The following is a 57,671-nucleotide window of genomic DNA, read 5'->3' as shown; positions in this document are numbered from 1 at the left end:
AACATAACGGCCGATTTGTCGCCGAAAGCGGCTGGACCGACATTTTCATCTATCCGGGCTATGAGTTCAAAGGGATTGATGGGCTGGTGACGAACTTCCACCTGCCGAAATCGACGCTCATCATGCTCGTGAGTGCGCTCGCCGGGCGCGAAAATATTTTGCACGCGTATCAAGTAGCGGTCAAAGAGCGATACCGCTTTTTCAGCTTCGGTGATGCGATGCTCATCATTTGAGAAAGGAGACGAGCACGTTGACGACACCGATTCGCTTTGAACTGATCAAAACGTGCCGGCAGACGGGCGCGCGCCTTGGCATCCTCCATACGCCGCACGGCTCGTTTGAAACGCCGATGTTTATGCCGGTTGGGACGCTCGCCACGGTCAAGACGCTGTCGCCGGAAGAGCTGAAGGAAATGGGGGCCGGCGTCATTTTAAGCAACACCTATCATCTTTGGCTGCGCCCGGGGCATGACATTGTCGCGGAAGCGGGCGGGTTGCATGCGTTTATGAATTGGGATCGCGGCATTTTGACGGATTCCGGCGGCTTCCAAGTGTTCAGCCTCAGCGAATTCCGCCGCATCGAGGAAGAAGGCGTCTATTTCCGCAACCATTTAAACGGCGATAAGCTGTTTTTATCGCCGGAAAAAGCAGTCGAAATTCAAAATGCGCTTGGCGCCGACATCATCATGGCGTTTGATGAGTGCCCGCCGTATCCGGCGACGTATGAATACATGAAACAGTCCATCGAGCGGACGAGCCGTTGGGCGGAGCGCTGCTTGAAGGCGCACCGCCGCCCGAATGAGCAAGGGCTGTTTGGCATCGTCCAAGGCGGCGAGTATGAGGAGTTGCGCCGGCAGAGCGCCCGCGATTTAGTGTCGCTCGATTTCCCGGGCTATGCGGTCGGCGGGTTGTCGGTCGGCGAGCCGAAAGAGGTCATGAATCGGGTGCTCGAGTTTACAACGCCGCTTCTGCCGGCGGACAAGCCCCGCTATTTAATGGGCGTCGGGTCGCCCGATTCGCTGATTGACGGGGCGATCCGCGGCATCGACATGTTTGATTGCGTGCTGCCGACGCGCATCGGCCGCAACGGCACCGTGATGACGAGCGAAGGTCGGGTCGTCATTAAAAATGCCCAGTACGCCCGCGACTTTTCGCCGCTTGATCCGAACTGCGACTGCTACACGTGCCGGAACTATACGCGCGCCTACATTCGCCATCTCATCAAATGCGATGAAACATTTGGCATCCGGCTTACGTCTTACCATAACGTCTATTTTTTGATAAAATTAATGGAGCAGGTGAGGCAGGCGATCCGTGAAGATCGGCTTGCCGATTTTCGTGAGGAATTTTTCGAACGCTACGGCTTCAACAAGCCGAACGCGAAAAACTTTTAGCTGCCCAGAAAGGAGGGGATCGCATGAACGCGGCGATTGCCAACATCTTGCTGATCGTGCTGTTTTTCGTCATTTTTTATTTCCTGCTCATCCGTCCGCAGCAAAAGCGGCAGCGCGCCATCCAGCAAATGCAGGCGAACTTGAAAAAAGGTGACAAAATCGTCACGATTGGCGGCTTGCATGGCATTATCGACTCGGTCGATGAAGACAAAATCATCGTCCGCGCCGGCGACGGCACGCGGTTGACGTTCGACCGCTCTGCGGTAAGAGAAGTGGTGGCGGAAAGCAAGGCATAGTGGAAGCTCAGAGGGCGGCGCCTAAGCCAGGCCGCCGTCAAAAAAGCGGCTGTTTCCCAATGAAACAGCCGCTTTTGCATTGATGCGCCCGCTTACGCCCGCTCGCGGCGCACCGGAGACAAGTTGACGCCGACGATGCCGCCGAGGGAGGCGGCAATCAAAAAGCCAAGATGGTATAGCCATTGTTCGATGGTAAACGGTTTTTCGATGCCGAGAAACTGAAACAAAAAGACAATTGCCGTAAACGAAAGGCCGGTCAACCCGCCGGCAAGCCACCCTTTTTCCTGGCTTTTTCCGCCGGCGACGATCCCTCCGATGAACATGGAGATGACTGAGACGGCAAAAATGATCCATGTAAGCGACGATTCATGAAGATCCGTCCATTTGAGCAGCAACGAAAAAACGAAGCTGACGAATGCCGCCAACACAAAAATGGTGGCGACGCCGTAGACGAGTGCGCTGCCAAGCCGTGACACCGTGCTCCCCCCTTGCCTACAATCGTTTACCACAATATATTCGCCGTTGGACACGTTTAGAAGTTCATTTTCTTCTGTTTTTTCCGGCCAGCCAGTGCAGTCCGGGCAGGTAGACGAGCTCTTCGCGCCGGATGAGCCGGAACAGAACGAGGCAGGCGGCATATAGGGCGGCTGTCGCGGCCATGGCAAGCAGCGTCCAAAGCGGTGCGGGCATGGCCAAAAGCGGATGGCGGGAGAGCGCATAGCCGATTGCGCCCGCAGCGATGATGGCGCCAAGCGCTTTGATGTACTCGCGCGCATCGATGGAAAAAGACACCGTCTTGACGACCGTGGCAAAGTGAAGCAACGTCACAAGAACGGTGCTGACTGCAGTCGCCAGCGCCGCGCCCATAATGCCCAAACTTGGACGGGAAGCAAGGACGAAGATGCACACGAGCTTCACCACCGCTCCGATCAAGCTGTTCGTCATGGCGGCGTTTGCCAAATCAAGCCCTTGCAGCACGGCTTGCAGCGGGCCTTGGAAATAGTAAAACAAGAAAAACGGCGCCATCACCTGAATAAAGATGGCTGCTTCGCTTGTGCCATACATCCACCGCATTAACGGTTCGGCAAAAATATACAGGACAACGGCGGAAAGGCCGCCGGTGACGAGCGACAAGCGCATCGCCTGGGCGATCCGGTATTCGACCAAAAGCAGCTTGCGTTGCGCCATTGCTTCGCTGATGGCCGGCACCAGGGCGGTCGAAAGCGCGTACGTAATAAACGACGGCAGCGTGAGCAGCGGGATCGCATAGCCGACCAACTGGCCGTATTGCCTTGTGGCAATCGATGTGGCTACACCGGCTAACGCCAAGCTATTGGCGACGACAATCGGCTCGAAAAACCAGGAAAGCGAGCCGATCAGACGGCCGCCGGTCGTCGGCAAGGCGATGCGCATGAGGCGGACGAACGTCTCTTTGCCGGCTTGGACGTAGTGAAAAAACTTTGTCCGCAGGCGAATCGATTTTTTAACCTTAAATAAAAACAGCAAATACAATAATGCTGCCAGCTCGCCGAGAACGGAAGACGCCATGGCGCCGGCGGCGGCATACTCGACGCCGTACGGCAAAAGCGGCTGTGTGCATAAGGCGATCAAGCTGATGCGGACGATTTGTTCCAACAAGAGCGAGTAGGCGTACGGTTTCATTTGCTGGCGTCCTTGAAAGTAGCCGCGCAGCACCGAAGAGATGGCGACGATCGGCACAATTGGAGCGATGGCAAGAAGCGGATAGTACGTGCGCGGGTCGGTGAACATCGTCCGGGAGAGCCATGGCGCAGCAGCGATCAACGCCGGCAGAAGCACGATGCTTAGCGCGCCGGTGGTGGCCAGCGACACGACGAGAATTTGTTTCACCCGCTGCCGGTCGCCGGCCGCCTCTGCTTCGGCGACGAGTTTGGAAATGGCGACCGGCAGCCCGATCTGCGTCGCGGTAATCGCTAAAACGAGCGTCGGCACGGCCATCATGTACAGCCCGACTCCTTCATCGCCGATCATGCGGGCGACGACAATTCGGTTGATGAAGCCGAGAATTTTCGTAATAAAGCCAGCGGCGATTAAAATGACCGTACCTTGTAAAAATTTAGACATTTTCTCCCCCTGCCTTCTCAAATGCCTCCATCTTTTATACAATATATGCAAGGCCCATGGCCAAGCATGACAAGATTGGCAGGCGGCAATGGATACAAGGGGGGATGGGGGATGGAGGAAAACCGGAAGCTGCGCGAACAGCTCATGCCGGCGCTCGAGTCGAAGTGCGATGAGTTTCGTCTTCTCGGCTATACGCAAGTGACGATGGATGGGCTGTGGGAATGTTTATGTTCCCGCAAGTGGAAGCATCGGCCGGCGGAAAAAAAACTGCATGAGTTGGTCAGCGACATTTTCTCTCTTTCGCCGAGCGAGTATATGATGTTTTTGACGATGCGTTCGTATAAGCAGCAGGCGGCCGGCGATGATGAGTTGGAGCGGGTTTTAAAGGAGTTGTTATAGTGGAAAATTGACACTTGCCGGCTGCTGTTTCATAATGGAAGGCGAGGCCAATGTTTTGCTTGGCGCGACACCGGACGGCGCTTGGGCAAGTTGAAGGAGGAATCTTAAGGAGAATGGTAAAACGAAACCGCATCGTCGCCTTTTTTCTGCTCCTGCTTTTGTTCGCCGGAGTGATGGGGCCGACGATTCAAGGAATTGTACATAACATCAAACTGGGCCTTGACTTGCAAGGCGGTTTTGAAGTGCTGTATGAAGTGAAGCCGGCCAAAAAAGGCGATAAGATTGATCAAGAGACGCTGCAAAGCACCGTCAGCGCGCTGAATAAACGGATCAACGTCCTTGGTGTCAGCGAGCCGCGCGTTGACATCGAGGGAGGAAACCGCATCCGCGTTCAGCTCGCCGGGGTGAAAGACCAAAATGAGGCGCGCGAAATTTTGTCCACGCAGGCGAAATTGACGTTCCGCGATGTCAATGACAACGTGCTGATGGACGGAAGCGACCTCGTCCAAGGCGGAGCGAAGCTGTCGTTTGATGAAAACGGCCGGCCGAGCGTCGCTCTGAAATTGAAAGACGCCGACAAGTTCCGCCAGGTGACGGAAAAAGTATATAAAATGGGGCCGCCAAACAACATTTTAGTCATTTGGCTCGATTTTAAAGAAGGGGTGGACTCCTACCGGAAAGAAGCGGGAAAAGCGGATCCGAAATTTATTTCCGCCGCTTCAGTCAACCAAGTGTTCAATCAGACGGATGTGTCGATCGTCGGCAATTTTACGGTCAAAGAAGCGCAACAGCTGGCCGATTTGCTCAATGCCGGCGCGCTGCCGGTCGAGCTGCATGAAATTTACTCCACGTCCGTCGGCGCTCAGTTTGGGAAAAACGCCCTGCAAAAAACGGTGTTGGCCGGCATCATCGGTGTGGCGGCGATCTTCTTGTTCATGATTTGGTTTTACCGGCTTCCCGGGATCATCGCCGTCATTACGCTGTCGGTATACATTTATTTGATTTTGCTTTTGTTTGATTGGATGAACGTCGTGATGACGCTGCCGGGCATTGCCGCCCTTATTTTAGGGGTTGGGATGGCGGTCGATGCCAACATTATTACGTACGAACGGATCAAAGAGGAGCTGAAGCTCGGGAAGTCGATGCTGTCGGCGTTCCGTGCTGGCAACCGCGGGTCGTTTGCGACGATTTTTGACGCCAACCTTACGACGATCATCGCCGGCGCTGTTCTTTTTATTTACGGGACAAGCTCGGTGAAAGGGTTTGCGACGACGCTCATCATCAGCATCGTCGTCAGCTTTCTCACCGCCGTTTACGGCACGCGGCTGTTGCTCGGGCTGCTTGTGTCAAGCCGCTGGCTCGATAAAAAGCCGGAGTGGTTTGGCGTCAAAAAGTCGGAAATCTTAAACATTGCCGAAACGACCGAGGAAACGGAAGTGCCGACGAAGTTTGACCGCTGGGATTTTGTCAAACATAGCCAAAAGTTTTTCATTTTCTCTGGCGCATTGACGATCGCCGGCGTCATCTCGTTGTTTGCCCTGGGGCTGAATCTTGGTATTGACTTCACGAGCGGAACGCGCGTTGAGGTGACGAGCAGCCAGCCGATCGATGCGAAAGAGTTGAGCGGCTATTTCGAGCGGCTCGGCTACAAGCCGGAGGATGTCGTCCTGTCCGGCACGGATGGGAAAACAGGCGTCGTCCGCTTGATTGGCGTGCTCGATAAGCAAGAAATTGCCAAGCTGAAAAATGAATTGAAGCAAGCGTATGGCAACGAACCAAACATCAGCACCGTCTCGCCGGTCGTCGGCAAGCAGCTGGCCCGCAATGCGCTCATTGCTGTGCTGATTTCCTCGATCGGCATCATTCTTTACGTGACGATCCGCTTTGAGTGGCGGATGGCGTTGGCGGCGATCGTCGCCCTGTTGCATGACGCCTTTTTCATTGTCACGGTGTTCAGCTTGACGCGTCTTGAAGTCGATTTGACATTCATCGCCGCGGTGCTGACGATCATCGGGTACTCGATCAACGATACGATCGTCACGTTTGACCGCATCCGGGATTTGATGAAAAAGCGGAAAGTGAAAACGGTCGACGACTTGAAGCATATCGTCAACCGGGCGCTGCAGCAAACCTTTACGCGCTCGGTCAATACCGTATTGACCGTCTTGTTTACGGTCATCGCGTTGCTCATCTTTGGCAGCGAAGCGATCCGCAATTTCAACCTCGCCTTGCTCGTTGGACTTGTGTGCGGCGTCTATTCGTCGCTTTGCATCGCTTCTCAGCTTTGGGTCGTTTGGAAAGGACAGGAGCTCAAAAAAGGGAAAGGAGCCAAAAAAGCGGCGGCCGAGGCCGAACCGCAGGTGTAACAGCGCGCCGGAAAAGTGAATGTGCTTTTCCGGCGCCTTTTTTGTTCGGTGCAATGCTCGGGGCGGAAAATGGATACACTAACCGTCAGATGCAACATAGGCAGCGCGTGAGGCTGCTGAATGCAAAGGTGGGGGAGATGGCCATGGAACACGAACAGCGGTTCAGGCAGGCGAAAACAGCAGCGGTCGTCGGCATCGCCGGCAACATGGCGCTCGCCGTCGTCAAGGCGGCGGTCGGCGTGTGGAGCCAAAGCCAAGCGTTGATCGCTGATGCCGCCCATTCAGCGTCCGATGTTGCCGGCTCGTTCGCCGTTTGGGTCGGACTGCGGGCCGCTGCGCGCCCGCCGGATGAGGATCATCCGTACGGGCATGGGAAAGCGGAATCCATCGCCGCCATTATTGTGGCGGTTCTTCTATTTCTCGTTGGGATCGAGATCGGGCGCTCGGCGTTTCTGTCATTTTTCGCCCCACTGTCGCCGCCCGGGGCGGCCGCCATTTACGTCTTGTTGTTGTCGATTGCTGTCAAAGAAGCGATGTTTCGCTATAAATACCGGCTCGGGAAAAAGCTAAACAGCGATGCGCTGATCATCAACGCCTATGAGCACCGATCGGATGTGTTTTCGTCGTTTGCTGCGCTCATCGGCGTCGGCGCCGCCATTGTCGGTGGAAAATGGGAGATTGACTGGCTTGTATATGCCGACCCGCTCGCCGGATTGTTCGTCTCGCTGCTTGTTCTGAAAATGGCATGGGACCTTGGCCGACAGTCGGTCCATACGGCGATCGACCATGTGCTTCACGAGGAGGAGGCCGGCTATTTGCGCGAGGCGGTCTTGTCCATTCCCGATGTGCGGCAAATCAATGAGCTGCATGCGCGCGAGCACGGCCATTACGTCATCGTCGATTTGAAAATCGCCGTCGATCCGCGATTGACGGTCGAAGAGGGGCACCGGATCGGAAAGAAAGTGAAAGAAAAACTGCTGACGCTGCCGCGCGTCCGCAATGTCATGGTTCACATCAACCCGTACAACCCGGAAAAAAAACCGTAATGTCGTTGCCTGCCCTTTTCTCCTTTTTGTATAATAAGGAGAGTTGAGGTGGGAGACATGTTGAAAGCGAAAACGCGTTGGGAGGTGGAGCGCCTCGATGAGCAGACGGTGAGGCGGCTGGCTGAGGAAGCCGGCGTCACGCCCTTATTGGCGAGGCTTCTCGTCCGCCGCGGGGTGCGGACGGCCTCGGAGGCGGCGGCGTTCCTCAATCCGCTTCGCCAACCGTTTCATGATCCGTTTTTGCTTGACGGGATGGAGCGAGCGATTCAGCGTCTAAAGCGGGCGATTGACGCGGGCGAACGCGTGTTGGTATACGGCGATTACGATGCCGATGGCGTTTGCAGCACGTCGGTGATGGTGAGTGCTCTCAAGGAGGCGGGGGCGTCGGTCGAGTTCTACATTCCGAACCGATTTACGGAAGGATACGGGCCGAACATGGCGGCGTTTCGCTCCGCAAAAGAGCGCGGCGTTTCCGTCATTGTGACCGTCGACAATGGGATTGCGGCGGTCAAGGAAATTGCGGCCGCCAACGAGTGGGGGATGGATGTCATCGTAACGGATCACCACGAGCCAGGTCCGGTGTTGCCGGAGGCGCATGCGATCATTCATCCGAAGCAGCCGGGAAGTACATATCCGTTTCGCGATTTAGCCGGCGTCGGCGTTGCGTTTAAGGTAGCCCATGCCTTGCTTGGGCGGGTGCCGCGCCATTTGCTTGATTTGGTCGCGATCGGCACGATCGCTGATTTGGTTCCGCTTGTTGGGGAAAACCGCCTCTTTGTTGCACACGGGCTTGAAGCGTTGCGAGCGACGGAGCGCATCGGGCTGCGCGCTCTTTTTCGGCAATGCCGCATTGATGCGGCGGCCATCAACGAACAGACGGTCGGATTTGTCATCGCTCCGCGCTTGAACGCGGCGGGGCGCCTCGGCGGCGCCGATCCGGCAGTGGCGCTCTTAATGACGGACGATGAGAACGAAGCGGTGCAGCTGGCGGCGGAGATGGACGAGTTAAACCGCGAACGTCAGCAGCTTGTGGCACAAATCGCTGAAGAAGCGGCGGACATGGTGCGCCGCCAATTTCCTCCTGAGGAACATCGCGTCTTGGTTGTGGCAGGCGAAGGATGGAATGCCGGAGTGGTGGGCATTGTCGCTTCTAAGCTTGTCGAGCAGTTTTACCGCCCGGCGGTCGTGCTTTCCATCGACCGGGAAAAAGGGATCGCCAAAGGGTCAGCCCGCAGCATTCATGGGTTTGACTTATTCGCCAGCCTGTCGCAATGCCGCGACCTGTTGCCGCACTTTGGCGGCCACCCGATGGCGGCGGGGATGACATTGGCGCTTGATGATGTCGAAGAATTGCGGCAACGGCTGAACGCCATCGCCGCCGAAACGTTGTCTGAGGACGATTTTACGCCGCCGACGTTCATCGATGCTTCCTGTTCGATTGCTGAGTTGACGCTCGACGCCGCCCGCGGTCTTGAGCGGTTCGCTCCGTTTGGCGTCGGCAATCCGCGGCCGCTTGTTCTCATTGAAGGGGCGTCCGTTGAAACGATGCGGCGCGTCGGGGCGAACGGAGCCCATATGAAAGCCGTCTTTTCCCAAGACGGGGCCGCGATCGATGCCATCGGCTTCGGCCTCGGGCCGTTATGCGAAGAAATCGCTCCGGATGCGCGCATTTCGGCGGTCGGGGAGCTGTCGGTGAACGAATGGAACGGGTTCGCCAAGCCGCAGCTGTCGTTGTGTGATCTGGCGGTCAGCGACTGCCAGCTGTTTGACGTCCGCGGCTGCCGCGACGTCCGTCCACTTCTTGAGCGGCTGCCAAAAGAGAAGCGGCTAGTCGTCTCCTTTCGCTGCGAAACTGGGCAGCGCCCCGACGTGGCGCCATTTCGCGGGGAGCTTCATTGCGTGCCGACCGAAGAAGAGGCGGGCGCCTTATCGATTGACGACCGCTATGTCGTGCTGCTTGACGTGCCGCCGCGGCTGGCCTTGCTGTCGGCGCTTCTTGGCAGCGGGCGGCCGGCGCGCATTTACGCGGTGTTCGCCCAGCCCGAGGCGCAATTTTTCCGCACGTTTCCGACGCGCGAACATTTTAAATGGTTTTACGCCTTTTTGCATCAACACCGTTCGTTTCCGCTCGCCAAGCGCGGCGGTGAGCTGGCCCGCGCCCGCGGTTGGACGGAAGAGACGGTTCATTTTATGGCGAAAGTATTTTTAGAGCTTGACTTTATCAGCGAACAAAACGGCGTCATTTCGCTCGTTCATCAGCCGGCGAAGCGCGATTTGCACGAATCGCCGACGTACCGCCGGCGGCGGGACGAGCTCGAGGCGGAGCATCAGTTAGTCTATTCCACTTACGAGCAATTGAAACGCTGTTTGGCGGAAATGACACGTTCGCAAACGCACGAGGAGGCAAACGTATCATGGACTTAAAACAATACATTACGATTGTGCCCGATTTCCCGAAGCCGGGCATCATGTTTAAAGATATTACCACGCTGATGGACAACGGTCCGGCGTACAAATACGCGACCGACCAAATTGTTCAATATGCGCGCGAAAAACAAATCGATATCGTCGTTGGTCCGGAAGCGCGCGGCTTTATCATCGGATGCCCAGTCGCCTATGCGCTTGGCGTCGGGTTTGCGCCGGTGCGCAAGGAAGGGAAGCTGCCGCGCGAAGTCGTCCGTGTGGAGTATGGCCTGGAATATGGAACAGATGTCTTGACGATGCATAAAGATGCCATTAAGCCAGGGCAGCGTGTGTTGATCACCGACGATTTGCTCGCGACGGGCGGGACGATGCGGGCGACGATCGATTTGGTGGAACAGCTCGGCGGAGTGGTGGCCGGATTGGCGTTTTTGATTGAGCTCACCGAGCTTGGCGGCCGCAAAAAATTGGAAGGCTACGACATTTTGACGCTGATGCAGTTTTAAACAGTCGACATTGTTCGCATCTTCGGATACAATAAAGAAAAAAGGGGCACTCACACATGAGTGCTCTTTCTTATTAACCGTATGAACGCAACGGACCTCTGCGCTTTGCAGCTTCAATTTTAATCGATTAAAAAGGTGATTCAACCCTATGGCCAATGAACAAGTGCTGACAGCGGAGCAAGTGTTTGAACGAGCGAGCTGCTATTTGTCGGAGCAGGATGTCGCCTTTTTGAAAAAGGCGTACGAGTTTGCCAAACACGCCCACCGCGACCAATTCCGGAAATCGGGCGAACCATACATCATCCACCCGATTCAAGTCGCGGGCATTTTGGTGGACTTAAAGATGGACGCGACAACGATCGCCGCCGGGTTTTTGCATGATGTCATCGAAGACACCGAGGCGACAAAAGAAGACCTTGAGCGCGAGTTCGGCGCGGAAGTGGCGATGCTTGTCGACGGGGTGACGAAGCTTGGAAAAATTAAATATAAATCGCAGGAAGAACAGCAGGCAGAAAACCACCGGAAAATGTTTTTGGCCATGGCGCAAGATATCCGGGTCATTTTGATCAAGCTCGCCGACCGGCTGCACAATATGCGGACATTGAAACATTTGCCGGCCGAAAAACAGCGGCGCATTGCCAATGAGACGCTCGAAATTTTCGCTCCGCTCGCGCATCGGCTCGGCATTTCGAAAATCAAATGGGAGCTTGAGGATACGGCGCTTCGCTATTTAAACCCGCAGCAATATTACCGCATCGTCAATTTAATGAAGAAAAAGCGGGCTGAGCGCGAGCAATATTTGGAGGAAGTCATTCAAGAAGTGCGCGAACGGCTCAACGAAGTGCATATTCCTTGCGAAATTTCCGGGCGTCCGAAACATATTTACAGCATTTATCGTAAAATGGTGATGCAAAATAAACAGTTTAACGAAATTTACGATTTGCTCGCTGTCCGCATCATCGTCAACAGCATCAAAGACTGCTACGCTGTATTGGGGATTATTCATACATGTTGGAAACCGATGCCCGGGCGCTTTAAAGACTACATCGCCATGCCGAAGCCGAACATGTACCAATCGCTCCATACGACGGTGATCGGCCCAAAAGGCGAGCCGCTTGAGGTGCAAATCCGCACATTTGAAATGCACCAAATCGCCGAATTCGGGATTGCTGCCCACTGGGCGTACAAAGAAGGAAAGACGATCAAGCCGAACTCGTTTGAAGAAAAGCTGTCTTGGTTTCGGGAAATTTTGGAATGGCAAAACGACGCGAGCAATGCCGAAGAGTTCATGGAATCGCTCAAGATGGATTTGTTTTCCGACATGGTGTTCGTCTTCACGCCAAAGGGCGATGTCATCGAGCTGCCGGCCGGATCGGTGCCAATCGATTTCGCTTACCGCATCCATTCGGAAATCGGCAACAAGACGATCGGGGCGAAAGTGAACGGCAAAATGGTGCCGCTTGATTACAAGCTGCAAACGGGCGACATCGTCGAAATTTTAACTTCCAATCATTCGTACGGTCCGAGCCAAGACTGGCTGAAACTGGCGAAAACGTCGCAGGCGCGCAACAAAATCCGCCAGTTTTTCAAAAAGCAACGGCGCGAAGAAAACATCGAAAAAGGCAAAGAGATGGTGGAAAAAGAGGTGCGCAGCCTCGGCTTTGAGCCGAAAGAAGTGATGACGGCGGACAACGTAAAGCGCGTCGCCGAAAAGTTCAACTTCTCGAACGAAGACGATATGTATGCGGCAGTCGGCTATCATGGCATCACAGCGGCGCAAATCGCCCATCGGTTGACGGAAAAATGGCGGAAGCAGCGCGATCTCGAGGAACAGCAGCGCAAACTGGCCGAAGCGGTCTTCGAAGCCAAGCTGCCGGCTGGAAAAAAACGCGACTGCGGCATCCGCGTCCAAGGAATGGACAACTTGCTCATCCGTCTGTCGCGCTGCTGCAACCCGGTGCCGGGGGATGAAATCATCGGCTTTATTACCCGCGGCCGCGGCATTTCCGTCCACCGCGCCGATTGCCCGAACGTCAAGACCGAAGAAGCGGCCGATCGGTTGATTGCCGTAGAATGGGAAAGCGGGGCAAACGGCGAGCGCGAATATAACGTGGACATTGAGATCACCGGATTTGACCGCCGCGGTTTGCTGAATGAGGTGCTGCAGGCGGTCAATGAAACGCGAACAGACATTTCCGCCGTCTCGGGACGCTCCGATCATCGCCATAAAATCGCGACGATCCATATGACGATCGCCATTCATAATTTGAGCCACTTGCAAAAAGTGGTCGATCGAATCAAGCAAATTCCCGACATTTATTCCGTCCAGCGTTTGATGAACAACTAAGGGCGGCGAAAGGAGGAAGGCGAGTGAGAGCGGTCATCCAGCGGGCGAAAGAGGCCAAAGTCACCGTCGACGGCGAGACGGTCGGAGCGATCGATGCCGGGCTTGTCGTCCTTCTTGGCGTCACACACGAGGACACGGAGGACGATGCTGCCTATTTGGCTGAGAAAATCGCTCATTTGCGTATTTTTGAAGATGAAGACGGAAAAATGAACCGCTCCTTGCTTGACGTCGGCGGGGCGGTGCTGTCGGTGTCGCAGTTCACCCTTTACGGCGACTGCCGAAAAGGCCGGCGCCCGAACTTTATGGCGGCGGCAAAGCCCGACCATGCCTTGCCGCTGTATGAAGCGTTCAACGCCGCTTTGCGCGAAAGAGGCGTTCATGTAGAAACCGGCGTATTCGGTGCGATGATGGACGTATCGCTCACAAACGACGGGCCGGTCACCTTGATCATCGACAGCAGCGAGAAACCGGGAAACCGATGAAGTTTCCCGGTTTCTTTTTTATTTTCGGCGAAAAATGGGAAAGATGAAAACAAGTGCGGCAATAAGAAAGGAGGAGCGCGATGCGGCAAACCAAAAGAGGCGAGCAGGCGCATCGGGCGGACGATGTGTTGTCCGCCGACTTTCACGAATGGGTGCGGCTCGAGGCCCAATATAGAGCGTTTGAGTTGGCATCCGAATTCGGTGTGGCGCCGAAAGACGTACAAATGTTGAAAAAACAGCAGCCCCGTCCGTAAACATGGCGAGTTGGAAGGAGCGCACGCGGCGTGTGGATGTTTCGTGGGCCGAGGCGGTGTGGCCGTTTAGACGAAAAAGCTGCGAATAAAAATGTCCATCCCTGTGAGCGCTGCGCATCCGCTCAACACTGATCCGGCTCGGTAGAGGAAAAAATCCATTGCATATGTATTGACAAACATATGCCCCTATATGATAATAAGTATTGGTTTAAAATTATTATAAACTAACAGTCGCAGGAGGTAGATGAAGCAATGTCTTTGGTTGGGAAAAAAGTACAACCATTCCGTGCCCAAGCGTATCACAACGGCGAATTCATCGAAGTGACAGAGCAAGACTTCATGGGAAAATGGAGCATCGTTTGCTTCTATCCAGCGGACTTTACGTTCGTCTGCCCGACGGAGCTCGAAGATTTGCAAGACCACTACGCGACGTTCAAAGAACTTGGCGTGGAAGTGTACTCGGTTTCGACCGACACCCACTTTACGCATAAAGCATGGCACGATACATCGCCAGCCATCAGCAAAATCGAATACGTGATGATCGGCGACCCTTCGCATCAACTGTCGCGCATGTTTGATGTGCTCGATGAAGAACAAGGATTGGCGCAGCGCGGCACGTTCATCATTGACCCAGACGGCGTCATTCAAGCGGTGGAAATCAATGCGGACGGCATCGGCCGCAACGCCAGCACGCTGATTGATAAAATTAAAGCGGCTCAATACGTGCGCAACCATCCGGGTGAAGTCTGCCCGGCGAAATGGAAAGAAGGAGCGGAAACACTGAAGCCAAGCTTGGATCTCGTCGGCAAAATTTAAGGGGGCTTAGGCGATGCTGTTGGATGCTGACATCAAGGCGCAACTAGCTCAGTATTTGCAATTGCTTGAAAATGATATTGTCTTGACGGTAAGCGCGGGAGACGACAACGTTTCCCGCGATATGCTTGCTTTAATCGATGAATTAACGGCGATGTCGCCGAAAATCAAAGTGGAAAAAGCGAAGCTGGAACGAACGCCAAGCTTCAGCGTCAATCGGGTCGGCGAAAACACCGGCATCACCTTCGCCGGCGTGCCGCTCGGCCATGAATTTACGTCCCTCGTTTTGGCGCTGCTTCAAGTGAGCGGGCGGCCGCCGAAAGTCAGCCAAGACGTCGTGGACCGCATTCAACAAATCAGGGGCAAACATCATTTTGAAACGTACGTCAGCCTGACATGCCACAACTGCCCAGACGTCGTGCAAGCGCTCAACATCATGAGCGTGTTAAACCCGAACATTTCGCATACGATGATCGACGGGGCGGCGTTTAAAGAAGAAGCGGAGCAAAAAGGGATTATGGCCGTACCGACGGTGTTTTTAAACGGCAAACTGTTCGCGAGCGGCCGCATGTCGCTTGAAGATATCCTCGCCAAATTAGGGGGTGCTCCGGACGCTTCTTCCTTCGCCGACAAAGAGCCGTTTGATGTGCTGGTGATCGGCGGCGGCCCTGCAGGTGCGACAGCAGCCATTTACGCAGCGCGCAAAGGCATTCGCACTGGCATTGTCGCGGAGCGCTTCGGCGGACAAATTTTAGATACGCTCGGCATTGAAAACTTTATCAGCGTCAAATATACGGAAGGGCCGAAGCTTGCGGCCAGCATTGAAGAACATGTAAAGCAATACAACGTCGACATCATGAGCTCGCAGCGGGCAAAACGGCTCGAGAAAAAAGACTTGATTGAAGTCGAGCTGGAAAACGGCGCTGTGTTGAAAAGCAAAACCGTTGTCATCGCAACGGGCGCCCGTTGGCGCAACCTTGGCGTGCCGGGCGAGGAAGAGTTCAAAAACAAAGGGGTCGCCTATTGCCCGCACTGCGACGGCCCGCTGTTCGAAGGGAAGCACGTGGCGGTCATCGGCGGCGGGAACTCTGGAGTCGAAGCGGCGATTGACCTCGCTGGCATCGCCAGCCATGTGACGCTGCTGGAGTTCGCCCCTGAACTCAAGGCGGATGCTGTTTTGCAAGATCGTTTGTACAGCTTGCCGAACGTAACGGTGATTAAAAACGCGCAAACGACGGAAATCACCGGCACGGACAAAGTCAACGGCTTGACGTACATTGACCGGGAAACAGGAGAAGAACATCATATCGAATTGCAGGGCGTGTTCGTGCAAATCGGCCTTGTTCCGAACACCGAATGGTTGGAAGGAACGGTGGAACGGAATCGCTTCGGTGAAATCATTGTTGATAAACGCGGCGCAACGAACATTGAAGGCGTCTTTGCCGCAGGCGACTGCACAGACAGCGCCTATAAGCAAATTATTATCTCGATGGGCTCGGGTGCAACCGCGGCGTTAAGCGCGTTTGATTATTTGATTCGCCATTAAGAGGGCCGAAGGTGGACCGCCTCTTCGATCCCATGGAGGGGCGGTTCAACGAGTCGGCTCTCTTTTTTTAACATCTTTCCGAAAGAAGTCTCCCACTTTGAAGCGAAGTGAAAGTGGGAGATGAATGTCGGTTGGCGTCAGCCAACGAATAGGATAGAATATGGCTAGAACGGACACCTTCGGAACGAAGGGAAGCGTAAAGGGTTCTTGTGTGTGGCTTACCGTTCGGCGAACACACACAAGTCGCTTGAAGCCCCCATCTCTAAGCGAAGCGTAGGTGGTGGGTAGTTCACACAAGGTGAAAAATGTGATGAGACATCAAAGTTTTTCTCTTTGCGAAAAACCATGGATCACAGCCGCTAGGACAACTTGACAAACGGCCGAGATTGTCCGTAATATAAAATTACATCTTTCTCATACGGAACAACCGATGATGGAGAAAAGTAGTTAAGGCCCACATGGCCAGAGAGGAAACGCCTAAGGCTGCGAGCGTTTCTCCATGATGGCTTAACGAAAGACACTCCGTAGGTTTCCTTTTGAACGCGCTTTGCGCCAGTAAAAAGGAACGCGCGTCATGCGTTAATGGCGACAAGCGGAAGCCGGATCGGCTTCAATTAGGGTGGCACCGCGGGAATCACGCTCTCGTCCCTATCGATGACAGGGACAAGGGCGTTTTATTTTGGCAAAGGAGGATGAGCATGGCTTTTCAAATTCCAAGAGGGACGCAAGATGTGCTGCCAGGGGACACGGAAAAATGGCAATATGTCGAACATGTCGCCCGCAACCTTTGCAGCCGATATGGGTATCGGGAAATCCGGACGCCGATTTTCGAGCATACGGAGCTTTTTTTGCGCGGTGTGGGGGATACAACGGACATTGTGCAAAAAGAAATGTACACGTTCGAAGACAAAGGGGGGCGCGCGCTGACGCTCCGCCCGGAAGGCACGGCGCCGGTTGTCAGAGCGTTTGTCGAGCATAAGCTGTACGGCAGTCCGCACCAGCCGCTGAAACTGTATTACAGCGGGCCGATGTTTCGCTACGAGCGGCCGGAAGCGGGACGGTTCCGCCAGTTCGTCCAGTTCGGCGTCGAGGCGCTCGGCAGCAGCGATCCGGCGATTGACGCCGAGGTGATGGCGCTAGCGATGCATATTTACGAAGCGCTTGGCTTAAAACGGATCCGGCTTGTCATCAACAGCTTGGGCGACCTTGACAGCCGCCGGGCGCACCGAGAGGCGCTTGTTCGCCATTTTTCAAGCCGCATCCACGAGCTGTGCCCGGACTGCCAGACGAGGCTTCATACGAATCCGCTCCGCATTCTCGACTGCAAAAAAGACCGCGATCATGAGCTGATGGCGACGGCGCCGTCGATTTTGGATTATTTGAACGAAGACTCGCGTGCTTATTTTGAAAAAGTCAAACAATATTTAACTAACCTTGGCATTCCGTTTGTCATTGATTCGCGTCTTGTGCGCGGACTTGATTACTACAATCATACGACGTTCGAAATTATGAGCGAAGCGGAAGGATTTGGCGCGGCGGCGACGCTGTGCGGCGGCGGGCGTTACAACGGGCTTGTCCAAGAAATCGGCGGTCCGGAGACGCCGGGCATCGGCTTTGCCTTGAGCATCGAGCGGCTGTTGGCCGCTCTTGACGCCGAAGGTGTGGAATTGCCGGTGGAGAGCGGGCTTGACTGCTATGTCGTCGCTGTCGGTGAGCGGGCGAAAGACGAGGCGGTCCGCCTCGTTTATGCATTGCGCCGCTTTGGATTGAGGGTCGATCAAGATTATTTGGGCCGAAAATTGAAGGCGCAGCTGAAGGCCGCCGACCGGCTTGGGGCATCGTTTGTCGCCATTATCGGCGATGAAGAACTCGAGAGACAGGAAGCGGCGGTAAAGCATATGGCGAGCGGCGAGCAAACGAATGTACCGCTCGGCGAGTTGGCGCACTTTTTGCATGAACGGATCGGGAAGGAGGAGTGAGCGAATGGAACGGACGTATTATTGCGGAGAAGTGCCGGAAACGGCCGTCGGCGAGCGCGTCGTGCTCAAAGGCTGGGTGCAAAAGCGCCGCGACTTAGGCGGCCTCATTTTCATTGACTTGCGCGACCGAACGGGCATCGTCCAAGTTGTCGCCAGCCCGGACGTGTCGGCTGAAGCGCTGGCGGCAGCGGAGCGCGTGCGGAGCGAATACGTTTTAAGCGTCGAAGGAACGGTCGTCGCCCGCGCTCCGGAGACGGTCAATCCGAACATCGCGACCGGCCGCATTGAAATTCAGGCGGAACGAATCGAGATCATCAACGAGGCAAAAACGCCGCCGTTTTCGATTTCCGATGACACGGATGCGGCGGAAGACGTGCGCTTAAAATATCGGTATTTGGATTTGCGCCGCCCAGTCATGTTTCAAACACTGGCGCTTCGCCACAAAATCACAAAGACGGTGCGCGACTTTTTGGATAGCGAACGCTTTTTGGAAATTGAAACGCCGATGTTGACGAAAAGCACGCCGGAAGGGGCGCGTGACTATTTGGTGCCAAGCCGCGTCCATCCGGGCGAATTTTACGCCTTGCCGCAGTCACCGCAAATTTTTAAGCAGCTGCTCATGGTCGGCGGCGTGGAACGGTACTACCAAATCGCCCGTTGCTTCCGTGACGAGGATTTGCGCGCCGACCGCCAGCCGGAATTTACGCAAATCGACATCGAAATGTCGTTTATCGAACAAGAGGATATTATCGATTTAACCGAACGGATGATGGCTGCCGTCGTGAAAGCGGCAAAAGGGATCGACATCCCGCGCCCGTTTCCGCGCATCACGTATGACGAGGCGATGAGCCGCTACGGCTCGGACAAGCCGGATATACGCTTTGGCCTCGAGCTCGTCGACGTATCGGAAATCGTTCGTGATTCAGCGTTTCAAGTGTTCGCCCGCGCCGTCAAAGAAGGAGGCCAAGTGAAGGCGATCAACGCGAAAGGCGCTGCCCCTCGCTATTCGCGTAAAGATATTGACGCCTTAGGAGAATTTGCCGGCCGCTACGGGGCGAAAGGGCTCGCCTGGCTGAAAGCGGAAGGCGAAGAGCTGAAAGGACCGATCGCCAAGTTTTTCACCGATGAGGAACAGGCGGCGCTGCGTCGAGCGCTTGCTGTCGAAGACGGAGATTTGCTTTTGTTTGTCGCCGACGAAAAAGCGATCGTCGCCGCGGCGCTCGGCGCGTTGCGGCTGAAGCTTGGCAAGGAGCTCGGCTTGATCGACGAAGCGAAGCTCGCGTTTTTGTGGGTGACGGATTGGCCGCTTTTGGAGTATGACGAAGAAGAAGGGCGCTATTACGCCGCTCACCATCCGTTTACGATGCCGGTGCGCGACGACATTCCGCTGCTTGAGACAAACCCGGGCGCCGTCCGCGCGCAGGCGTACGACCTCGTCTTAAATGGCTATGAGCTTGGCGGCGGCTCGCTCCGCATTTTCGAGCGGGACGTGCAAGAAAAAATGTTCCGCGCCTTAGGGTTCAGTGAAGAAGAAGCGCGCCGTCAGTTCGGATTCTTGCTTGAGGCGTTTGAATACGGCACTCCGCCGCACGGCGGCATTGCGCTTGGCCTTGACCGGCTGGTGATGTTGCTCGCTGGGCGCACGAACTTGCGCGATACGATCGCGTTTCCGAAAACGGCGAGCGCGAGCTGCTTGCTTACCGAAGCGCCGGGGCCGGTCAGCGACAAGCAGCTCGAGGAGCTGCACTTGGCGGTTGTGCTTCTGGGAAACGAGTGACAGCGGCATCTGAAAAAGAAACGTTGGCAATAGGTGTTCACAAAGGCTGAAAAATGTGTTACAATCAAACTAACAACCGTCCTAATGTGTTCGTCGGATCACTGATCGTTTTGACCGAACAGTTTATGATCCGGGAGCTCGGGGTTTCCAAGCGGCGTGCACGCCTCTTCGTCACAGGGGAAGCGCAAACCTTGGAACAGGGCACCCACCTATGGGAGAGCGGGTTCAAAACGAAGGCATCGACGGCACGATTGGGACTGGCAACAGTAAGGAATCAACAACATTTCCCCTATGCGGATGGCCGCGTAGGGGTTTTGTTTTGCCAGCAAAATGCCGTTGCCTCTTTTGCTGTCTTGATGGTAGGATAAAAAGCGGCATAAACACCAATTTTGGAGCAAACGGAGAGGAGAACGATGCTGCACCAATTTTCCCGCAATGAACTCGCGATTGGCCCTGAAGGGTTGGAACGCTTAAAAAACGCCACCGTCGCCGTCCTTGGCGTCGGCGGCGTGGGGTCGTTCGCCGTCGAGGCGCTCGCCCGTTCCGGCATTGGCCGATTGGTGCTTGTTGATCGCGATAACGTCGATATCACCAACATCAACCGGCAAATCCATGCGTTGCTCTCGACCATCGGGCGTCCGAAAGTGGAGCTCATGAAAGAGCGCATCGCCGACATCAACCCGGCGTGCGAGGTGATCGCTTTGCAAATGTTTTATACGGAAGAGACGTATGAGCAATTTTTCGCCTATGATCTGGATTTTGTCATCGATGCGTCCGACACGATTGTGTACAAAGTGCATTTGATGAAACAATGCCTCAAGCGCGGCATTCCGATCATCTCCAGCATGGGTGCGGCGAACAAAATGGATCCGACCCGGTTCCGCATTGCCGATATTTCGAAAACACACACCGATCCGATCGCGAAAGTCATCCGCGCCAAGCTGCGCAAAGAAGGGATCCGCCGCGGCATTCCGGTCGTCTTTTCCGACGAGAAGCCGGTGAAAATCCGCGAAGATGTCCGCCAGGTCGTCGGCAATGACGCTTCGCCGATCCGCAAGGCGAAAATGCCGCCGTCTTCGAATGCTTTCGTTCCATCAGTTGCCGGGCTTATTATGGCTTCCTACGTGATTCATCGTCTATTAGAGGGAATTCCCATCAGGCGCGTTGGCGACGATTGAACGACTCCACCTTCATTTCGAACAAAATGGGAAGGTGGAGATTCCTGTGAACATCGGTGCATTCACCGGTTTGTTAGCGGGCGCTGTTCGTGGTTCCAGCGGTGAAAACGTGTCCCGATGCTTTGTTGGGGCACCTTCTTTTTTTATGAATGGGCGAGCGATTCGTTCGATCCGTTCGCCTCGGCGGCAAACAGCTGGGCAAGAGAGAAGCGGTCGCCTTCTTCGGAAGCGAGCTGGCGGGCGCGGGCCATGATTTTCACGAGCGCCTCATAATCTTCTTGCACGGTGGTCTGCCTCGTTTCAAGGCGTTCGAGTTTTTGAGCAAGCTGTTCGTTCCGTGCCTGCCATTCCGCCCGCTCGCGTTTCAGGCGCTCGTTGTCTTGGCGGATCGCTTCCATCTCCTCGATGCCGCGCCGCAATGTTTGCAAAAATGAAATGCACTGCTCCAGTGTCAATGGGGCCGCCGGGAGAAAAGGCGATGACCCTTCGGCGCCATCCCGTTCTCCAGAAGGACTCCAAGTAGCAACCGTACTGTCTTTTTGCCACTTTTTCATCATTTCGAGCGCCCGTTTCCGTTCTTTCCGCTGCTTTTTTGCCTGTTCGATCGCCTCAAGGTACCGTTTGCGCACCTCGGCGTTCCAACGGAATCCGCATGCTGCCGCTGTGCGGTGCAGTTGTCTCCCAACGACTTCAAAAGCGGCAAGTTGCGTTTTTCCTTCGCGTATATATTGCAGCACCGTTTCAGCCAACAGTACATCTTCTTCATGTGACCAAGCATCCTGTCTTGTTTTCATGTTGTCCACCCCATCAAATGGTAATGTTGATATGGTCATAGTTTTTCCGTTTGATTTCCACTTTAAACTTCGCCCTTTTCATTTTTCCCATTTTCATGTATCATAGAAATAGTTTTGTATGACCGGTCAGTTCAAAATAATTAGACTGATTGGTCAAAATCGTGGGATGAGAGGTGGCATGATGACGTTTTTGACTAGGTTCAGTTTGAAAAATGCGGCAGCTGTGTTTGTATGTTCGTTTTTGCTCATGTTTCTAGGACTGTATTCCTTCTCCTCCTTGAAGGTCGATTTGCTGCCGAACATTGAATTTCCCCAGTTGTCGATTGAAGCGGTCTATCCTGGGGCTTCTCCGCAAGACGTGAATGAGGAGGTCACGGCCAAGCTCGAGGAAAAACTGAAGTCCCTTGACGGGCTTAAGCAAATGCAGAGTTCTTCCTATGAAGGAATGGCTGTTATCAATCTTGAATTCCCGTTTCGGACAGATATGGAGAAAATGGAGCGGCAGGTCGAATCGCTCATTGATAAGGCAGGATTGCCCGATCATGTCCAAACGGAAGTCAATCGGTTTTCATTCGGTTCCATCCCGGTTTTCAACATTTCCTTGTTTGCCAAAAACGAAACCGATCTGCAAACGTTGCTGGAAACCGAAGTGATTCCAGAATTGAATAAAATCGACGGGGTGAATTCCGTTTCGATCGGTGGAGACAGCGAGCGCCTCATCCGGATCACAGTCGATCGGAAAAAGGCCGCTCAGGCGGGATTGACCTTGTCAGAGATTAAAAACCAAATCAATGAAAAGGTGTTGGCGTTCCCGGCTGGAACGTTGCAAACCGATACATGGCAAATTCCGGTTCGCGTCGAGGAAAAATTGAACACCATCCATGAGTTGAAAAATCTGAAACTCGTGCCGACAGCTGTTCCTATGGCGGCGAATGGATTGCAGCGCGTCTCTCCCGTGAAGCTTGGGGATATTGCGACGATTGAGGAAGTCAACGAGCAAAGCGAATTCACCCGCTATAATTTGAAGCCATCGCTGTCGATGGCCGTGACGAAAAAACAAGATGCCAATACGATTGAAGTGGCAGACCAAGTGATCAACGTGCTGAATTCCTACAAACATCAGTTTGATTATTCCATCGGGTTTGATTCGTCAGCTGGCATCAAACAATCCGTTGAATCGCTTGTCCGTGAAGGGCTGCTCGGGGCGCTGTTCGCTTCGTTGGCCGTCTTGCTCTTTTTGCGCAACGTTCGGGCGACTGTGATTGCCATCGTCTCGATTCCGCTCTCGCTGCTTGTATCGGCCATTTTTCTCAATCGTATGGATATTACCCTCAATGTCATGACGCTTGGCGGCATGGCCGTCGCCGTCGGCCGAGTCGTGGATGACAGCATTGTCGTGATCGAAAATATTTTCCGCCGCGTCCGCCGGGAGAAAACAGGCATGAGCGATGATTTAGTCGAGCAATCAACGAAAGAAATTGTCAAAGCGATTGTGTCCTCGACCATCACAACGGTTGTCGTCTTTTTGCCTCTCGGGCTTGTTGGGGGCATTACAGGGGAATTTTTCCTGCCTTTTGCCTTGACGATTACGTTTGCCCTGTTGGCCTCTTTGTTGGTGGCCGTGACGGTTGTGCCGATTTTAGCGAAATTTTCGTTCCGCCGTGTGCCGCCAGAGGAAAAAGAAGGAGCGCTTCAGCGTCTGTATGGCCGAATCATTGAATGGGCGCTCAACCATAAAGCGATTGTCTTTGTGTTGTCGGTTGTGCTATTGGTTGGTTCATTGGCGCTCGTGCCGAAACTTGGATTTACGTTTTTGCCGAACGAAGAGCAGAAAACGCTGGTGGCGAGCATTGAACTGCCGGCTTCCACATCGGTGGTCAAAACGAATGATGTGTCGTTGGAGATGGAAAAGATGTTTTTAAAACGAAGCGATGTCGAGAGCGTCACCGCCGCAGTGGGAAGCCGCGATTTCCGCACAGGATTGAAACGGCCCAATCAAGCCAGCTATTATATTCTATTAAAGGACAGCGCTGACACCGCGAAAACCGTGGCCGTTCTCGAAAAAGAAATGCGCCGCATCGCCAATCAGCTCGCGCCCGGGGCCAAAGTGGGCGTGCAAGAGATGTCGAGCGGAGGGCCGCCAACGAATAATAACGTGAATATTGACTTATACTCCAATGACTTGGAGGCGCTCCAAACAGCAGCCAAACAGGTCGAGACGTATTTAAAACAACGCGATGATGTCAAAGATGTGACGAATAACTTGACGGAAAAGCAAAAACAAGTGATTGTCGCCATTGATCCGGAAAAGGCGGCCGCTTATGGCGTTTCGGGCATGCAATTGCTCGGGGCGGTGGCCGATGCAACCAAACCGGTCGATGTAGGGACGCTGAAACTCGGCGGCAAGGATGAGCAAGTCGAACTTTCGTATGATGAAACGTTGGGATCGATCGATGAGTTGAAAGAGCTTCCGATCGTGACGAGAAACGGAGTGATTCCACTTTCAGCTGTCGCCGAAGTGAAAGAGGCGGACGTGTATACGTCCATTCAAAAGCTGGACGGAAAAGTGTTTGCCCGCGTATCCGCCCAGATTGTCGGCGACAACATTCAGAAAGTCACGAATGATATTTCGAAACATGTAAATGATTTGAAGATCCCATCCGATGTCACAGTGAAAACGGGCGGCGGAAGCGATGAGACGGTGCAGACGTTCCGCGAGCTCGGTGTGGCCATGGCGGCGGCCATCGGGCTTGTGTATTTGACGATGCTGATTACATTTGGCAAAGTGCGGGTGCCGCTGATCATTTTATCTTCCCTTTTGTTTGTTCCCATCGGTTCGCTGTTTGCTTTGTATGTGGCCGATGAGCCGCTTTCCATCAGCGTCATGATCGGCTTGTTGATGCTCATTGGCATCGTGACGACCAATGCGATCGTGCTGGTGGATCGAATCGGGCAAAACCGCGAACAAAAACGGATGACGGTGCGAAGCGCCATCATTGAAGCCGGCAAAATACGGCTGCGGCCGATTTTAATGACAGCCTTTGCGACTGTGACAGCGCTCATTCCGCTTGCGCTGACGAATGAGGCCGGCACGTTGATTTCGAAAGGGCTGGCCATCACTGTCATCGGCGGCCTGACGTCGTCGACGTTATTGACGCTTGTGTTCATTCCTGCGATGTATGAGGCGTTTTTCTTCCGGACGGCAAAACGCGAACCGATGGCAAAATGACAGGGCTGGATGGCCGGATAACGGGCCGTCCGGCATTTTTTTTCATGGCAAGATCGACTATAATGGACATGAAGAAGGAGTAAGGAAGGAGAAAACATTGGGACGGAAAGAGGACATCATTGAAACGGCGATGAAATTATTCGCCGAAAAAGGCTATCACGCTGCCTCCATGCAGGAAATCGCCGAACGGAGCGGAGTAGCCAAAGGTTCGATTTACAATTATTTCAAATCAAAAGAAGAGTTGGCTGTATCGATTTTCCGCTACCATTATGAAGTCTTGTTTCACCAGCTTAAACAAATCGAGGCTGATCCCTCCTTAACCGCGCGCGAGCGGTTTTGCCGTCAGTTGACTGTACAAATCCAGCTGTTTGACGAACATAAAGAGCTGGTGCAAATGCAGTTGGGCGAACAAGCCGTGAAGGTGAGCCATGAGGTGCAGCATCTGGTGTTTCGCATCCGCGCCCATACGCTCCACTGGTATCGCCGGGCGATTGAAGACATATACGGCGAACAAGTGCGTCCAGTTTCGTTTGATTGCGCGACGATGCTCAACGGAATGCTGAAAGAATATCTGATTTACTTGGCGGTAGACCGAAAGCCGCTACTTCCTGAGAAGCTTGCCCCCTTCTTGCTCGATCGGCTTGATGCCATCGTTGCCAGCCTGCTTGACGGCAAGACGGGGTTGCTCGATGAAACGATGATGGCGGATTACATGGCTGCGGCGACCCAAGAGCGGAGTCAATGGAAAGAACGGGCCATCAGCTGTTTAGAGCGCATGGCGGCGATGCGTCCGGTTGAAGACGATATTCTTCGCTCGCTGCGCTTATTGAAGGAAGAACTCGAGAAAGGGGAGACAGCTAGGCGGTTTATGGTGGAGGCGCTTTTGCTCTATTTGGCGAAATACTCGCTTCCGCTGTACAATGAGTTGAAGGAGGCCATTGAACGCTATTTTGATTAAAACCACCGCTCTTCCCACGGGGAGACGCCCCATTCGCCGAAAATGAATAGGCGGCATCGGAGGATGTCTGTGAACATAGCGTCATCAATCTCAAGGAGGGGGTCGGCATGCCCAAAACGACGGAGCCGCTTGCTTGGCGGATGCGGCCGCGGACGATCGATGAGATCGTTGGGCAACAGCACATCATTGGCCCTAGTACGCCGCTTTATAAAATGGTCAAAAAAGGTCATGTTCCCTCGCTTTTGCTTTACGGAGAGCCGGGGACAGGGAAGACGTCACTCGCTTACGCCATTGCCCGCACCGCCGGGCGCGAATGGGTCGCCATCAATGCGACGACCGCCGGCAAAAAGGAAATCGAAGAGGCAGTCGAAGCGGCGCGTTGGTCGGGCAATGTCCTCTTATTTATCGACGAAATCCATCGGCTGAATAAAGCGCAGCAAGACGTTTTGTTGCCGCATCTCGAATCCGGGCTCGTGACCTTGATTGGCGCCACAACGGAAAACCCGTTTCACGAGGTCAATCCCGCCATTCGCAGCCGCTGCGGGCAAATCCAACAACTGAAACCGCTCACGCCGGATGACCTCTTGATCATTCTGAAACGGGCGCTCGCTGATCCGGAACGAGGGGTCGGCGAGCCGCCGGTTGTCATTGACGAGTCGTTGTTATGGCGCATCGCCGAGGCAGCCGGTGGGGATGCGCGCGTCGCGCTTTCGCTTCTGGAGGCGGCGGTTGCGGCTGCCGATGAGCGCCACGGCCGCTTGTATATTGATGAGGATATCGTGGCTTCATGCACCGCAAACCGCGGTTTTACCCATGACAAATATGGCGATCATTATTATTCGTTGTTGTCCGCGTTTCAAAAAAGCGTGCGCGGCAGCGATGCCGATGCCGCGCTTCATTATTTGGCCCGTCTGCTTGAAGGCGGAGACTTGGCGGCCGTTTGCCGGAGATTGCTTGTGATGGCTTATGAGGACATCGGACTTGCCAATCCGATGATGGGAGTGAAAGTACAGGCAGCGGTCGAAGCGGCGGAACGCCTCGGGCTGCCGGAAGCGCGCATTCCGCTCGCGGTTGTGACGATTGAACTCTGTTTAAGCCCGAAATCCAACAGTGCTTACAAGGCGCTGGACGCTGCCATTGCCGATGTCCGTTCCGGCAAGCTTGGCGATATTCCGGATCATTTAAAAGACGCTCATTACAAAGGGGCGGCTGCACTCGGGCGTGGACAAGGCTACTTGTATCCGCACGATTATCCGAACAGCTGGGTGGCGCAAACGTATTTGCCCTCCGCTCTGGAAGGCGTCCGCTATTATGAACCGAAAGAGCATGGCGAGGAAAAACATTACGCCAAAGTGTACCGGCGGCTTGAGCAGTTGAAACAAGAGGTCAAGGTTCAGCCGTGAAGGGAAAGGGATTTTTATGATATAATAACACAGGCGTTTCATGCTCGCTTTGACCGAGCTGACCGGATGGAACGTGGCGTACATTCGCATCGGGATCGAAGCGTTCGTGCTGTTGGCCGGCTGGTTGCTCGGCGGCCCGGTGTCGTTTGGCACGTTCCTTTTTTGTGTGACGATCGGTTCGATTGCCGGCTTGGCGCTGCCGCAATGCCAAAAGGTCGCAAGCCGCCTGCTTGGACCGGCCGCCGGCACTCGGACGCAAGGGTTAAGCCGTTAGGAGGGATATGAATGAAGATTTCGACGAAAGGCCGATATGGCTTGACGATTATGATTGAATTGGCCAAAAAATATGGCGATCGTCCGATCTCGCTTCGTTCGATCGCCAAGGCGAACAATTTATCCGAACATTATTTAGAGCAGCTCGTCACGCCGCTGCGCAACGCCGGGCTCGTCAAAAGCATTCGCGGAGCGTATGGCGGCTATGTGCTTGCTGAACATCCGGCGAAAATCACCGCCGGCGACATTTTGCGCGTGTTGGAGGGGCCGCTGGCCCCGGTCGAGGAGCTCGAGGAGGAAGAGCCGGCGAAGCGCGAGCTATGGATTCGCATCCGCGATGCGGTCGAGGAAGTGCTCGACAGCACAACGCTCGAAGATTTGGCGAAGTATAGCGACGGGGATGAAGGGGCATATATGTTTTATATTTAAGCATACAGAAAGGAAAGGAGAATGGCCGTTGGAACGGATTTATTTGGACCATGCGGCAACTTCCCCGGTCCATCCAGACGTGGCTGCCGGTATGGTCCAGTGGATGACGGAACAGTTCGGCAACCCGTCAAGCATCCATCATTTTGGACGGCAGAGCCGCCGCGCGGTCGATGAAGCGAGGGCTGTCATCGCCCGCTCGATTGGGGCGAAAGAGACGGAGATTGTGTTTACAAGCGGCGGCACGGAAGCAGATAACTTTGCGGTCATCGGAACGGCCATAGCGAACCGCGGCCGCGGCAATCATATCATTACAACCGCCATCGAGCATCATGCGGTGCTGCGCGCTTGTGAATATTTAGAGACGCAAGGGTTTGAGGTCACGTATTTGCCCGTTGACGAACAAGGGACGGTATCGGTCGAGGATGTCAAGGCCGCGCTGCGCGATGAGACCGTTTTGGTGTCGGTCATGTTTGCCAACAACGAAGTCGGCACGATCCAGCCGATTCGCGAAATCGGGGCGCTGCTTCGCGATCATCCGGCTTATTTCCATACGGACGCCGTCCAGGCGTACGGGCTTCTTCCGATCGATGTGAATGAATACGGGATCGATTTGCTGTCGATTTCCGCTCATAAAATCAACGGCCCGAAAGGAAGCGGCGCGCTTTATGTCCGGGAAACGGTCCGCATCACTCCGCTCCTTTTCGGCGGCGAACAGGAGCGGAAGCGGCGCGCCGGCACGGAAAACGTCCCCGGCATCATCGGCTTGGCGCAGGCGGCGGAAATCGCTGAGCGAACAAGGGAAGAGAAACGTCGGCAATATGCGGCGTGGCGCGAGGCGATGCTTGCGATTTTCCGCTCCTCAGGGATCGACTATGCGGTCAACGGCCGCCCGGATGGCCTGCCGCATATTTTGAATGTCGCCTTCCCGGGAACGAATGTCGAATCGCTGCTCGTGAACTTGGATTTAGCCGGCATTGCCGCCTCGAGCGGGTCAGCATGCACCGCCGGGTCAATCGACCCGTCGCACGTGCTTGTCGCGATGTGCGGAAAAGAGTCGGAGCGCATCCGTTCGTCTGTGCGCTTCAGCTTCGGGCTCGGCAATACGATGGAACAAATCGAGCGGGCGGCCGAGGAAACCGTGAAGATCATAAAGCGGCTCACAAACCGCTAAAGGGGGGGAAACAGCATGAACAAAGCGCCGCACGAAACGCGCGTCGTCGTCGGCATGTCCGGCGGGGTCGACTCGTCGGTCGCTGCGCTGCTATTGAAAGAACAAGGATATGATGTGATCGGCATTTTTATGAAAAACTGGGATGACACCGATGAAAACGGCGTTTGCACGGCGACTGAGGACTACGAAGATGTCGTGCGCGTCTGCAACCAAATCGGCATCCCGTATTATGCGGTCAATTTTGAAAAACAGTATTGGGACAAAGTGTTTACGTACTTTTTGAATGAATACAAAGCCGGGCGCACGCCGAACCCGGACGTGATGTGCAATAAGGAAATTAAGTTCAAGGCGTTTTTAGAGCACGCCATGTCGATCGGCGCCGATTACATCGCAACCGGCCATTACGCCCGCGTCGAGTTTCGCGATGGCGAATATAAAATGCTGCGCGGAGCCGACCCGAACAAAGATCAAACGTACTTTTTAAACCAGCTCGGCCAAGCTCAGCTGTCGAAAGTGATGTTTCCGATCGGCCATTTGCAGAAAGCGGACGTGCGCCGGATTGCGAAAGAGGCTGGGCTCGCCACCGCTGGAAAAAAAGACAGCACGGGCATTTGTTTTATCGGTGAACGCGATTTCAAAGAATTTTTGAGCCATTATTTGCCGGCCCAGCCGGGAGTGATGAAAACGCTCGATGGCGAAGTGAAAGGGCGGCATGACGGCGTCATGTATTACACGATCGGCCAGCGCCACGGCCTTGGCATCGGCGGCAGCGGCGAACCGTGGTTTGTCGTCGGCAAAGATGTGCGCGAAAATGTGCTGTATGTCGCCCAAGGGTTTGAAAACGAATATTTGTATTCCACCTCGCTAAAGGCGGTCGATGTCAACTGGGTGTCTGACCGCAAGCCGGAAGCGCCGTTCCGTTGCACGGCGAAATTTCGCTATCGTCAGCCTGATGTCGGCGTGACGGTCCACCCGCTTGCGGACGGCGGGGCGGAAGTCGTGTTTGATGCGCCGGCGCGGGCGGTGACGCCGGGGCAGGCGGTTGTTTTTTACAACGGCGAGGAATGCCTCGGCGGCGGCACGATCGATGAAGTGTTCCGCAACGGCGAAAAGCTTTGGTATGTTGGTTGACGGATGTGCCGGTGCGCACGATCTTCAATCAGGCTATTAGGCTGGGGGCCGTTGCTTGAAAATCACGTTGAATCAGGGGGGATGGGCGGTGGCCAATTTCAACGAACAAGGCTTGGCGTATATGCGCGAGGGGAAGTATGAGGAAGCCATCCGCTGTTTTTCCGCTGCGGTCGAACAGCATCCGGACGATCCGGCCGGGTACATTAACATCGGCACGGTTCTCGTTGCTGCCGGTGAAGAAGAGAAGGCGCTTGACTGTTTCCGGCAGGCGTTGAAAATTGACAAGAAGGCGGCGGCCGCGTATTACGGCATGGGTACAGTGCATTATAAGCGTGAGCAGTTCGCGAAAGCGAAAGATATGTTTGAGCGCGCGCTAGGGCTTGGTCTTGACGATGCCGATACGCATTTTATGCTCGGCATGTCCTTATGGCGGCTCGAGATGCCGCGGCTGGCGCTGCCGTATTTGCAGCGCGCGGCTGAGCTGAACGAGACGGATGCCGAAGCGCTGTTTCAGCTTGGCCTTTGCCTCGCCACGCTCGATTATGTCGATGAGGCGAAGCGTTATTTCGAAAAAACGTTGGAACTCGATCCGCGCCACGCTGATGCGTACTACAATTTAGGCGTCATTTATGCGTACAAAGATGAGCTCGATGCCGCCCGCAATATGTTTGCCGCTGCCTTGGAAGCCAAGCCCGATCACGTGCTTGCCGGATACGGAAAGAAACTGATGGAAAAGCGGCTTGCGCCGTAAAAAGGCAGGGGGATGGCTGTTGCAAGAGCAACAAATCCTCGCCCTTGACGGACGCACGTTCATTAAAGGAGTGTGCTTGGCGGTCATTTTTCATAATGAGGAAACATTGTACACGGTCGTCCGCGTGCGCGTTGAGGAAACGAACGAAGCGCCCGTTGAGGAGGAAGTCGTCGTCACCGGCTATTTTCCGCGTTTAAACGAAGGGGACGTCTACATCTTTTACGGACAATTCCGCCAACATCCGCGTTTTGGCCGCCAATATGCGGCTAGTCAGTTCCGCAAACAGCTTCCGAACACGAAAGAAGGAGTCATTCATTATTTATCGAGCGGTTTGTTTAAAGGAATCGGCAAAAAAACGGCTGCGGCGATTGTCGAGACGCTCGGCGAAAACGCGATCGCCGCGATTTTGCGCGACCCCAGGGCGCTAGAGCGTGTGCCGAAGCTGACGAAAAAAAAGGCGAAGCAACTGTACGATGCGCTTCGCGCCCACGAAGGGCTTGAGCAAACGATGATCGCCCTCGCCCAGCTCGGTTTTGGCCCGCAGCTGGCCATGAAAATTTACCAAGCGTATGGCGAAGAAGCGGTTGACATCATCCACGAGAACCCGTACCAGCTCGTTGAGGATATCGAAGGGATCGGCTTTGGCCGCGCTGATGAAATCGGGCGCCAGCTCGGCATTTCCGGCAGCCATCCGGCCCGGCTGCGCGCCGCCTCGTTGTTTGTTCTTGAACAGGCGTGCTTGCAGGAAGGGCACGTTTATTTGCGCGAGGAAGAGCTGATGGAGCGCATCGGGGAGCTGCTTGACGGAAGGCTGAGCGGTGCGGTGGATGGACGAGCGATCAGCCAAACGCTTCTGATGTTAAGCGAAGAAGGGAAGCTGATCGCCGAGCAAGGGCGTTATTATCTCCCTTCCCTTTACTTCGCCGAGAAAGGGATCGTCTCCAACATTAAGCGGCTGCTCGGGCAGACGCCGCCGTCGGCGTTTGCCGAGTCGGAGTTTTTGCTGGCGCTTGGGGCGCTTGAGGAACGGCTTGGCATGCAATATGCCCCCCAGCAAAGGGAAGCGATCCAACAAGCGCTTTCTTCGCCGCTGTTTATTTTGACCGGCGGTCCGGGAACGGGGAAAACGACGGTCATCAAAGGCATCGTCGAGCTGTTTGCCGCCCTAAACGGCCTGTCTCTTGACCCGGCTGACTACAAACAAGGCGAGCCGTTTCCGGTGCTGCTGGCCGCACCGACCGGCCGAGCGGCGAAGCGGATGAGCGAGGCGACCGGGCTGCCGGCGGCGACGATCCACCGCTTGCTCGGCTGGAATGGGGCGGAAGGGTTCAGCCGCGACGAGAACGAACCGATTTCCGGCAAGCTGCTTGTCATCGATGAGATGTCGATGGTCGACACGTGGCTCGCCAACCAGCTGTTAAAAGCCGTGCCAAACGGCATGCAAGTCATTTTCGTCGGCGATGAGGATCAATTGCCATCCGTCGGGCCAGGGCAAGTGCTGAAAGACTTGCTCTCTTCAGGCGTCATTCCGTTCGCTCGGTTGACCGAGGTGTATCGCCAGGCGGAAGGATCATCGATCATCGAGCTTGCCCATAAGATGAAGCGCGGCGTCGTGCCGGACGATTTGACCGCTCCGAAGGCAGACCGTTCCTTCATCCGCTGCCGTGCGGGCCAGGTCGTCGATGTCGTGCGGCAAATAGCGGACAACGCGCGCAAAAAAGGGTTTTCCGTCAAAGATATTCAAGTGCTCGCCCCGATGTACCGTGGTCCAGCGGGCATTGACCAATTGAACAAAGCGCTTCAAGAGCTGTTCAACCCGCCGGCTGAGGGGAAGCGGGAGCTGTCGGTCGGTGAGGTCGTCTACCGCGTCGGCGATAAGGTGCTGCAGCTCGTCAATCAACCGGAAGACAATGTGTTTAACGGCGACATCGGCGAAATCGTTGCCATTTTTTACGCCAAAGAAAATACGGAAAAGCAAGACTTGCTCGTCGTCTCGTTTGATGGCATTGAAGTGACGTACACACGGCAAGATTTAGGACAAATCACCCATGCGTACTGCTGTTCGGTTCATAAGGCGCAAGGAAGCGAGTTTCCAATCGTCATTTTGCCCGTCGTCAAAAACTATTACCGGATGTTGAAACGGAATTTGTTGTATACTGCGGTGACAAGAAGCAAGCAGTTTCTCGTTTTATGCGGGGAAGAGGAAGCGTTTCGATTCGGCGTCGCAAAACAAAGCGACGGAGCGCGCCAGACGGCGCTCGCTGAGAAGCTGGCGGGGGCGACGGCTCCGTTTGTCGAGGTCGAACTGCCGTTTGAAGAGGCGAACATGGGGATGGAAAACGTTACGCCGTATGACTTTATGGGCGATGAGCCAAGCTAAAGGTGGCTGGAAAGGTGGGAGAACGATGCGGACGTTTTCCGACATCAAGGGCCTTCCCATTTATGAACAAACGACGGGAAAAATGGTCGGAACGATCGCTGACATTTGGTTTACCAGCCACGGCGCGGTCAAAGGGCTTGTCGCGGAACAGGGCGGTTTGTTCGGCCGCCGCCGCTATTTGCCGCTTTCAGCCGTGCAGTCGTTCGAAAACGACCGAGTCATCATCTGTGATGCAGATAGCTTCCAGCCGTTTCCTTCTCCTGACAGCGGCCACTCTCTTTACGGCGAACGCGGCCTCGCCGGCAGCATGGTTGTCGCCGCGGACGGAACAACGATCGGACTGTTGGATGACGTATATTTTGACGGGCAATTGGGCAAAATTGACGGATACGAGATCAGCGAGGGATTTTTTTCCGATTTGACCGAAGGAAAGAAACGAATGGAGCTCGCTCCGTTCACCGCCAGAGAAGGCGTGGTCACCGTGGAAACAACGATGTAAGGAGAGTGGCTGTCCATGCTCATTTGCCCGAATTGCAAACGAAAAAATTTAGGGAAAATCGGCGTCAACCAGTACTACTGCTGGGATTGCTTTATTGAGCTGTCCGTCTCGAAAGGGATGATCCACGCCCATCAAGTGGAAGAAGACGGAACGTTGAGTTCCCTTGACGACTTGTTTGACGACCACGAACGCACGATCCAATTTTAGGGGGGACACGCATGAACCGGATGATGACGTCGCTGTTAGCAGTCGGATTAGGCGTCGCCGCTTATCAGCTCGCCCAACGAAACGATTGGATGAACGGTCGCACGATGCGGAGGATGCGCCGCCGCTTGATGCAAGCGATCCGCTGACGGCGCTCGCCCTCGCCTTTGCGCGGGGGCGTCGCCTTGTGGCTGTCAAATAGTGCTAAAAGCGGTGAAGGCATATTTCCCGCCGCATCTCCTACACTAAACGGTAGGAGGTGTGGCGATGGGCGAGCAACAATGGCTGTCGTTCTTTCGCATCGGAAAATGGCTGCTGATTACGGCAATCATCTATTTGATCGTTCGAATGAAAGACGTTTGGCGGCCGGTCATTGATTTTATCGCAACGGTGTTGACGCCGTTTTTGCTGGCGTCGTTTATTACGTATTTGCTCTACCCGCTTGTGGAATCCATCCATCGCAAAGGAATGCCGCGCGCCCTTGCCATTTTGTTGATTTATTTGTTGTTTTTCGGTTTGGTCGGCTACGGCTTGTACCGCGGCGTGCCGCTATTCATCGCCCAGTTGCGTGAACTGGATGAACAGCTGCCGTCTTTGATGAATACATACCGCCAATGGGTGCGCCACATCCACGACGAGACGTCGAATTGGCCGCTTGAGGTGCACACACGCATCGAGGGGATGTTTGCCGAGATCGAGCAAGCAGCGGCGGCCGCCGTCGCGATGGCGATTCATGCCGCCAAATCGTTCATCGGTTCGGCGGCGACGCTGTTGATCATTCCGTTTATCGTCTTCTATATGTTAAAAGATATCGATGTGTTGAAAAAAGCGGTTTGGTACATGACACCGAAGCGGTGGCGTGGGCCGGGGATGGCGTTTTTGAAGGATGTCGATGAATCGCTCGGCGGCTACATTCGCGGCCAGCTGTTCGTCTGTGCGGCGATCGGTCTGGCGGCGGCGCTCGGCTTGTGGCTTGCCGGCATGGATTATCCGCTGTTGCTCGGCTTTGTCATTGGCGTGACGAACATCATCCCGTATTTTGGCCCGCTGATCGGCGCCGTTCCAGCGGTCATTTTGGCTGCCACCGTCTCGCTGAAAATGGTCGTGATCGTGCTTGTCATCATTTTTACCTTGCAGTTTTTAGAAGGGAACGTTTTGTCGCCGCTGATCGTCGGCAAAAGCGTGCATATGCATCCGCTTGCCATTATGCTCGCCCTCTTTGCCGGCGGTGAACTCGCCGGCGTGCTCGGCCTCATTCTTGCCGTTCCGACGGCGGCGGTGCTGAAAGTGGCCATCGCCCATTGGAAAGAGCATTATGCTTCGCATTGACAAATGCTCTCTGCTTGTCTATAATCTTTCAATGAAAAAAGCGAATACATAACGCGATGACGGATCGAGTATGTTGCAGTCCATCTTAACGCGCGAGTTCGCGCACAGAGAGGAATTTCCGCGGCTGAAAGAAATTCCAGATGAAGGGCAACAGAAGGCTAATCCGGAGCGCAGGCAAAACCTGACGCAAGGCTGCGTTACGGCCAAAGAGGTGATGGGCGTTTTTTGCCCATAAACAGGGTGGTACCGCGAGCATAACTCTCGTCCCTGCAGGGGATGGGAGTTTTTTTATATAAAAGGCGAAAGGGGAGGATCATCATGAAAAAGCTGACATCCGCCCAAGTGCGGCGCATGTTTTTAGAGTTTTTCCAAGAAAAAGGCCATGCGGTTGAGCCGAGCGCATCGCTCATTCCGGTCGACGACCCGTCGCTGTTGTGGATCAACAGCGGCGTCGCGACGTTGAAAAAATACTTTGACGGGCGCATCGTTCCGGAAAACCCGCGCATTTGCAACGCGCAAAAATCGATCCGCACCAACGACATCGAAAACGTCGGGAAAACGGCGCGCCACCATACGTTTTTTGAAATGCTCGGCAACTTTTCGATCGGCGATTACTTCAAGCGCGAAGCGATCCATTGGGCATGGGAGTTTTTGACGAGCGACAAATGGATCGGTTTTGATCCGGAACGGTTGTCCGTTACCGTCCATCCGGAAGACGAGGAAGCGTACAACATTTGGCGCAACGAAATCGGCTTGCCAAAAGAGCGAATCATTCGCCTTGAAGGAAACTTCTGGGACATCGGCGAAGGCCCGAGCGGTCCGAACACGGAAATCTTTTACGACCGCGGCGAAGCGTTCGGCAACGACCCGAACGATCCGGAGCTGTACCCAGGCGGGGAAAATGACCGCTATTTAGAAGTATGGAACCTTGTCTTTTCGCAGTTTAACCATAACCCGGACGGCACGTACACGCCGCTGCCGAAGAAAAACATCGACACCGGCATGGGCTTGGAGCGGATGTGCTCGATTTTGCAAGACGTGCCGACGAACTTTGAAACCGACTTGTTCCTGCCGATCATCCGCGCGACCGAGCAGATCGCCGGCGAGCGGTATGGCGAAGATCCGGACAAAGACGTCGCTTTTAAGGTGATCGCCGACCATATTCGCGCCGTGACGTTCGCGATCGGCGACGGGGCGCTGCCGTCAAATGAGGGCCGCGGTTATGTGCTGCGCCGCCTGCTCCGCCGCGCGGTGCGCTATGCGAAACATATCGGCATTGAACGTCCGTTTATGTACGAACTCGTCCCGGTCGTCGGCGAGATTATGCACGACTACTATCCGGAGGTGAAAGAAAAAGCCGATTTCATCGCCCGCGTCATCCGGACGGAAGAAGAACGGTTCCATGAAACGCTCCATGAAGGGCTCGCCATATTGGCGGAGGTGATCGAAAAGGCGAAAGAGCAAGGAAGCCGTGTCATTCCGGGCGAGGAAGCGTTCCGCCTGTATGATACGTACGGCTTTCCGATCGAGCTGACGGAAGAGTACGCCGCTGAAGCGGGCATGACGGTCGACCATGCCGGATTTGAGCGCGAGATGGAGCGGCAACGCGAACGGGCGCGCGCGGCCCGGCAAGATGTCGATTCGATGCAAGTCCAAGGCGGAGTGCTCGGTGACATTAAAGATGAAAGCCGGTTTGTCGGCTACGATGAGCTTGTTGCCGCATCGACGGTCATCGCCATCGTCAAAGACGGGCGGCTTGTCGAGGAAGTGAAAGCCGGCGAAGAGGCGCAAATCATCGTCGATGTGACGCCATTTTACGCCGAAAGCGGCGGACAAATCGCTGACCAAGGCGTGTTTGAAAGCGAAACAGGAACAGCAGTCGTCAAAGATGTGCAAAAAGCGCCGAACGGCCAACATCTTCATGCGATCATCGTCGAACGCGGAACGGTGAAAAAAGGATCCCGCTATACGGCGCGCGTCGATGAAGCAAAGCGGATGCGCATCGTAAAAAACCATACGGCGACCCATTTGCTCCATCAAGCGCTAAAAGACGTGCTCGGCCGCCATGTCAACCAAGCGGGGTCGCTTGTCGCCCCGGACCGGCTTCGTTTTGACTTCACCCATTTTGGGCAAGTGAAGCCAGAGGAGCTCGAGCGCATCGAAGCCATCGTCAACGAACAAATTTGGAAAAGCCTCCCGGTTGACATTTTTTATAAACCGCTCGAGGAAGCGAAAGCGATGGGCGCGATGGCGCTGTTTGGCGAAAAATACGGCGACATCGTCCGCGTCGTCAAAGTCGGCGACTACAGCCTCGAGCTGTGCGGCGGCTGCCATGTGCCCAACACATCAGCCATCGGGTTGTTTAAAATCGTCTCCGAGTCCGGCATCGGCGCCGGCACGCGCCGGATTGAAGCGGTGACCGGGGAAGCGGCATACCGCTTTATGAGCGAACAGCTTGCTATTTTGCAAGAGGCGGCGCAAAAACTGAAAACAAGCCCGAAAGAATTGAATGCGCGTCTTGACGGACTGTTTGCCGTGCTGAAAGAGCTCGAGCGCGAAAATGAATCGCTTGCTGCCCGCCTCGCCCATATGGAAGCTGAGCACCTCACCCGTCAAGTGAAAGATGTAAACGGCGTGCCGGTGTTGGCGGCAAAAGTGCAGGCCAATGACATGAACCAACTGCGGGCCATGGCTGATGATTTGAAACAAAAGCTCGGCACGGCGGTCATCGTGTTGGCGTCCGCCCAGGGCGGAAAAGTGCAACTGATTGCCGCAGTAACGGACGATTTGGTGAAAAAAGGATTCCACGCCGGCAAACTGGTGAAAGAAGTGGCGTCACGCTGCGGCGGAGGAGGCGGCGGACGGCCGGATTTGGCGCAGGCAGGCGGCAAAGATGCGCAGAAAGTCGCCGAGGCGCTCAACTATGTCGAAACGTGGGTGAAATCCATTTCCTAAATGGGCGCGGATCGTGTACAATGGATGTAAGAGAAGGGGATGGCCCGAACAAAGAGCGAGGTGGAAACGGTGAGCTCGTTTGATCAAACGATGCAGTTTCATTTTTCCGAAGAGCCGGCGGAAACGAATGTCCGCGAAGTGTTGTTGACGGTGTATGACGCCTTGCAAGAAAAAGGCTACAACCCGATCAACCAAATTGTCGGCTACCTGCTGTCCGGCGACCCGGCTTACATTCCGCGCCATAAAGATGCGCGCGCGCTCATCCGCAAAATCGAACGCGACGAATTAATCGAGGAATTGGTGAAATTCTATTTACAGGGGCAACGAAAGGATTAACCTGATGCGGACGCTAGGATTAGATTTGGGAACGAAAACGCTCGGCGTTGCCGTTAGCGACGAACTCGGCCTTACAGCGCAAGGATTGGAAACGATCGCCATTGATACGGAGCGCGGCGACTACGGCTTAAAGCGGCTGCGCGCCATCATCGATGAGTACGGCGTCGATACGATTGTCGTCGGGTGGCCGAAAAACATGAACGGCACGCTCGGGCCGCGCGCTGAGGCAAGCGAGCGGTTCGCCGCCAAATTGCGCGAGGAGTTTTCTTTGCCCGTTGTGCTTTGGGATGAACGGCTGTCGACGATGGCCGCCGAACGGATGTTGATCGCTGCCGACGTCAGCCGGAAAAAGCGGCGGAAAGTGATCGACAAAATGGCGGCGGCCGTCATTTTGCAGTCATATTTGGACAGTAAACGATAAATTGGAGGAGAAAACATGGAACACGGAGACCGTCATATTACGGTTGTCGACGAACATGGCAACGAGCAGCTGTGCGAAATTTTGTTTACGTTTGAATCAGATGATTTCGGCAAATCGTATGTGTTTTACTATCCGGTCGGCGTCGAAGCCGAAGACGAGGACGGCGAGACGGAAGTGCACGTTTCCGCCTTCATCCCTGGGGATGAGAACAAAGAAGGCGAACTGCTCCCAATCGAGACGGAAGAAGAGTGGGACATGATCGAAGAAGTATGGAATACGTTTTGTGCTGAACAGGAAGAGGAAGACGGCGAATAACGGACAGCAGAGGGGGCCAAAAGGATCGGGGCCCCTTTTCTTATTGTCGTATTATGTGCTGAGAAACGATAAGTTGTGTTCCATGCAATGGTTCAGACATCTTCTTGTTTGTCCGACAAATGTTGCGAAGGGCTTCGATTGACCGGCGCGTTTCCTCCCCTGGCTTTGCATTTTTTGACCGTCAAGGGCGAAAAATGCGGAACTTTGTAGTATAATATGGCCGGGTGAAAGGAGGACAAAGATGAAACAGAACGATTTTAGGGCGCCAGAGGCGCGGCTTGTGCGGAAAATCGTCTTGATTGTCTGTGCTGTTCTGCTGGCGGCGTTTGTCATTGCCGGCGCCAGCAGTTTCTTATACATCCGTTCAGCGCTTAAGCCCGTCGACCCGAATGACCGCACCCCGGTCCATGTCTCGATTCCGATCGGTTCATCGGCGGCGGCGATTGCCGAGCAGCTCGAACAAAAGCGGCTCATTAAAAGCGCGGCCGTGTTTCGCTTATATGTCCGCTGGAAAAATGAATCCGGCTTCCAGGCTGGGGAGTATGAGTTGACGCGGGCGATGCCAATGGCGCGCATCATTGAGCTGTTAAAAACGGGGAAATCGCTAAAAATCGGATTGAAGCTGACCGTTCCGGAAGGGTCGCAATTGGTGCAAATCGCTGACCTCATTGCCGCGAAAACAGGGTACAAACAAGAACAGATTATGAAATTGCTTAACGATCGCGCGTATATCGAACGGCTGATGAAAATGCACCCGGATTTGTTGACTGATGATATTTTTCGGAAAGGCATCCGCTATCCGCTGGAAGGCTACTTGTTCCCGGCGACGTATGTGTTTGCTGACGAAAAGCCGCCGCTCTCAGAGATCATTGAGGCGATGGTGGCGAAAACGGCAGCTGTGCTTGACACATATAAGGCAGCGATGAAAGAAAAGAACATGTCGCCGCATCAGCTGTTGACGATGTCGTCGCTCATTGAGGAAGAGGCGACGGAAAAAGCTGACCGCCAAAAAATCGCCAGCGTGTTTTACAATCGGCTGCACCGCGGCATGCCGCTTCAAACCGACCCGACCGTTTTGTACGCCCTTGGCGAACATAAAGAGCGTGTGTTGTATAAAGATTTGCAGGTCAATTCGCCGTACAACACGTACATTCATAAAGGGCTGCCGCCGGGGCCGATCGCCAACGCCGGCGTAATGTCGATCGAAGCGGCGCTTGAACCGGCGGCGACCGACTATTTATACTTTTTGGCGACACCGGGCGGCGAGGTCATTTTTACGAAAACGTTGGCCGAGCATAACCGGGAAAAGGCGAAGCATATTGGAAAACAATAGGTCAAAACGGAAGGTAATGGCCGGTGGGGTGAAACGGCTTCGCTTTTCCGCTGTTTTATGGTAGTATAGTTGAACAGACCAACGATAAGAGTCCTTTGCGGCTCTTATTTTTCATGACGACAAAGCGCAAATGCCGGGTTGTATATAGATGCAATTGGAAGCTTTACCATTTGTAGTTTTTCCCGAGTATTTGATCGACTGTCGGGCGACCGAACAACGCCGCTTAAAGACCCATATATGGGTCTGTGAAGCAGGCCGGTTGTTCGGTCTTCCGTCACGCCAAGGCGTGACGGAGGCAAGCCACAGGCTTGCCTCCGTCAGTCGAAAATGGGCAAACCGCTTTTCCGTCAAGGATATATTAAACTTCTTCGTTGCATCTATATAGTTCAACTTTGGCGAGCGCTTTTCAGTTTGCTGACGGCAGGGAGGAATTCCTCTTGCTTTCCAATGACATTGTTTCGTACTTGCAAAAGCTGCGTCCGGCGCCGGATGAGGACATTGAGGAGATGGAGCAGTACGCCTATCGGCACCGCATACCGATCATGGATCCGGTGAGCGTCGAAGTGCTGTTATTCATCTTGAAGCTGATCAGGCCGCGCCGCATTTTGGAAATCGGCACGGCGATCGGCTATTCGGCGATCCGGATGGCAAAGGCGCTGCCGGACGCGCGCATTGTGACGATCGAAAAAGACCGGGAGCGGTATGAGCGCGCCCGTTTTTACATCGAAAAGACGAACACCAAGCGGCAAATCGAGTCGGTGTTGGGCGATGCGCTCGCGGTCGAGGCCGGTGTGGCGGCCGCCGCGCCGTTTGATGTGCTGTTTATTGATGCCGCCAAAGGGCAATATGAGCGCTTTTTTACGCTCTATGAGCCGTTTGTGGCTGCAGGCGGCCTCATCATCAGCGACAACGTCCTGTTTAAGGGGCTCGTCGCCGCCGAAGCGCCGGCGGACAATCGACGGCTTTGGAACATCGCCCGAAAAATTCGCCGCTACAATGAGTGGCTCATGAGTCGAAGCGGTTATGATACGGTCATCATTCCGGTCGGCGATGGGCTCGCCATATCGAAAAAACGAGGTGAAGAACAGTGAAAAAACCCGAATTGCTCGTGACGCCGACGAGCGTTGCCCATATCGACGAGCTGGCTGAAGCCGGAGCGGACGCGGTCATCATTGGCGAGCAGCGCTACGGTTTGCGGCTTGCCGGCGAATTTTCCCGCCATGATGTCGCTGCCGCCGTCAAAGCCGCCCACCGGCGCGGCATGAACGTGTATGTGGCGATGAACGCCATTTTCCATAACGATAAAGTGGACGAGCTTGGCGACTACGTCGCGTTTTTGGCTGATGTCGGCGCCGATGCCATCGTCTTCGGCGATCCCGCGGTGCTCTTGACTGTCCGAGAAACGGCGCCGCACATGAAGCTCCACTGGAGCACGGAGACGACAGCGACGAACTGGTATGCGTGCAACTATTGGGGCCGGAAAGGGGCGAAGCGCGCCGTCTTGGCCCGCGAGTTGAACATGGACGCCATTTTGGAAATCAAAGCCCATGCCGAAGTGGAAATCGAGGTGCAAGTGCACGGCGCGATGTGCATGTACCAATCGAAGCGCTCGCTGATCGGCAGCTATTTTGAATATCAAGAGAAAGTGATGGAAGTTGAACGGAAGAAGTACGAAAAAGGGATGTTTCTTTACGACAAAGAGCGCGACAACAAATATCCGATTTTTGAAGACGAAAACGGCACGCATATTATGAGCCCGAACGATGTTTGCATGATCGATGAGCTCGGCGACATGGTCGAGGCCGGCATCGACAGCTTTAAAATTGACGGGATTTTGCACGAGCCGCGCTACATTACCGAAGTGACGAAGCTGTACCGCCGCGCCATCGATTTATGCGCCGATGACCGCGAGCGGTACGAACGGGAAAAAGAGGAGCTGCTTGCGGCCGTTGAAGCGCTTCAGCCGCCGCATCGCCGCATCGACACCGGATTTTTCTTCAAAGAGACCATTTATTGAGAAAAGGAGGGAAGCAGCATGCTTTTAAAAAATGATCGCATCTCCGAAATCATTGACGGCAAGCGCGTCATTGTGAAAAAGCCAGAGCTGCTCGCCCCGGCCGGCAACTTGGAAAAACTGAAAATCGCCGTCCATTACGGCGCAGACGCCGTCTTTATCGGAGGCCAAGAGTACAGCTTGCGCGCCAACGCCGACAACTTTACGATCGAGGAAATTCGCGAAGGGGTCGAATTTGCCAATCGATACGGAGCCAAAGTATACGTAACGGCCAATATTTACGCCCATAACGAAAACATCCCTGGCCTTGATGACTATTTGCGGGCGCTTGAAGATGCCGGTGTTTGCGGCATCATCGTCGCCGACCCGCTCATCATCGAAACGGCGCGCCGGGTGGCGCCGAAGCTTGAAGTGCATTTAAGCACGCAGCAATCGCTTACCAACTGGAAAGCGGTCCAATTTTGGAAAGAGGAAGGGCTCGAGCGGGTTGTGCTCGCTCGTGAAGTGGGCGCAGAAGAAATCCGGCAGATCAAAGAGAAAGTCGATATTGAAATCGAGGCGTTCATCCATGGGGCGATGTGTTCCGCCTACTCCGGCCGCTGTGTATTGAGCAACCATATGACGGCGCGCGACTCAAACCGCGGCGGATGCTGCCAGTCGTGCCGCTGGGATTACGATTTGTATCAGCTCTCGGACGGCCGGGAAATTCCGTTGTTTGAAAAAGGGGACGCTCCGTTTGCGATGAGCGCGAAAGATTTGAACTTAATCCGCGCCATTCCGGTGATGATCGAATTGGGTGTGGATAGCTTGAAAATTGAAGGGCGGATGAAATCGATCCATTACGTGGCGACGGTTGTCAGTGTCTACCGGAAAGTCATTGATGCCTACTGCGCTGACCCAGACCATTTCACGATCCGCGAAGAGTGGGTGCGGGAGCTGGAGAAATGCGCCAACCGCGAGACGGCGCCGTCGTTCTTTGACGGCTTCCCGGATTATACGAACCATATGTACGGGACGCACAGCCGGAAAACGACTCATGAATTCGCCGGTTTGGTGCTTGGCTATGACCCGGAGACGGGCATCGCCACCGTCCAGCAGCGCAACCATTTCCGCCCGGGCGATGAAGTCGAATTTTTCGGTCCGGAAATTGAAAACTTCACCCAAGTGATTGAGAAAATTTGGGACGAAGACGGCAACGAGCTTGATGCGGCGCGCCATCCGCTGCAAATCGTGAAGTTTAAGGTCAAGCGCCCTCTCTTCCCGTACAACATGATGAGAAAGGAGAATTAAGATGGGGAAGAAGCCCGTTGTCATCGGCGTCGCCGGCGGCTCCGGCTCGGGGAAGACGAGCGTCGCCCGCGCGATTTACGACCATTTCGGCGACCGCTCGATCCTTGTTTTGGAGCAAGACTTTTACTATAAAGATCAAAGCCATCTTCCGTTTGAAGAGCGGCTGAAGACGAACTATGACCATCCGCTGGCGTTTGACAACGATTTGTTGATTGAGCATATTCATAAGCTGCTTCGCTATGAGCCGATTGACAAGCCGGTGTACGATTATACGCTGCACACTCGCTCAAGCGACGTCATTCGCGTGGAGCCAAAGGATGTCATCATCGTGGAGGGCATTCTTGTCTTGGAGGATGAGCGACTCCGCAATTTAATGGACATTAAAGTATATGTCGACACCGACCCGGACATCCGCATCATCCGCCGTCTCATCCGCGATATTAAAGAGCGCGGCCGCACGTTCGATTCGGTCATCGAGCAATATTTGTCCGTCGTCCGGCCGATGCACAACCAGTTTGTCGAACCGACGAAGCGCTACGCGGATGTGATCATTCCGGAAGGCGGACAGAACGTCGTCGCCATCGATTTAATGGTGGCAAAAATTCGCACAGTTCTTGAACAAAAAGCGGTTTTGTAATAACATAACAGAGACAAAACAATATATTATATAACAAGTAAGCGTACGAACAGCCGTTTTTGCTGTTCGTACGTTTTACATAATGCAGAATATATAGAGGAGTGAGATGAATGGCGAACGAAAAGCAGTATCCGATGACGAAAGAGGGAAAAGAGAAACTGGAACAAGAGCTTGAGTACTTAAAAACGGTCAAGCGGAAAGAAGTGGTGGAGCGCATTAAGATTGCGCGCGGGTTCGGGGATTTGTCGGAAAACTCGGAGTACGATGCTGCCAAAGATGAGCAGGCGTTTGTCGAATCGCGCATCCAAATGCTTGAAAACATGATCCGCAACGCCGTCATCATTGAAGAAGACAAAGAAAACCCGGACGTCGTCTCGCTCGGCAAGTCGGTCACGTTCATTGAACTTCCAGACGGCGAGGAAGAGACGTATACGATCGTCGGCAGCGCTGAAGCCGATCCGTTTGAAGGGAAAATTTCCAACGACTCGCCGATTGCGAAATCGCTTCTCGGCCGCCGCGTCGGCGATGAGGTGACGGTGCAAACGCCGGGCGGGGAAATGCTTGTGAAAATCGTGGCTGTGAAATAAGAAGCAGGAGGCGGCCGACCTGAACAAGCGGCGGTGTGCGAAGCGAAGCGAAGAAAATTGCCGCCGCTTGACGTTTCAAACGGAAACACCTCGTCAACACTTGATGATGAGGTGTTTTCTTTATGTGGAAAAAACGAACGCTTGCCATGCTCGCCCTCATTCAACTGGGCTTGTTGTTGCTTGTCGGGCGATTGGCGCAGATCCAGCTGATTGACGCCGAGTCGTTCGCCAATCATAATTTAATTGCCGAAAGCGTCGCCCAGCGGACACAAGAACTGATCATTGACGACGGGCGCGGCTCGTTCGTCGACCGAAATGGCGCGCCGCTCACGAAGCGATACGTACCGTCGCTTGTCTTATTCCCGTTTTTAACGGCAATGAAATGGCCGATGGAACAAGTCGCCCGCATCGCCGGCGTCTCTGAAGAAGAGATTCGCCGCCAACTTGAGCAGGAGGACGGTCCGTTCGTCTTAGAGAAGGATGGAGAGCCGCTCGCCTTGAGCGCCCAGCAAATGAAGCAAATTAACGATTTGCGCATTCCGGGGGTATTTGCCGTCAACAAGCAATATCCGCTGGAAACGGTGTACGCCCCGCATTTGCTTGGCTTCACCCGTCCAGATCAGGAGCTCATCAAGAAGCGTTATCCAAAACGGCCGCTGCCGCCAAAGACCGAAGTGGGCATTCAAGGACTTGAGAAGGCGTTTGATGAATTTTTGCTCGCCGACGGCGAAACGAAGCTGCTTTATCACGTTGACGCCGAAGGGCGGCCGCTGTTTGGGCTCGATGTCAAATACAGCGATACGGGCAACCCGTTTTATCCCGTCACCGTGCAAACGACGCTTGACCGTGACTTGCAGCAAGAGATGGAGCAGATCGTTGACCGATACGGGTTGAAAAAAGGCGGTCTCGTTTTGCTGGATATTGACACAAACAGTGTGCTCGCCATGGTCAGCCGCCCAAACATGGACCCGCGTGATCCGTACAAAAACCGCGGGGCGGAAAACCAAATCGTGTTGCCGCAAATCCCTGGCTCGATTTTTAAAACAGTCATTGCGGCCGCGGCGCTTGATGAGGGGCTCGCCTCGCTTGAGACAACGTTTGACTGCAGCCGAAAAATTGACGGCAAAACCCGCGATGAGGAGCATGATTACGGCATGCTTGATTTAGCGGACAGCTTTGCCGTCAGTTGCAACAATGCTTTCGCCACGCTCGGCAAGCAGTTGATCGAGCACGATCCCGATGCGTTTGAAACGTATGCGAGAAAGCTTGGGCTGTATCCGACGGCCGGCTGGGAAGGGGCGGTGTACCATGAAGAGCATTTCCGTCAGTTCCCGGAGGAGCAGAAAGGAACGATTTGGCATGATCCGCGCGACAAGAGGGTGCCGCTTGCGGTGGCGCAAACGGCGATCGGGCAAAAAAATGTACGCGTCTCGCCGCTTGGCGTCGCCAACATGATGGCGACCATCGCCCGCGGCGGCGAAGCGCTTCAGGTGCGGGCCGTTGACAAAGTGCTGTATAAAAACGGTGCGACCCTCTTTTCGTTTCCGCCTCAACCGGCTTCAGACATGGCGCCGATCGCGCCGCAGACGGCCGAAGAGCTGCAGCGGCTTTTGCGCAGCGTTGTCACCAAAGAGGATGGCACCGGCCGCCGCTTCCGTTCGCTGCCGTATCCGGTCGCCGGCAAATCCGGGACGGCGGAGACAGGAAAAATGGACGGCGGTGCTGAATTCATTAATAAATGGTTTGCTGGCTATTTTCCAGCCGACCGCCCGAAATACGCCCTCGCTGTCGTTGAGCTCGACTGCCCGAGCGGGCGGGCCTCGACGAATGATGTGTTCGCCGCCGCAGTCGAGGCGCTTTATGCTTATGACCACGCCAAAAATGAAGTGAAGTGACGAACCAAATGTAAGGGGAATCCATGTTTCCAGCACGAACATCATCCAAAGAAGGGAGAGGAGACGGTGGCGCAAATGGGGACACGCTTTGCCGCCCGCGCCAAGCGGCGGAGAATCAACCGTTGGCTCAATGGAGCCATTGCCGTTGTCGTGCTGCTCATTTTGATTGTCGGCGGGAACTTGCTGTTTGGCGATCAACCGAGCGAGAAGGCGGTTGATCGCGAAGCCAAAACAGAAGCGGCCAATGCGAAGCGGGTGGAAGTGGAAACAGGCGAAGCGGCGGCGCCGGCGGAAGCCGAAACGCCCGCCGAGGAAGAAGATGCTGCTTCCACCGATGAAACGAGCGAAGCGGGCATGACAGAAACGCCGGGCCCGCCGGGGTCCAACGTTGAAAAAGAAATCGTCAACCCGGCATGGCAGCCGATCGGTACGACGCAAACGGAGCCGCATGAAACGGTGTTTAAGAAAGATTCGGTCGACTGGAAGGAAATGCTCGATGCCGTCAGCTATGCGACCGGCATCGCCCCGGAGGAGATGATCGTTTGGTTCATCGGCAACAACGGGCCGAACAAAGCAGTCGCGACGATTTCGACGAAAGATCAAATCGCCCATTACAAAGTGTACATTGAATGGGTGACGAACGAAGGCTGGAAGCCGACGAAAGTGCAAAAGTTGAAGCAAAAGCCATAAGCGGCATGATGAGGGGAAGCGGAGATATTCGAAACTTTGGCGGCATCAGTGAAACGATGGCGGTTCATTAGCGGCGGAAAAATACACAGGCGCCCAAAAACGAAGGGCGCCTGTTATTTTTTCGCTTTGAAATGAACGACTGCGCTGTACCACCGCTTTCCGTTTTCCATGACGTGCATTTGATGGGATACATGATGGACGGAAAGCAAGAGCGCCTTGTTATGTTCAATTTGTTCGTTGATTTTTTTCTCGAGCGTCCGCAAGTCGTCCGCTTCAAAAAATTCGATTTTGTCCTCGATCAAATCAAGAGAAATGTTCGGCATCGTTCTTCCTCCTTTCCATTGTCAGTGTAGCAAATTTTCCCGCCCTCATCCACCGGAGTACAAGGGGGAACAATACGAACGAACATGATCGTTGAACAAGGGAAAAACATATGCTACAGTAAGAGCAGGCAATACGAAAAAACATACTATATTTATAGGAATTATAAACTTTTTTGGGGTGTGACCATATGGGCAGAGAGTTTCTTGACTTGTTTGAGCAATGGGCGGAATCGTATGACCGATCGGTCGAAGGATACGATGAGCAATATCGAGACGTGTTTGCCGGTTATGACCGCATTTTAAGCACGGTCGCCGACAAAGCCGGCCAAGTCGTGCTCGAGTTTGGCGTCGGCACAGGCAACTTGACGAAAAAGCTGCTTGAGCGCGGCAAGCAGGTGTACGGGATCGAGCCATCGGCGCCGATGAGGAAAAAAGCGGCGGAAAAGCTCAGCGGGCGAGCGGTCATTCTGGACGGCGATTTTTTGCAATTTCCGACACCGCCGGAGCCGATCGACACGATCGCCAGCACGTATGCGTTTCATCATTTGACGGATGCGGAAAAAGACGAAGCGCTGGCCAAATATAGTCAATTGCTCCATCCGGGTGGTAAAATAGTGTTTGCCGATACGGCGTTTCGCGACAAAGAGGCGTTCCGCCAGGCGATTGAGGAAGCCCGGGCGCGCGGCTTCTACGATTTGGCCGACGATTTGGAACGCGAATATTATACGACGCTTGACGTATTGGCATCACTGTTTTCCAAGCATGGCTTTTCCGCCTCCTTTGCGCAGCAAAACGCGTTCGTCTGGGTGATGGAGGCGGTGAAACAAACGACATAGAAAGAGGGAGAACGATGAAAGCAGCCATTATTGGAGCCATGGAAGAGGAAGTGGCGATTTTGCGTTCGCGCATGGAAGGGCGCGAGGAAACGGTCATTGCCGGGTGCGAATTTTCCAAAGGGCGCCTTGACGGCGTGGAGGCGGTGTTGTTGAAATCCGGGATCGGCAAAGTGAACGCCGCCATGGGAACGACGCTTCTGCTTGACCGCTTTCGCCCTGACTTCGTGATTAACACGGGGTCAGCTGGCGGATTTTTGCCTTCGCTTCGTGTCGGAGATCTTGTCATTTCCAAGGAAGTCGTCCATCATGACGTCGATGTGACCGCGTTCGGCTACGCTTACGGGCAAGTGCCTGGCCTGCCGGCGCGCTACCGGGCGGATGAGGCGCTTGTTGAGGCGGCCAAGCAGGCGGCGGCGCGGCTTGATGGCCTGCAGGCAGTGACCGGCTTGATCGCCACCGGCGATTCGTTTATGAACGATCCAAAGCGAGTCGAATTTGTGCGCGGTCAGTTTCCGGAATTGTGCGCCGTCGAAATGGAAGCGGCGGCGATCGCCCAAGTGTGCGTGCAATTTGGAACGCCGTTTGTCATCATCCGGGCGTTGTCTGATATTGCTGGTGAGGAGTCGGACGTGTCGTTTGAACAGTTTTTGGAGACGGCGGCGAAACATTCGGCTGAACTTGTCTTGTCGATGCTTTCCGTTATGAAACAGAAGCGCTATTAAGATGCAGCGAAAAAGCAGCTTGTCTATGTTCTCGACTGTCGGAGGCAAGCCGCAGGCTTCTTCCGTCACGCCTTGGCGTGACGGAAGACCGAACAACCGCCTGCTTCACAGACCCATATATGGGTCTTTAAGCTGCGTTGTTCGGTCGCCCGACAGTCGATCGAATACTCGGTAAAAGTTGCAAATGGTGATGCTTCAAATTGCATCTATATAAGTTGTAATAAAGATTTTCCGATTGCTCGATTCTGTTTTCCTTCATACAAGTCAGTTTGGTAGAATGCGGCGGGCGCTCTACTGGATGTAAAACAAAGTTTCAACTTATATATAGACAACAAAACACCGCCGTTTTGCTGCTAAACTGAGCGTGAAGAAACGGAGTGACTTGTATGCGCGTAGCAAAAAGCATCCATGAGTTGATCGGCCATACGCCGGTTGTCGAAATTACGCGCTTCCCCCTCTCGGAAGGCGTTCGGCTGTTCGCCAAGCTTGAATACTTCAATCCTGGCGGAAGCATTAAAGACCGGCTCGGACAAGAGCTGTTGCGCGAGGCGTTTGCATCAGGAAAACTGAAAGAGGGGGGCACGATCATCGAGCCGACGGCCGGCAACACCGGCATCGGTCTGGCGCTGGCGGCGATCGGCAAAAATGTGAACATCATTTTTTGTGTGCCGGAAAAATTCAGCATCGAAAAACAACAGCTGATGAAGGCGCTCGGGGCGCAAATCGTTCATACACCGACTGAAGAGGGAATGGAAGGAGCAATCCGCAAAGCGGAGGAGCTCGCCCGCACGATTCCAGGCGCCTATTGCCCCCAGCAGTTCCAAAACCCGGCCAATCCAAGGACGTATTACAAGACGCTCGGTCCGGAGCTGTGGGACGATTTGGACGGACAGATCGACATTTTTGTCGCCGGCGCCGGCTCCGGCGGCACGTTTATGGGGACAGCGACGTTTTTAAAAGAAAAAAACCCGGCCATTAAAACGGTCATCGTGGAACCGGAAGGCTCGATTTTAGGCGGCGGCAAGCCGGGTCCGCATCGGACGGAAGGGATCGGCATGGAGTTTTTGCCGCCGTTTATGGATCCGGATTATTTTGATGCCATCTACACGATCGCGGACGATGACGCGTTCCGGCGCGTCAGCGAACTGGCGAGACAGGAGGGGCTTTTGGTCGGCAGTTCGTCCGGCGCCGCGTTTCATGCCGCTTTGATGGAAGCAGAGAAGGCAAAGCCAGGGACGAATATCGTCGTCATTTTTCCGGACGGGAGCGAACGCTATTTAAGCAAACACATTTATGAAGGTGGGAGGTAACGATGAGGCGGAAAACAATGCTCATTCATGGCGGCATTCCGGGGGATCCGCATACTGGAGCGGTGTCGGTCCCGATTTATCAAGTGAGTACGTATAAGCAAGAAGAAGTTGGAAAGCATAAAGGGTTTGAATACTCGCGCACCGGCAACCCGACGCGCGCGGCGCTTGAGAAGCTGATCGCCGATCTCGAGGGCGGCGAAGCCGGCTTTGCGTTCGCTTCCGGTATGGCGGCAATTACGGCCGTCATGATGTTGTTTCAAAGCGGCGACCATCTGGTGCTCACTGACGATGTCTACGGCGGCACGTATCGCGTCATGACGAACGTGCTGAATCGGTTCGGGCTTGAGGCGACGTTCGTCGATACGAGCGATGTCGCCAACATCGAGGCGCACATCCGGCCGAATACGAAAGCCATCTATATTGAAACGCCGACGAACCCGCTGTTGAAAATCACTGACTTGCAAGCCGCCGCCGCCATTGCCCGTGCGCATGGGCTGCTATTGATCGTCGATAACACGTTTTCCACTCCGTACTTTCAGACGCCGCTTGAGCTTGGCGCCGATATCGTCATCCATAGCGCGACGAAATATTTAGGCGGCCATAGCGACGTCGTCGCTGGGCTGGCGGTTGTCCGCACGCCGGAGCTTGCCGAACGGCTCCATTACGTGCAAAATTCAACCGGCGGCGTGCTCGGGCCGCAAGATTCATGGCTATTGATGCGCGGGATGAAAACGCTCGCCGTGCGGATGGAGGAACATGAAGAAAATGCGCGCCAAATCGCTGTTTTTTTGGCTGAACACAAGGCGGTCAAGCGCGTCCATTATCCAGGTCTTCCGGATCATCCGAACCACGAGTTGGCGAAAAAGCAAATGCGCGGATTTGGCGGCATGATTTCGTTTGATGTCGGCAGCTTGGAGCGCGCCGAGAACGTGCTGTCGCGCGTGCGCTACTTTACGCTTGCCGAAAGCTTAGGGGCGGTCGAAAGTTTAATTTCGTTGCCAGGGAAAATGACGCACGCCTCGATCCCGAAGGAACGGCGCGAACAGCTCGGCATTACCGACGGCCTGATCCGTTTGTCGGTCGGGCTTGAAGATGTCAACGATCTGCTTGACGATTTGGCGCAGGCGCTTGGCTGAAATTGCCGCTCCCCCCTTCCGTCCATGTATGATACAGTGAAAGGGGAGAGGAGGGATCGGGATTGAACGAACAGCAACGAAACGAGCTGCGGGCCAAGGCGGGCGACTTTAAAACATACAGCCTCGTCTTGTTCGCGTTTGGAGCGTTTCTCTATTTCGGAACGATCATCCCAGGAGCGGTTGAGACAGCGAAAAAGCCGTTCGCCCTATTGGCAGTCGCCGTCTGTTTTACCGCGTCGCTTTCCTGTTTGCGCCAAGCCGCCCGCTATGCCCGCCGTCTTGAGGAAGAAGAAAAGCGGTTCGAACCGTAAACCTGCCTTTTGGCCGAAAGGCGGGTTTTTGTTTAGCCACCATGCTGGCGTTCAAGGGAAAGCAAGCTTTTTGCCTATTTTGCAAAAAAACGGTTTACAATGGAAATAATTTTGGATATAATTGCCTACGTAGCATCATTTCCAAAGGGAGGTCGAAGACAATGACAATGATGATGTGGACAACAGTAACGCATCCATTCTATCAAACGGCTATTCGACCTTCCGCCGACCGGGAATGAACGTGCACCGATGACGAAAAACAGCGATCAGGCCGCAGAAGGGGAGTAGTCTCGCTTTCTGCGGCCTTTTTGTACGCTTAGCCGCAGAAACGCCTTCCTTCTGCGGTTTTTTGCATGGAAAGGAGGTGAGGGGGTATGACGATCCATTTGTTTTTTATCACGATCACGATTGAGCGGAGAAAGCCGCGGCAACGGAACATCGAAGAGGAGCGGTTCGCGCGTGCAGCTGAGGAGGAGTTGCTTGACCGCAAATGTTCCGCTCATCAACGGTTGTTTTAAAACAATGGAGATGAAAGGGGAGAAGATTCATGTCAATTGTACCAGTATGGCTTGTGATGTGGATGAAACAGACGGGAGACTCGACTTGACTCAGGCTAAAGGGATGCGATGGGTGCTCCGTGTGCTGTTGTTGACGGTCGAATTTCACGAATTGTTCAAAATGTGGCGGAAGCGTTCCTTGTCTTCTTTGGTAAAATAAAATCTAGAAGAGAAGGTCAAGGAGGGAACGGGGATGTTCGCCATTGTCATGTCGATCATCATTACCGCGTCGATTGCGCTTGTTGTCGCCGCGGAAGTCAGCGTTGAGGCCAAAGCGTAACGGCGGTTCTTCTGCATCGGGAGGGGGATAAGCAGGCGGACCGCATCAGCAGAACGTTGGCATCAATCGTTTTTGATTGGTCAGGTCATTGCCGGCTCATTTCGGGCCGGTCTATTTTTGTCGTAAAGACACGGACAACATCGCCCCTGCATATACATAACGATAGGCGGTTTCCGCCGATGACAGCAGGCGGGGGTGAGAGCATGTCCGGCATTTTCACGGCGTTTACGTTTCTGTTGAAAGAGCTGACGTTTCTTGTCTCGTATATTAAAAACAATGCGTTTCCCCAGCCGTTAAGCGCTCAAGAAGAGGAAAAGTATTTGGCGCTGATGGCAAAAGGCGACGAGCAAGCCCGCAACCGGCTCATCGAACACAACTTGCGCCTTGTTGCCCACATTGTGAAAAAGTTTGAAAATACGGGAGAAGAGGTCGAGGATTTAATCTCCATTGGCACGATCGGCTTGATCAAGGCGATTGAAAGCTATTCGCCGGGCAAAGGAACGAAGCTGGCAACGTATGCGGCTCGATGTATCGAGAACGAAATCCTGATGCACCTGCGTTCATTAAAAAAAACGCGCAAAGACGTCTCGTTGCATGAGCCAATCGGCCAGGACAAAGAAGGAAACGAAATCAGCCTGCTTGATATTTTAAAAGCCGAAGGCGAAGACATCGCCGATGAAATCCACTTGAACATGGAGCTCGAACAAGTCAAGCAATATATCAGCGTGCTTGATGAGCGGGAAAAAGAGGTGATCATCAATCGCTTTGGCCTCGGTCGGCAGCGGGAAAAAACACAGCGTGAAATCGCCAAAGAGCTCGGCATCTCGAGAAGCTATGTCTCGCGCATTGAAAAACGGGCATTAATGAAAATGTTTCACGAATTTTATCGGCAGGAAAAAGAAAAACGGCGGTCATAACAAAAGCGGGTTGCTGGTGCAGCGACCCGCTTTTTCAGTAGTGGAAGAATAGAAATTATTTTAAAAAACTGAATTCTTTCATTTATATCCTTTGATGAAGCGATTTCAATCAAAAATATTGACAGATTTTATTTTTAAAAGTAAAATAATTTTGTCGTCTTTTGTCTAAATTTGTCTAAAGGAGGCGAAAAAGCATCATGCGCAAGATCGGCTTGGCATGGCAAATTTTCATCGGCCTTATTCTCGGGATTATGGTTGGGGCCATTTTTTACGGAAACCCTAAAGTAGCGACGTATTTGCAGCCGATCGGAGATGTTTTTCTCCGTTTAATTAAGATGATCGTCATCCCGATCATCGTCTCGAGCTTGATTGTCGGCGTTGCCAACGTCGGTGATGTGAAAAAGCTCGGAAAGTTGGGCGGCAAAACGATCCTTTATTTTGAGATCATTACGACGATTGCCATTATCGTCGGCCTCTTGGCAGCGAACATTTTCCAACCAGGCGTCGGCGTCAATATGAAGTCGCTTGAGAAAACGGATATCCAGTCGTATGTCGATACGACGAACGAAGTGCAGCACCATTCGATGGTTGAAACATTTGTCAACATCGTGCCGAAAAACGTGTTTGAAGCGCTGTCGACCGGGAATATGCTGCCGATCATCTTCTTCTCGGTGATGTTCGGGTTGGGCGTAGCCGCGATCGGTGAAAAAGGGAAACCGGTGCTTCGCTTTTTCCAAGGCACGGCGGAAGCGATGTTTTATGTGACGAACCAAGTGATGAAGTTTGCGCCGTTTGGCGTTTTCGCCCTAATCGGCGTGACGGTGTCGAAATTCGGCGTCGCTTCGCTCCTTCCGCTCAGCAAACTTGTTGTGCTCGTTTATGCGGTCATGGCATTCTTCGTGTTGGTGGTGCTTGGCGCTGTGGCCAAATTGGTAAATACAAATATTTTCCATATTATAAAAATCTTAAAGGATGAATTAGTGCTTGCCTATAGCACGTCGAGCTCGGAAACCGTGTTGCCTAAGGTTATGGAAAAAATGGAGAAATTCGGTTGTTCGAAGGCTGTAACATCCTTTGTCGTTCCGACCGGCTATTCGTTCAACTTGGATGGGTCGACGCTGTATCAGGCGCTGGCGGCTGTCTTTATCGCTCAACTGTACGGCATCGACATGCCGATTTCACAGCAAATCTCGCTTGTGCTCGTTTTAATGGTGACGTCCAAAGGGATTGCCGGTGTCCCAGGCGTATCGTTTGTCGTCTTATTGGCAACGCTTGGCACAGTTGGCATTCCAGTTGAAGGATTGGCGTTTATCGCCGGCATCGACCGTCTTTTGGACATGGCGCGCACAGTGGTCAACGTCATCGGCAACTCGCTGGCGGCGGTTGTGATGTCGAAATGGGAAGGGCAATATAACGAAGAACAAGGAAAACAATACATCGCTGAGTTGCAGCAGCAAAGCGCCTAAGAAAAAAGTGGCTCAGATGTGTTGATTAACCATTAAAAACCAGTTGACATCGTCCTATTCCTAGCTTTTCTGCCGTAGTCGGCAAGCGTGTGGCTTGCCTTCGTCACGCCTTAGCGTGACGGAAGACCGAACAGCGCCGCTTCACAGACCCATTCATGGGTCTGGAAGCGGCGCTGTTCGGTCACTCGACAGTCGGATGCAATGACCGGCAAAGACGAAAAATGTTAAAGCTTTAAATTGCATCTATATAGATGATCATCGACACTCGTGAAAGCGGCTGAATGATCAGCCGCTTTTCCCGTTTTGTTGGCAAGGAACGTATAGTATAATGAAAAAATGGACAAGGAAGCGAAAGACAAGGAGGAAAAACGGTGCACGAAGTCATTCAATCGATGTTTTCCTTTTTGACCAGTTTAGGCTATGTCGGCATCGCTCTCGCCTTGATGGTGGAAGTAATCCCCAGCGAGATCGTGTTGGCATATGCTGGCTATTTGGTAGCGCGGGGGGATGTCTCATTTGCTGGGGCGGTGGCAGCGGGGACAGTAGGCGGCACGGTGGCGCAACTGTTTTTGTATTGGATGGGCTACTATGGCGGACGGCCGTTTCTAGATCAGTATGGGAAATATGTATTGATCCAGAAAAAACATTTGGATGTGGCGGAACGCTGGTTTGCGAAATTTGGCCCCGGCGTCATTTTTAGCGCCCGATTTATTCCCGTCGTCCGCCATGCGATTTCGATCCCCGCCGGCATTGCTCGGATGAAGTGGCTGCCGTTTACGATTTACACGGTGTTGGCCATCATCCCATGGTCCATTTTGTTTATTTGGTTGGGAGAACAGCTTGGCCAACGATGGCGGCAAATTGACGAGATGGCGGCGCCATATGTCCGACCGGCTATCGCAGCGGCGGTGGCGGTGGCGGCGATTTACATCGTTTGGCAACGACGACGCCGCGCTGCAGATGAAAACGAGCGCATGAAATAGTTGCCCTGTCCGCATGCGGTCGGCTATATTTATATACATGAACCATCTTTTGGCTAAATTTTGAGGGAAAATGAGGGACGAACGTGAAACGTTGGATGATCATTGCGTTGCTATTCGCTGTGGGGCTATGGCTTGTGCCATACAGTGTGCCGCTTCTCTTCGCACTTGCGACCGCGCTTTTGCTCGAGCCGTCCATCCGCCGATTGCAAGAAAACTATAAGCTGAAGCGCGCGCACGCCGTCACGGCGATTTTTTCATTGTTCATCATCATTCTTGGGCTTTCCCTTTACTTTCTGGTCGTGATTTTTGTGCAACAAGTGATGGCGCTCTCGCAAAAACTGCCTTACGTGTTAAACGAAGCGACGAAAGTGCTCGACCGTCTCATTCAAACGTGGCAGTCGTATTCCAGCTCCATTCCGCAGGAAATCATCGATTCGCTTGAACGCGGCGTCAATACCGTCGAGCAAATGCTTTTGTCGTTTGCGACCAACTTGACGCAGTCGCTCGTCCATTATATTGCCGCCATTCCGGCGTTTTTGATTCATTTTTTAGTGTATTTGATCGCACTGTTTCTCATTTGCCTCGATTTGCCGCAGCTGAAGCAAGGCATGCGCCGCTATTTGTCCGAACGGACCGAACAGCGGCTTGGGATGGTCGTCGCCCAGCTGAGCAAAGCGGGGATCGGCTTTTTAAAAGCGCAGTTTTTGCTTAGTTTAATTACGTTTTTCCTCGCGCTGGCTGGCCTTTTCGTGTTGGGGGTCGACTATGCGGCGTTGATGGCGCTGGTCATCGTCGTCGTTGATATTTTGCCGATTTTAGGAACGGGTTCCGTGCTTGTTCCGTGGGGGCTCATCAGCATGGCGAACGGCAACAATACGCTTGGCATCGGGCTCATCGTGC

55 protein-coding genes, 1 other RNA gene and 2 other annotated features (2 of these 58 only partly in view) are annotated in these 57,671 nt (G+C 54.1%); of the genes, 52 read left to right on the top strand and 4 right to left on the bottom strand.

Translation table 11 applies throughout. The annotated features are described in order from the left end of the window. The 3 genes in view from queA to yajC are tightly spaced (at most 23 nt apart) and all read left to right on the top strand, a layout consistent with a single transcriptional unit that may run on beyond the window. Positions 1-233, top strand: the end of a protein-coding gene (gene queA / locus GHH_RS13110) for a tRNA preQ1(34) S-adenosylmethionine ribosyltransferase-isomerase QueA (RefSeq protein WP_013524223.1). It extends 796 nt beyond the left edge of the window; only the last 233 of its 1,029 coding nucleotides appear in the window; its start codon lies beyond the left edge, outside the window; its stop codon occupies positions 231-233. A 17-nt stretch (positions 234-250) separates the two neighbouring features. After that, positions 251-1,393 carry a tRNA guanosine(34) transglycosylase Tgt gene (tgt, locus tag GHH_RS13105; RefSeq protein WP_013144633.1) on the top strand — a complete coding sequence of 381 codons (1,143 nt, stop codon included), beginning with the start codon at positions 251-253 and terminating at the stop codon, positions 1,391-1,393. A gap of 23 nt (positions 1,394-1,416) precedes the next feature. Beyond that, positions 1,417-1,689 (top strand): preprotein translocase subunit YajC, encoded by a 273-nt coding sequence (gene yajC, locus GHH_RS13100; RefSeq protein WP_015375486.1) that lies wholly within the window; start codon positions 1,417-1,419, stop codon positions 1,687-1,689. Positions 1,690-1,781: 92 nt separating this feature from the next. Here the strand turns inward: yajC and GHH_RS13095 are convergent, their stop codons facing one another. Both GHH_RS13095 and spoVB read right to left on the bottom strand, forming a co-directional pair. Further along, positions 1,782-2,165, bottom strand: a complete 384-nt coding sequence (locus GHH_RS13095; protein ID WP_015375485.1) for a TIGR04086 family membrane protein — start codon at positions 2,163-2,165, stop codon at positions 1,782-1,784. 64 nt (positions 2,166-2,229) lie between these two features. Continuing rightward, positions 2,230-3,792 (bottom strand): stage V sporulation protein B, encoded by a 1,563-nt coding sequence (spoVB, locus tag GHH_RS13090; RefSeq protein ID WP_015375484.1) that lies wholly within the window; start codon positions 3,790-3,792, stop codon positions 2,230-2,232. 111 nt (positions 3,793-3,903) lie between these two features. Here spoVB and GHH_RS13085 point away from each other — a divergent pair, with 111 nt between their 5' ends. From GHH_RS13085 to GHH_RS13020, 14 genes are all read left to right on the top strand, one after another. Next, positions 3,904-4,191: a post-transcriptional regulator gene (locus GHH_RS13085; protein WP_013144637.1), complete on the top strand. Its 288-nt coding sequence runs from the start codon at positions 3,904-3,906 to the stop codon at positions 4,189-4,191. 113 nt (positions 4,192-4,304) lie between these two features. After that, on the top strand, positions 4,305-6,557 hold the full coding sequence (secDF, locus tag GHH_RS13080) for a protein translocase subunit SecDF (protein ID WP_015375483.1): 2,253 nt from the start codon (positions 4,305-4,307) through the stop codon (positions 6,555-6,557). A 137-nt stretch (positions 6,558-6,694) separates the two neighbouring features. Beyond that, the gene (locus GHH_RS13075; RefSeq protein ID WP_013144639.1) at positions 6,695-7,603 is read left to right on the top strand and encodes a cation diffusion facilitator family transporter; all 909 of its coding nucleotides are present in this window, start codon (positions 6,695-6,697) and stop codon (positions 7,601-7,603) included. A gap of 57 nt (positions 7,604-7,660) precedes the next feature. Beyond that, complete coding sequence (gene recJ / locus GHH_RS13070) at positions 7,661-10,027, top strand: single-stranded-DNA-specific exonuclease RecJ (protein WP_015375482.1); 2,367 nt, start codon at positions 7,661-7,663, stop codon at positions 10,025-10,027. After that, entirely contained in the window at positions 10,018-10,530 is a 513-nt protein-coding gene (locus GHH_RS13065) for an adenine phosphoribosyltransferase (protein ID WP_013144641.1), read from the top strand. Before recJ ends, GHH_RS13065 begins: the two co-directional genes overlap by 10 nt. Before the next feature lie 148 nt (positions 10,531-10,678). Next, positions 10,679-12,877: a bifunctional (p)ppGpp synthetase/guanosine-3',5'-bis(diphosphate) 3'-pyrophosphohydrolase gene (locus GHH_RS13060; protein ID WP_013144642.1), complete on the top strand. Its 2,199-nt coding sequence runs from the start codon at positions 10,679-10,681 to the stop codon at positions 12,875-12,877. A 23-nt stretch (positions 12,878-12,900) separates the two neighbouring features. Further along, entirely contained in the window at positions 12,901-13,359 is a 459-nt protein-coding gene (gene dtd / locus GHH_RS13055; protein WP_013144643.1) for a D-aminoacyl-tRNA deacylase, read from the top strand. Between the two features lie 80 nt (positions 13,360-13,439). Beyond that, on the top strand, positions 13,440-13,613 hold the full coding sequence (locus GHH_RS19215; protein WP_015375481.1) for a hypothetical protein: 174 nt from the start codon (positions 13,440-13,442) through the stop codon (positions 13,611-13,613). A gap of 252 nt (positions 13,614-13,865) precedes the next feature. Next, positions 13,866-14,429, top strand: a complete 564-nt coding sequence (gene ahpC / locus GHH_RS13045) for an alkyl hydroperoxide reductase subunit C (RefSeq protein ID WP_011232052.1) — start codon at positions 13,866-13,868, stop codon at positions 14,427-14,429. Positions 14,430-14,442: 13 nt separating this feature from the next. Further along, positions 14,443-15,972: an alkyl hydroperoxide reductase subunit F gene (ahpF, locus tag GHH_RS13040; RefSeq protein WP_015375480.1), complete on the top strand. Its 1,530-nt coding sequence runs from the start codon at positions 14,443-14,445 to the stop codon at positions 15,970-15,972. Positions 15,973-16,393: 421 nt separating this feature from the next. Then, positions 16,394-16,625: a binding site (T-box leader), on the top strand. A 45-nt stretch (positions 16,626-16,670) separates the two neighbouring features. Beyond that, the gene (gene hisS, locus GHH_RS13035; protein ID WP_015375479.1) at positions 16,671-17,951 is read left to right on the top strand and encodes a histidine--tRNA ligase; all 1,281 of its coding nucleotides are present in this window, start codon (positions 16,671-16,673) and stop codon (positions 17,949-17,951) included. Positions 17,952-17,955: 4 nt separating this feature from the next. Then, positions 17,956-19,728 (top strand): aspartate--tRNA ligase, encoded by a 1,773-nt coding sequence (gene aspS / locus GHH_RS13030; RefSeq protein WP_015375478.1) that lies wholly within the window; start codon positions 17,956-17,958, stop codon positions 19,726-19,728. 75 nt (positions 19,729-19,803) lie between these two features. Continuing rightward, positions 19,804-19,990, top strand: a non-coding RNA gene (gene ssrS / locus GHH_RS18445) — 6S RNA. 151 nt (positions 19,991-20,141) lie between these two features. Further along, positions 20,142-20,906 (top strand): ThiF family adenylyltransferase, encoded by a 765-nt coding sequence (locus GHH_RS13020; protein WP_014196406.1) that lies wholly within the window; start codon positions 20,142-20,144, stop codon positions 20,904-20,906. Between the two features lie 143 nt (positions 20,907-21,049). Here the strand turns inward: GHH_RS13020 and GHH_RS13015 are convergent, their stop codons facing one another. Next, positions 21,050-21,700 carry an RsfA family transcriptional regulator gene (locus GHH_RS13015; RefSeq protein WP_041470553.1) on the bottom strand — a complete coding sequence of 217 codons (651 nt, stop codon included), beginning with the start codon at positions 21,698-21,700 and terminating at the stop codon, positions 21,050-21,052. Between the two features lie 181 nt (positions 21,701-21,881). Here GHH_RS13015 and GHH_RS13010 point away from each other — a divergent pair, with 181 nt between their 5' ends. From GHH_RS13010 to GHH_RS12895, 25 genes are all read left to right on the top strand, one after another. Continuing rightward, a complete protein-coding gene (locus tag GHH_RS13010) occupies positions 21,882-24,929 on the top strand; it encodes an efflux RND transporter permease subunit (protein ID WP_015375476.1) in 3,048 nt (1,015 codons plus the stop codon). Positions 24,930-25,026: 97 nt separating this feature from the next. After that, a complete protein-coding gene (locus GHH_RS13005; protein ID WP_015375475.1) occupies positions 25,027-25,887 on the top strand; it encodes a TetR/AcrR family transcriptional regulator in 861 nt (286 codons plus the stop codon). Positions 25,888-25,994: 107 nt separating this feature from the next. Then, entirely contained in the window at positions 25,995-27,290 is a 1,296-nt protein-coding gene (locus tag GHH_RS13000) for a replication-associated recombination protein A (protein ID WP_015375474.1), read from the top strand. 40 nt (positions 27,291-27,330) lie between these two features. Beyond that, entirely contained in the window at positions 27,331-27,564 is a 234-nt protein-coding gene (locus GHH_RS12995) for a hypothetical protein (RefSeq protein ID WP_015375473.1), read from the top strand. 11 nt (positions 27,565-27,575) lie between these two features. Next, positions 27,576-27,992, top strand: coding sequence for a cysteine metabolism transcriptional regulator CymR (gene cymR, locus GHH_RS12990; RefSeq protein WP_015375472.1), 417 nt, complete (start codon positions 27,576-27,578; stop codon positions 27,990-27,992). 28 nt (positions 27,993-28,020) lie between these two features. After that, positions 28,021-29,163 (top strand): cysteine desulfurase family protein, encoded by a 1,143-nt coding sequence (locus tag GHH_RS12985; protein ID WP_013524205.1) that lies wholly within the window; start codon positions 28,021-28,023, stop codon positions 29,161-29,163. Positions 29,164-29,178: 15 nt separating this feature from the next. Beyond that, positions 29,179-30,294 (top strand): tRNA 2-thiouridine(34) synthase MnmA, encoded by a 1,116-nt coding sequence (gene mnmA, locus GHH_RS12980; RefSeq protein ID WP_011232040.1) that lies wholly within the window; start codon positions 29,179-29,181, stop codon positions 30,292-30,294. 88 nt (positions 30,295-30,382) lie between these two features. Then, entirely contained in the window at positions 30,383-31,045 is a 663-nt protein-coding gene (locus GHH_RS12975) for a tetratricopeptide repeat protein (protein WP_011232039.1), read from the top strand. Between the two features lie 19 nt (positions 31,046-31,064). Next, on the top strand, positions 31,065-33,425 hold the full coding sequence (locus tag GHH_RS12970; protein WP_015375471.1) for an ATP-dependent RecD-like DNA helicase: 2,361 nt from the start codon (positions 31,065-31,067) through the stop codon (positions 33,423-33,425). A 25-nt stretch (positions 33,426-33,450) separates the two neighbouring features. After that, positions 33,451-33,924: a PRC-barrel domain-containing protein gene (locus tag GHH_RS12965; protein WP_011232037.1), complete on the top strand. Its 474-nt coding sequence runs from the start codon at positions 33,451-33,453 to the stop codon at positions 33,922-33,924. A 15-nt stretch (positions 33,925-33,939) separates the two neighbouring features. Beyond that, positions 33,940-34,131, top strand: a complete 192-nt coding sequence (locus GHH_RS12960) for a hypothetical protein (protein WP_008881018.1) — start codon at positions 33,940-33,942, stop codon at positions 34,129-34,131. An 11-nt stretch (positions 34,132-34,142) separates the two neighbouring features. Further along, positions 34,143-34,277, top strand: coding sequence for a YrzQ family protein (locus GHH_RS18440; RefSeq protein WP_013144658.1), 135 nt, complete (start codon positions 34,143-34,145; stop codon positions 34,275-34,277). A gap of 118 nt (positions 34,278-34,395) precedes the next feature. Continuing rightward, complete coding sequence (locus GHH_RS12955; protein WP_015375470.1) at positions 34,396-35,457, top strand: AI-2E family transporter; 1,062 nt, start codon at positions 34,396-34,398, stop codon at positions 35,455-35,457. A gap of 47 nt (positions 35,458-35,504) precedes the next feature. Further along, positions 35,505-35,729: a binding site (T-box leader), on the top strand. Between the two features lie 46 nt (positions 35,730-35,775). Then, the gene (gene alaS / locus GHH_RS12950) at positions 35,776-38,412 is read left to right on the top strand and encodes an alanine--tRNA ligase (RefSeq protein WP_015375468.1); all 2,637 of its coding nucleotides are present in this window, start codon (positions 35,776-35,778) and stop codon (positions 38,410-38,412) included. Between the two features lie 69 nt (positions 38,413-38,481). Further along, complete coding sequence (locus GHH_RS12945; RefSeq protein ID WP_015375467.1) at positions 38,482-38,748, top strand: IreB family regulatory phosphoprotein; 267 nt, start codon at positions 38,482-38,484, stop codon at positions 38,746-38,748. A gap of 4 nt (positions 38,749-38,752) precedes the next feature. Beyond that, the gene (ruvX, locus tag GHH_RS12940) at positions 38,753-39,169 is read left to right on the top strand and encodes a Holliday junction resolvase RuvX (protein ID WP_011232032.1); all 417 of its coding nucleotides are present in this window, start codon (positions 38,753-38,755) and stop codon (positions 39,167-39,169) included. Positions 39,170-39,184: 15 nt separating this feature from the next. Beyond that, entirely contained in the window at positions 39,185-39,484 is a 300-nt protein-coding gene (locus tag GHH_RS12935; RefSeq protein WP_015375466.1) for a DUF1292 domain-containing protein, read from the top strand. 241 nt (positions 39,485-39,725) lie between these two features. After that, a complete protein-coding gene (gene mltG / locus GHH_RS12930; protein WP_011232030.1) occupies positions 39,726-40,817 on the top strand; it encodes an endolytic transglycosylase MltG in 1,092 nt (363 codons plus the stop codon). 437 nt (positions 40,818-41,254) lie between these two features. Continuing rightward, on the top strand, positions 41,255-41,908 hold the full coding sequence (locus tag GHH_RS12925) for an O-methyltransferase (RefSeq protein ID WP_015375465.1): 654 nt from the start codon (positions 41,255-41,257) through the stop codon (positions 41,906-41,908). Beyond that, positions 41,905-42,834 carry a peptidase U32 family protein gene (locus tag GHH_RS12920; protein ID WP_015375464.1) on the top strand — a complete coding sequence of 310 codons (930 nt, stop codon included), beginning with the start codon at positions 41,905-41,907 and terminating at the stop codon, positions 42,832-42,834. The genes GHH_RS12925 and GHH_RS12920 overlap by 4 nt, the downstream gene beginning before the upstream one ends. Before the next feature lie 18 nt (positions 42,835-42,852). Beyond that, positions 42,853-44,121: a U32 family peptidase gene (locus GHH_RS12915; RefSeq protein ID WP_011232027.1), complete on the top strand. Its 1,269-nt coding sequence runs from the start codon at positions 42,853-42,855 to the stop codon at positions 44,119-44,121. 1 nt (position 44,122) lies between these two features. Beyond that, entirely contained in the window at positions 44,123-44,758 is a 636-nt protein-coding gene (udk, locus tag GHH_RS12910) for a uridine kinase (RefSeq protein WP_011232026.1), read from the top strand. A gap of 110 nt (positions 44,759-44,868) precedes the next feature. Next, complete coding sequence (greA, locus tag GHH_RS12905; protein ID WP_011232025.1) at positions 44,869-45,345, top strand: transcription elongation factor GreA; 477 nt, start codon at positions 44,869-44,871, stop codon at positions 45,343-45,345. 122 nt (positions 45,346-45,467) lie between these two features. Continuing rightward, positions 45,468-47,240 carry a penicillin-binding protein 2 gene (locus tag GHH_RS12900; RefSeq protein WP_015375463.1) on the top strand — a complete coding sequence of 591 codons (1,773 nt, stop codon included), beginning with the start codon at positions 45,468-45,470 and terminating at the stop codon, positions 47,238-47,240. A gap of 66 nt (positions 47,241-47,306) precedes the next feature. Then, positions 47,307-47,930, top strand: coding sequence for a YrrS family protein (locus GHH_RS12895; RefSeq protein ID WP_020278376.1), 624 nt, complete (start codon positions 47,307-47,309; stop codon positions 47,928-47,930). A 113-nt stretch (positions 47,931-48,043) separates the two neighbouring features. Here the strand turns inward: GHH_RS12895 and GHH_RS12890 are convergent, their stop codons facing one another. Next, a complete protein-coding gene (locus GHH_RS12890) occupies positions 48,044-48,253 on the bottom strand; it encodes a YrzA family protein (RefSeq protein ID WP_011232022.1) in 210 nt (69 codons plus the stop codon). A gap of 188 nt (positions 48,254-48,441) precedes the next feature. On the opposite strand from GHH_RS12890, the gene GHH_RS12885 reads away from it, so the two are divergent. The 10 genes from GHH_RS12885 to ytvI all read left to right on the top strand — a co-directional run. Next, entirely contained in the window at positions 48,442-49,089 is a 648-nt protein-coding gene (locus GHH_RS12885; protein WP_015375461.1) for a class I SAM-dependent methyltransferase, read from the top strand. A gap of 14 nt (positions 49,090-49,103) precedes the next feature. After that, positions 49,104-49,811 (top strand): 5'-methylthioadenosine/S-adenosylhomocysteine nucleosidase, encoded by a 708-nt coding sequence (gene mtnN / locus GHH_RS12880; protein ID WP_013524195.1) that lies wholly within the window; start codon positions 49,104-49,106, stop codon positions 49,809-49,811. A gap of 386 nt (positions 49,812-50,197) precedes the next feature. Next, positions 50,198-51,121 carry a PLP-dependent cysteine synthase family protein gene (locus tag GHH_RS12875; protein WP_015375460.1) on the top strand — a complete coding sequence of 308 codons (924 nt, stop codon included), beginning with the start codon at positions 50,198-50,200 and terminating at the stop codon, positions 51,119-51,121. Positions 51,122-51,123: 2 nt separating this feature from the next. Further along, positions 51,124-52,257, top strand: a complete 1,134-nt coding sequence (locus GHH_RS12870) for a bifunctional cystathionine gamma-lyase/homocysteine desulfhydrase (protein ID WP_015375459.1) — start codon at positions 51,124-51,126, stop codon at positions 52,255-52,257. A 62-nt stretch (positions 52,258-52,319) separates the two neighbouring features. After that, positions 52,320-52,568 carry a YrhC family protein gene (locus GHH_RS12865; protein ID WP_011232017.1) on the top strand — a complete coding sequence of 83 codons (249 nt, stop codon included), beginning with the start codon at positions 52,320-52,322 and terminating at the stop codon, positions 52,566-52,568. Between the two features lie 374 nt (positions 52,569-52,942). Beyond that, positions 52,943-53,086 carry a YrzI family small protein gene (locus GHH_RS18430; protein WP_011232016.1) on the top strand — a complete coding sequence of 48 codons (144 nt, stop codon included), beginning with the start codon at positions 52,943-52,945 and terminating at the stop codon, positions 53,084-53,086. Positions 53,087-53,608: 522 nt separating this feature from the next. Beyond that, positions 53,609-54,322 carry an RNA polymerase sporulation sigma factor SigK gene (sigK, locus tag GHH_RS12855; protein ID WP_011232013.1) on the top strand — a complete coding sequence of 238 codons (714 nt, stop codon included), beginning with the start codon at positions 53,609-53,611 and terminating at the stop codon, positions 54,320-54,322. A 197-nt stretch (positions 54,323-54,519) separates the two neighbouring features. Beyond that, positions 54,520-55,788, top strand: coding sequence for a cation:dicarboxylate symporter family transporter (locus GHH_RS12850; RefSeq protein WP_015375456.1), 1,269 nt, complete (start codon positions 54,520-54,522; stop codon positions 55,786-55,788). 371 nt (positions 55,789-56,159) lie between these two features. After that, positions 56,160-56,771, top strand: a complete 612-nt coding sequence (locus GHH_RS12845) for a DedA family protein (RefSeq protein WP_013524190.1) — start codon at positions 56,160-56,162, stop codon at positions 56,769-56,771. An 83-nt stretch (positions 56,772-56,854) separates the two neighbouring features. Further along, a protein-coding gene (gene ytvI, locus GHH_RS12840) for a sporulation integral membrane protein YtvI (RefSeq protein WP_015375455.1) crosses the window boundary here: on the top strand, positions 56,855-57,671 show its 5' portion. 209 nt of this gene lie beyond the right edge of the window; only the first 817 of its 1,026 coding nucleotides appear in the window; it begins with the start codon at positions 56,855-56,857; its stop codon lies beyond the right edge, outside the window.

The sequence above is a fragment of the Geobacillus sp. GHH01 genome (genome assembly GCF_000336445.1).
Lineage (GTDB): Bacteria > Bacillota > Bacilli > Bacillales > Anoxybacillaceae > Geobacillus > Geobacillus zalihae.
The sequence above is the reverse complement of the archived record's forward strand: the minus strand, read 5'-3'. Positions and strand labels throughout refer to the sequence as shown.

Bases quoted from the DNA above. Each gene is read 5' to 3' on its own strand.
- yajC (WP_015375486.1), top strand. From the start codon at position 1,417: ATGAACGCGGCGATTGCCAACATCTTGCTGATCGTGCTGTTTTTCGTC.
- spoVB (WP_015375484.1), bottom strand. From the start codon at position 3,792: ATGTCTAAATTTTTACAAGGTACGGTCATTTTAATCGCCGCTGGCTTT.
- GHH_RS13085 (WP_013144637.1), top strand. From the start codon at position 3,904: ATGGAGGAAAACCGGAAGCTGCGCGAACAGCTCATGCCGGCGCTCGAG.
- secDF (WP_015375483.1), top strand. From the start codon at position 4,305: ATGGTAAAACGAAACCGCATCGTCGCCTTTTTTCTGCTCCTGCTTTTG.
- GHH_RS13075 (WP_013144639.1), top strand. From the start codon at position 6,695: ATGGCCATGGAACACGAACAGCGGTTCAGGCAGGCGAAAACAGCAGCG.
- recJ (WP_015375482.1), top strand. From the start codon at position 7,661: ATGTTGAAAGCGAAAACGCGTTGGGAGGTGGAGCGCCTCGATGAGCAG.
- GHH_RS13065 (WP_013144641.1), top strand. From the start codon at position 10,018: ATGGACTTAAAACAATACATTACGATTGTGCCCGATTTCCCGAAGCCG.
- GHH_RS13060 (WP_013144642.1), top strand. From the start codon at position 10,679: ATGGCCAATGAACAAGTGCTGACAGCGGAGCAAGTGTTTGAACGAGCG.
- GHH_RS19215 (WP_015375481.1), top strand. From the start codon at position 13,440: ATGCGGCAAACCAAAAGAGGCGAGCAGGCGCATCGGGCGGACGATGTG.
- ahpC (WP_011232052.1), top strand. From the start codon at position 13,866: ATGTCTTTGGTTGGGAAAAAAGTACAACCATTCCGTGCCCAAGCGTAT.
- ahpF (WP_015375480.1), top strand. From the start codon at position 14,443: ATGCTGTTGGATGCTGACATCAAGGCGCAACTAGCTCAGTATTTGCAA.
- hisS (WP_015375479.1), top strand. From the start codon at position 16,671: ATGGCTTTTCAAATTCCAAGAGGGACGCAAGATGTGCTGCCAGGGGAC.
- aspS (WP_015375478.1), top strand. From the start codon at position 17,956: ATGGAACGGACGTATTATTGCGGAGAAGTGCCGGAAACGGCCGTCGGC.
- GHH_RS13020 (WP_014196406.1), top strand. From the start codon at position 20,142: ATGCTGCACCAATTTTCCCGCAATGAACTCGCGATTGGCCCTGAAGGG.
- GHH_RS13015 (WP_041470553.1), bottom strand. From the start codon at position 21,700: ATGAAAACAAGACAGGATGCTTGGTCACATGAAGAAGATGTACTGTTG.
- GHH_RS13010 (WP_015375476.1), top strand. From the start codon at position 21,882: ATGACGTTTTTGACTAGGTTCAGTTTGAAAAATGCGGCAGCTGTGTTT.
- GHH_RS13000 (WP_015375474.1), top strand. From the start codon at position 25,995: ATGCCCAAAACGACGGAGCCGCTTGCTTGGCGGATGCGGCCGCGGACG.
- GHH_RS12995 (WP_015375473.1), top strand. From the start codon at position 27,331: ATGCTCGCTTTGACCGAGCTGACCGGATGGAACGTGGCGTACATTCGC.
- cymR (WP_015375472.1), top strand. From the start codon at position 27,576: ATGAAGATTTCGACGAAAGGCCGATATGGCTTGACGATTATGATTGAA.
- mnmA (WP_011232040.1), top strand. From the start codon at position 29,179: ATGAACAAAGCGCCGCACGAAACGCGCGTCGTCGTCGGCATGTCCGGC.
- GHH_RS12965 (WP_011232037.1), top strand. From the start codon at position 33,451: ATGCGGACGTTTTCCGACATCAAGGGCCTTCCCATTTATGAACAAACG.
- GHH_RS12960 (WP_008881018.1), top strand. From the start codon at position 33,940: ATGCTCATTTGCCCGAATTGCAAACGAAAAAATTTAGGGAAAATCGGC.
- GHH_RS18440 (WP_013144658.1), top strand. From the start codon at position 34,143: ATGAACCGGATGATGACGTCGCTGTTAGCAGTCGGATTAGGCGTCGCC.
- GHH_RS12955 (WP_015375470.1), top strand. From the start codon at position 34,396: ATGGGCGAGCAACAATGGCTGTCGTTCTTTCGCATCGGAAAATGGCTG.
- alaS (WP_015375468.1), top strand. From the start codon at position 35,776: ATGAAAAAGCTGACATCCGCCCAAGTGCGGCGCATGTTTTTAGAGTTT.
- ruvX (WP_011232032.1), top strand. From the start codon at position 38,753: ATGCGGACGCTAGGATTAGATTTGGGAACGAAAACGCTCGGCGTTGCC.
- GHH_RS12935 (WP_015375466.1), top strand. From the start codon at position 39,185: ATGGAACACGGAGACCGTCATATTACGGTTGTCGACGAACATGGCAAC.
- mltG (WP_011232030.1), top strand. From the start codon at position 39,726: ATGAAACAGAACGATTTTAGGGCGCCAGAGGCGCGGCTTGTGCGGAAA.
- GHH_RS12915 (WP_011232027.1), top strand. From the start codon at position 42,853: ATGCTTTTAAAAAATGATCGCATCTCCGAAATCATTGACGGCAAGCGC.
- udk (WP_011232026.1), top strand. From the start codon at position 44,123: ATGGGGAAGAAGCCCGTTGTCATCGGCGTCGCCGGCGGCTCCGGCTCG.
- greA (WP_011232025.1), top strand. From the start codon at position 44,869: ATGGCGAACGAAAAGCAGTATCCGATGACGAAAGAGGGAAAAGAGAAA.
- GHH_RS12900 (WP_015375463.1), top strand. From the start codon at position 45,468: ATGTGGAAAAAACGAACGCTTGCCATGCTCGCCCTCATTCAACTGGGC.
- GHH_RS12890 (WP_011232022.1), bottom strand. From the start codon at position 48,253: ATGCCGAACATTTCTCTTGATTTGATCGAGGACAAAATCGAATTTTTT.
- GHH_RS12885 (WP_015375461.1), top strand. From the start codon at position 48,442: ATGGGCAGAGAGTTTCTTGACTTGTTTGAGCAATGGGCGGAATCGTAT.
- mtnN (WP_013524195.1), top strand. From the start codon at position 49,104: ATGAAAGCAGCCATTATTGGAGCCATGGAAGAGGAAGTGGCGATTTTG.
- GHH_RS12875 (WP_015375460.1), top strand. From the start codon at position 50,198: ATGCGCGTAGCAAAAAGCATCCATGAGTTGATCGGCCATACGCCGGTT.
- GHH_RS12870 (WP_015375459.1), top strand. From the start codon at position 51,124: ATGAGGCGGAAAACAATGCTCATTCATGGCGGCATTCCGGGGGATCCG.
- GHH_RS18430 (WP_011232016.1), top strand. From the start codon at position 52,943: ATGACGATCCATTTGTTTTTTATCACGATCACGATTGAGCGGAGAAAG.
- sigK (WP_011232013.1), top strand. From the start codon at position 53,609: ATGTCCGGCATTTTCACGGCGTTTACGTTTCTGTTGAAAGAGCTGACG.
- GHH_RS12850 (WP_015375456.1), top strand. From the start codon at position 54,520: ATGCGCAAGATCGGCTTGGCATGGCAAATTTTCATCGGCCTTATTCTC.